The organism is Fusicatenibacter saccharivorans, assembly GCF_015557635.1.
Lineage (GTDB): Bacteria > Bacillota > Clostridia > Lachnospirales > Lachnospiraceae > Fusicatenibacter > Fusicatenibacter saccharivorans.
Window position 1 is genome coordinate 115,343 of record NZ_JADNOP010000001.1, and the last position, 46,146, is coordinate 161,488.

Below are 46,146 nucleotides of genomic sequence, written 5' to 3' on the forward strand. Positions count from 1 at the left end.
ACACCCTGCATAATCTGAATAATAAACACTAGTTTATCTTCTGGCATTTTTTCCAATAATTCAAATGCTTCTTCTCTCATTGCTGTCATTATGTTTTTGTCTCCTTTCTATGACCGTACCTGTCCATTCCCATATACCACAAATTTAATCGACGTCAGCGCCAGCAGTCCCATTGGGCCTCTGGCGTGGAGTTTTTGGGTGCTGATTCCGATTTCGGCGCCGTAGCCGAATTCGAAGCCGTCGGTGAAGCGGGTGGAGGCGTTGACGTAGACTACAGCTGCATCGATTTCGTCCAGGAATTTCTGGGCGTGGGTGTAGTTGTTGGTGATGATTGCTTCGGAGTGTTTTGTGTTGTAGTGGTTGATGTGTGCAATCGCTTCGTCGATGGAGGAAACCGTTTTAATGGATACGATATAGTCGAGATACTCTTTTCCCCAGTCCTCTTCTGTCGCTGCTTCTGCTCCCGGCATGTATTCTCTTGCCTTCTCGTCTGCGCGCATCTTCACCTGTTTCTCTTTCAATCGTTCTGCGAGAACCGGCAGCAGTTTTTCACGCACGTTTTCATGCACTACGATGGATTCACACGCATTGCAGACGCCGACACGCTGTGTCTTTGCACTCAGAATAATATCAACCGCCATCGAAAGATCTGCCGTCTCATCGACATAGATATGGCAGTTTCCGGTTCCCGTCTCGATAACCGGGATGGTACTGTTTTCCACTACAGTGCGGATCAGTCCGGCACCGCCGCGCGGAATCAGAACATCGACATAGTGGTTCATCTTCATAAACTGTGCCGTTGTCTCACGTGAAGTATCTTCGATCAGAAGCAGCGCATCCTCCGGCACCTGCTCCTCCTTCAGTGTTTTCCGCAGTGAGGCAACAATCGCCATATTTGAGTGGATCGCATCACTTCCGCCCTTCAAAATCACGACATTTCCCGTCTTAAAGCAGAGTGCAAACGCATCCGCTGTTACATTCGGACGTGCTTCATAGATGATTCCGACAACACCAAGCGGAACACGTTTCTGCCCGATCAGAAGACCGTTCGGCCGTTTTTTCATACCGAGAACTTCCCCGATCGGATCGTCCAGCTCGGATACCTGACAGAGACCTTCCGCCATCGCCTCGATGCGACTCTGATCCAGAAACAGCCGGTCCAGAAGACCTTTGGACATTCCTTTTTCTCTTCCATGCTCCATATCCAGCGCATTTGCCGCGATAATCGCATCGGCATCCGCCACAAGATTTTCCGCTGCTTTTTTCAGCACACGGTTTTTCGTCTCTGTCCCCATGATGCGAAGCACAGGTTCCGCCCCACGGGCTCTTGTTCCGATTTCTTCCAGACTTATCATATTCGTCTCCTCCTCGTGTTGTCTTATCGTGATTGGCTGCTAACGGTAAATCTTCTGCTCTGTCACCAGCATCTGCGGCAGAACATCCGTCTCTTCAAACGGCACCGCATCAAACAGCTGAAACTCAAACGCCGCTGCAACCGTTGTAAACCCTGGATGTGCGGCAAGAAAGCGGTCATAAAATCCTTTTCCATATCCGACTCTGTGGCGCGCCGGATCAAAGGCCACACCGGGTACCAGCAGAAAGCCCTCTTCCCGCGTGCAGACCTTTCCGCCGTCCGGCTCCATAATGCCAAAATAGCCGGATTTCAGCGTGGAGAAATCTTTGATCTCATAATAAACCATATCATCGCCTTCCACGCGCGGCACAGCGACCGTCTTTCCCATTTGCAGGGCCTTCTCGATCAGATCCCGTGTCATGACTTCTTTTTTGAAGTCCATATACGCAAAAAAGCAGTCCGCATCCAGAAACTCCGGCAGAGCCGTGATTTTTTCATAAATCATACGGCTCTTTTCCTGAATTTCTTCCTGTGTGGCTGCTCTTCTTCGGGCAAAAACTTCTTTTCTAATGTTTCCTTTTGCTTCCATAGCGCTCCCCCAGATTTACGATTGTTCCGTCTTTCTCCTGCATATCAATATTGTCGAGCTGGGTACGGAGGTTCATTTTCACGGCTGCAATATATTCTCTCCGCAGCTTCTGCTGCTCTTCTTTCTCCGCCGGTGTCAGCCCCTCTGCTTTCGCCTTGCGGGCAAGTTCGTTGATTCTCTGTATATTAATTTCCATTTTCTGTATTTTTCTCCTTTGTTTCAACTCACAGTCGGTATTTTCACAGAGTCTGACATGTCGAAAATAGTTCGACTGTGACTCGCCTCATGTCAGTGGAGGATACCGATTTCTCTCCGCCTGCCACTGCCGTTATGTTTCTTTTAACAATTCATCCCACCGCTTTAGAAGCGAGGTACTTGCTTGATTCGGTTAAATGACCGGATTTTCTTTTTATCTTACCGCAAAACACAGGATCTGTCCAGCCGATCTGAGAAAAATCCTGAAATCCAGCTTTATCACCGGATTTCAGTCTCATCTGCATAATTATCTAAAACAATCAGAACCCATGTTTTTCCAAGATTCAGTTTAATCTCCTCTCCATTGCTGTCCCGGTACTTTGTGACGCCCCACGGATCATCCTTGCTCCATGTCACGTCGATGGCCTTTCCGCTTGTGATATACGTTCCCGTTCCGCCGTTTACCACATCGATATCGAGATATTCCGCATTGTCATCATACTTTTTCCAGGAACAGTACTGCACGATAATGTTCTTCACCGCAAGCTGTTCCTGTGTCATCTCATCGATCTGCGGTTCCCCGAACTGATAACGCAGATATGTGCCGCTCGCCTCATCGTAGGAAAACCACGGATTGTTGTGGAAATATCCGCCCGGTGCCACATAAGTCGCATTTCGTCCCTGTTCCAGCGTTTCCGGTTCTGTCTCGGATGCAAACTGGAAAAATCCGTCATAACCGTCTTTGTAAGATGTCCGGTAGCCGCAGAGATCGATTCCCGCTGCAATCCCGGCCGCATCCAAATACGCATTGTGCGGCGACGGACGATCCGACGTCCGGTAATACACCTGTTCCGAATACTCCATGCCGTTCACATTGTCTATGTGATCCGATTCGAGCAGCGGAATCGCATACGCCGCCTGTCCATAGTGGTAATACAGAGCGTCAAATCCCGCTGCCAGATACACATAATATTCGCGGCAGCTCCGCACCGATCCGATCTTTTCGAGATCATCATAGTTTTCAAACAGCCCCATCAGGCGCGTAATGCCGCCTTCGACCGGCGCTTCATAGATCACTCCCGCACGGCTGATACCGCTCTGCGGGCAGGCGCTGATGATATTGCTCAGCATAACCGCCACCGGGCGCCTTCTTCCCTGTACTTCGGCGACAGGTTCTCCTGTCAGATAACTTTTCACCATACCTTCCGGCAGCGCATCCTCCGCGGGTGTCGGCTCAATCGCTTCCGGAACCAGCGGCTCCGGTGCCGGATCTTCGGTCGGGACCGGTGGTTCCGTAGCTTTCGTTTCTGTCTTGCTTTCCCCTGCTGTCTCTTCTGAGACATAAGAAGTTCCTGCCGATGCAGTTTCCGGTGCCGTTTCCCCAATTTTCCGGCATCCGAACAGCATCATGCTTCCCAGCAGAGCAATCCCCAATGTGTAAAACCCTCTCTTTTTGATAAAGACCCCTCCTTTTCTGCTTTCAATCAGTCTCTTGTGATACCGAGACGCTGCAGCACCTCTTCCTGCTTTGCCTCCATCACGGCTGCTTCCTCCGGTGTCATATGATCATAACCCAGAAGATGCAGCATACTGTGTGCAACAAGAAAAGCAAATTCGCGTCTTAAAGAATGACCGTATTCCTCCGCCTGCGCTCTTGCGCGCGCAACAGAAATTACGATATCACCCAGCATCAGCTCACCGCTGTCCGGGTTAAAACAGTCATCTCCCTCTTCCGTCTCCAGAAAATCGAACGAAGCCGGAGAAGGATAATCTACCATCGGGAAAGAAAGCACGTCTGTCTCCCGGTCAATGTTTCTGTGTTCCCGGTTCATGGTGCGGATATTTTCCGGATCGGTCAGAATCAGTTCTACTTCTGCCTCATACGGGCACGCTTCCTGATCCAGCACACCATTGATTACCGCTGCTGCAACCTCTTCCGGATCAAATCCAAGGTCAAAATCCTGTTCATTTTCAAACGTCAGTGTCATTTATTTTCCCTCCGTTTTCTCGTCGTACTTTTTGCTCTGCCGCTGTGATTTTCCGGCTTTGCTTTCTTTTCGTATTCATCGTAAGCCTGTACAATCTTCTGCACCAGCGGATGACGGACAACGTCCTTGCTCGTCAGCTCGCAGAAGGAAATTCCGTCTACTTTTTTCAGTACCTGCATTGCCACATCAAGGCCGGAGCGTGTACCGGAAGGAAGGTCCTTCTGAGAGGCATCTCCGGTTACAATGACTTTGGAACCGAAACCGATACGGGTCAGGAACATCTTCATCTGCGCCGGTGTCGTATTCTGTGCCTCATCAAGGATAATAAACGCATTGTCGAGCGTACGGCCTCGCATGTACGCGAGCGGCGCAACCTCAATCAGGCCTTTTTCCATGTTTTTCTGAAAGCTCTCTGCTCCCATGATCTGATACAGCGCGTCGTAGAGCGGCCGCAGATACGGGTCAATTTTACTCTGCAGGTCGCCAGGCAGGAAACCGAGTTTTTCACCCGCCTCAATCGCCGGACGCGTCAGGATAATACGTCCTACTTCATCGTTTCGGAACGCGGTGATCGCCATCGCCATTGCAAGGTATGTTTTTCCGGTTCCGGCAGGGCCGACGCCGAAGACGACCATCTTTTCCCGAATCGCATCCACGTACGCTTTCTGACCGAGTGTTTTCGGTTTGACCGGACGGCCTGCGACCGTGTGGCAGATGCAGTCACTGTCGATTTCAGCAAGGCTGCTTCCGCTGTCCTCCATAACAAGTGAGATTGCATAATTGACGTTCTGTGTGGTGATATCATTTCCGCGGCGTGAGAGCTCCAGAAGCTGTGTCAGACATTCCTTTGCGCGCGCTGCATTCGATGCCGGGCCTACAATTTTTAAAACGCCGTCCCGGGAGATCAGCGTAACCGCCAGGGATCTCTCCAGGATTTTGATGTGTTCATCAAACTGGCCGAATACTTTCTTTTCATGTTCGATGGGCAGTTCCATCTGCAGTTCTATCATGTTGTTATTGCTGTTCATCTACCATTGTTTCCTTTCCATCCGACATCTTCTGCATTTCGCAGGGCTGTGCTTCTACGGCCCGTTCTATCACGCGAAGTGTCCCTTTTGTGATACATGACGTATCGTTAAGTTCTATTGTAACATGATTCTCCGATATTTGAAGTCCTTTTTCTGATAAATTTCTGTGGAATTTCTGATAATTCTGCGAGGCTTTTTCTTTTGCCTCGTGTTCTGAGTAAGTTTCTTTCTGAATTTCAAAAGGAAATTTCTGACGGTAGCCGAAATAAAACGGAAGGGCAAAGTTTTCTGTCAGATAAAGCTGCTGAAGGGATACTTCCTCGTCTGCTCCATTTTCCCTTTTCTCTGTTTTCTGATCCGCCGTTCCGGTCATGCTCCGCAAACTCTCCACAAAATTCTCCGGCAGCAGATTTCCAAGGAAAAATCGGTAAGCAGAAATCTGGAATACCGGCGTTTTTTTCTCTGCTTTCTGATATGTCCGTACCGTATGGGAAAGCGGAAAGGTATCATAATAGTACCACGTCGTCTCAAGGTCAATATCCGCGTCTGCGTGAACATAAGAATAATCATACGTTTCCCCACTGTCATTCACAAGCGGAATCTCGCCCTTTACAAGAATGTCTCCCGCTTGACATGTATCACCGGGGAGCACCTGCGGAATGCCGTTCCGTGTGATAATACGCACGACCGTCCCTTCTTTTTTCGCCACAAGATTCTGCGGATCATCTGCTTTTTCTTCGATCACATAGCCGTCTACGTTTTCTTTTACCGCAAGGACAAGCTGCGTCCCTTCTATTTTTGCGGACACCCAGGTCAGATTCGGAAACTGCTCCCGCAGATACGATGCGGTCTGGCTGCAGTCCACACGTTTTTTCCAGCTTCCATGATGAATCCCGGCCGCGTCAAGGCTGTTTAAGATCGTCTGCGTACTGTTCGCGTAATTTCCTTCCACATGAATATTCCAGATGAACTGCGACAGCGTGTAAAGTCCCGCCAGGCAGAGAAAAATACCAATAAAAAATGCCTTTCTTTTTAAACTTCGCCGGTAAAAGAAAGGCAGTCCCTGTTTTTTCTGTATTCGGATGCGCACACCGCTCTTGCGGCGGATCGGCAGGAGGCGGAAAAAATCTTCCGGAAGAAGGCTCATATCAAAACAGCCCTTGTGTTCTGTCACGTCCCACAGTGTGATGTTATGGTGCCCGCACAGATTGAAAAAACGCTCCGGTTCACGGCCCGTCACACGAATCCGCACACTGCCTTTCCAGAAAGCCTTTCCCCTCTGCAAACGCACACCCCCTTTTCAGCATTGGAATGATTGGAATCATTACACTTATTGAAACGTCACCTGATCGATTCTCCCTTCCACCCGCATCTCCTCCCCGGAATACGAAACAATCCGGATTCCCTCTCCCACAAGGAGCAGCCTGCCATATTGTGTAAGCACGCAGAGGCGGCACGCATTATATTCCAGAATCCTGCGGTAATTTTCAATCTGCACTTCTCTCCCGCCGTAAAACGTCACAACCGGCTCACCAAAAGCAAGATCTGACGGAACCTGCATCGCCGAAAGCACCTCCCCGCCCGGCGGATGGAGTGATTTTTTCTGCTTTTTCTTTTTTCGCATCCAAAACCTCCTCCGCTTTGCGGGTCTGCTTTTTGTTCTATCGCTATTTTATGCAGAAAAAAGCACAAAAATACCCCGCAGCCGCTGGGGTTTCCTGCCCGATCAGGCTGCGGGGTTTCATTTCTCTTTTTTAAAAACATTTTTTGCAGGGTTCATACCCCTGGGCTTCTGCATTTTCTCTTGTCATCTGATATGCCCGATCCGGATTCATTCTGCCGCAGTTATTTTTGTTATGGTACTTCGATCCGGTCTCTGAAATCCACACGAGCTGTCCTCCATACGGATCCGATTCCTGCGGAGCTTCCGTTACCTGTGGTTCTTCGGCAGTCACTGCCGGCTGTGATTCTTCCGCTGCCTGCGTTTCAGCGGTTTCTTCCGCCGCAGCTTCTATGGTTGGCTCAGGTGTCGGCGTCTCGGTCGGGTCAGCCGTTGGAGTTGGGGTAGCAGTCGGCGTTGGTGTTTCGGTCGGTGTTGCTGTCGGCGTTGGTGTTGATGTTTCAGTCGGGGTCGGCGTCGCTTTTTTCGTCGGCGCTGCCGTAACGCTGACGGAAACAGACTCTGCAGATGCCTTCTGTGTTTCCTTACTGCTGTACGTCACAGGTGTCAGCGCACAGGCGGAAACCAGCAGCAACACAGGAAGCAGCACAGGAAGTGCTTTCGCCACATGAAACCGTTTCTTTATCGTATTCCAGGTAACCGGAAGCAAAAAGATTCCAAGCAGCAGCAGTGACAATGCATATGCCTTCTCCTCTTTCCAGTAACCGGCTCCCGCCAGCATCATCAGAATACCGAACAGATACCTGAGAAAATTTCCTGCCTTTCTCAGCATATTTCATTCCCCCTCTTGTGTATTTTCTGAATTTCTTACAGCGAAATCCTCTACTGTAAATACGTTTGAAAGAATGGAAAATTACATCACAGATTACGATTCTTTATAGAAAATCATGCTGAACCATATGACCATATGCTCACCGAGGTAATAATCCATCATGTTTTTTTCAATCAGGTTTGCAACAACGATGCCGTGGCTCTCGATGCATGGATGCATCAGTTCAAGATGGCGGCAGCCGCCTCTCGGGTAGGTACATTTATCGCAGAGCTGGCAGGAATCGGAGGAAAGGGCGAAGGTGAGCAGGGTTTTGTCTTTTAAATGCTGCTCGATTTCGCGTGTGATTTTTTCGTGCTCCGATTTTGTTTTTAATGTCTCATCCATATCCATGATGTTGTCCACTTCTGCGATGCTGGAGAAGAACAGAACGTGATCGTAGTTCATGCAACGCTCCTTACAGACTTCAACAGTGCCGACCGCCGGCGGGCAGGACCAGGAGGCTCCGTAGCGGGAGCACTCCTTTTTGCAGATCTGGCGGACCCGGTCATTGAATTCGATGTCCTCCGGTTTTACAAATGCATACTGATAGATAGGAAACTGGGTAATATATTCTTCGATTTCTGTCTGTGTCATTTTGTCATCCCTTCTCTTTTGTTACAGATCTTTTTCCAAAAAAGCAAATACCATATTCCAGTACGTCTGGAGCATGCGCCCTCTGGTTCCAAACAATTCATGCTTTGCGCCCGGTACTTTTACCATTTTTGCCATGCCGGGACGGCGTTCTGCCATTTTCCGGATCATCCGCTCCTGGGCACGGTTGGACACAAGATGATCGTTCTCCGCCTGAAATAAAAGGACAGGAGCCTCGATCCGTTTCCATCCGCTCCGCATCAGATCGCGGTACAGATGTGCGGCGGCATGGAGCCATCCGTAAGAAGCGGCATTTAGGTGATACAGCGGCTCTTTTTCCCGCTTCTGCTGGTAATAGAGAAAGCGCGGACGGGAGAGGGACGAACTTTGTTTAAAGCTTTCGATTCCCTGGTATGGTTTCTGTCCTACCACATACTGTGTGCCTCGTTCTGTGGCACAGGCAAAAGCTGCGATCCGTTTTGCATCGGCGAACGGCACTTTTCCGGTCAGCGGACGGATCATCGGCGAACTCAAGACCACTTTCCGGAACAGATGCGGCGCTTTGGCGGCCGCTGCTGCTGCGATTCCGCCGCCCATCGAGTGAGAATAGAGAACGAGCGGAAGACCGCATGCCTCTGCTTTTGCTTTTCGTGCAACAAAGAGCAGATCTTCTACATAACGATGGTAGGAATCGACATAAACAAGCGACGGATCCTCCACCAGACGGTAGCTCTTTCCGTGGCCGCAGTGTTCCGGCAGATAAACATGAAAATGCTCTTTGATAAAATAATACACGATCTCTTTATATTTCTCTGCATTTTCCGTAAAACCGTGTGAGATTACAACAACACCTCTCGGGCGGAATGCGCGGTAACGAAGAACATGAATCGGATGACCGCTCTCCCTTTCCCAGTAAAATTCTTCTGCATGAGCGGCGAGGTACGGCTCCACACCATTCTGCATCCGCTCCGCATAATTTTTTTCCTGTAATACGCGTGTTCTCATTAGCAAATCACCTGCTTTCATCCAGATACGAAAGGATATCCTGAAGATTGTCGATGGTACAGTCCGGTGTAACTTCAATTTTGTTCGGAAGATGATCCGGGTTGTACCAGCAGGTCAGGATTCCTGCATTTTTTCCGCCGCGGATATCACTTGTGAGGGAGTCGCCGACGATCACAACCTCATCCGGTGCATAACTTCCGATTTCGTTCCATACCGCATCAAAAAAAGCCTTCTGCGGCTTGTCCACACCGACCTGTTCCGAGATAAAAACGCCGTCCAGAAGCTGATCAAGCCCGGAAAAGCGGAGTTTACGCTCCTGTGCAACAGTGGTTCCATTTGTTACTGCATACTGTTTTACGGTAGCTTTCAGCTGTTTTACCAGTTCATCTCCGTGATCGCAGAAGAAAGCCTTATCGCCGAGGCGGATCTGATATTCATCATTGAATACCTTTACCTGATCCGTCGGCAGTCCTTCCGATTCAAAAAATTCATGGAACCGTCCAAGCATCACCTGTTCTCTCGTAAGCTCTCCCGTCTCCAGCCGCTCCCAGTAACCGCGGTTGATCACGCTGTAGCGCTGCAGCATTTCGTCCGTGCAGGTTCCCATATGAAACTTGTTGAAACAGTAATCAATTGCATATCGTTCCGACATCTTAAAATTCAGAAGTGTTCCGTCGATGTCCCACAAAATTACTTTTATCAAAGAGAAATCCTCCCTTGGTTTCATTTGTATTTTCCAATTATCTGTTTTTCATTCTAGCATAGATTACAAATACGATCAATTGTATTTTAGGCATTGTATCTTTTGAGAAAAAGTGCTACGATAAAAAAGAATTTCCGTGAAAAAGAAAAGGAAGAAGGAAGAAACACTATGAAATTTACTTATCCAGCCGTTTTTCATAAAACCGAACAGGGAACCTACGAAGGTTATTTTCCAGATCTCGCCTGCTGCTATGCAAAAGGGGATACCCTCGACGAGGCGCTGGAAGATGCCATTCACTCCGCCTATGACTGGATCTCTCTGGAACTGACGGAAGAAGAACCTGATTTTCCGCCGGTATCGGATGTGGCAGATCTCGGGAAAAGCGAAGGTGAAATTGCAAGAAATATTGCCGTCAACATCCGGCTTTTTGAGGGATGGGACGAATAAGTTCAAAAAAGAGAAAGAAAACCGTATTGCTGCGATATTCGAAACGCGGCGATACGGTTTTCTTTTTATCTCTTCCAGGTTTTCAGCATCTCTTTTTCTTCTTTGCTGATCCGCAGCGACTCTCTGATTTTCTGAATTGTTTTGTTATGTGTCCAGTCATCGAGACTGTTTTCTTTCAGCAGTTTCTGTGTCTTTTCCGGAAAATGAATATAACAGATCGATACTGCCCAGGCGACGGCCATTTTTACGTAATAGCCATCGTGATGAATCTTTTTCATCTCCTCCAGCACAGCATCGATATACGCTTCGTTGATAAAAAAGTCCAGCAGACACACAACACCAAACCGGATTTCATATTCCCGGCTGCTTTTCAGCCATTTCTGCAGATATCCATACCAATACTCCTGGTCTTTCTTCATAAAATGGCACGTTGCACAGGAGCTGTCACAGATTCCCCAGCTGTTGATCATCGGCACGAAGCGGTCCAGTTCTGCCGTCTGTTCTTCACGGGTCAGCTTTCCGTAGCCGATCATCATTCCGCGGATCAGAAGCTCCTCGTAGACTTCCGGATTAAACTGTTCGGTATAAACTTCATAGTGGTCTCTTGCTGTCGCTTTTGCAATCCGTCGCGAAACCAGAATGCGGACACCAAGAATCCGACAGTTCTGTCCCGGAACAAGAGAGCTGTGAAATTCCCGGTATTTTGCATCTATATTGCTTTCCAGTTCTGCCCGAATGGCCTGCATTACTTCCTGTTCCATATGATTCCCCCTCTCTTTTCTTTCTCTTTAAGATGTTTTACACGCTTTTTACAAATGTTTAACCCTGTTATTTCTGCACTTCTGATAAGATAAAATTAAAGTAAACGATAACATCCACCCTGCCAAATGCCAGATCTTTTCCGGCTGAAAGGTGAGTCTTATGAAAAAGAAATATACATTTTTTCAAAATATACCATTCCTGTGCAAATTTCAGAAGCAGCCAGCCCTTGCAGAAGAAGCGCCAGTTGTTTCCACAACGCTGTCTATTCCGTTTTCCGGACCCGCAGAAAGATCCTTATATTTTACCGAAAACCCGGATTTTACCGCTCCCTCTGCCGGTATCTATTCCCGTCGTTTTCCGGGAAGCCGGATCTTTCTATATTCCAGCGATCCCGAGCACGATCTTGCGGCAGTTCCATCCTCTCTTTTCGATGTGCTGCACCGCTATTTTGCCGTCCATTCACCGGATGATATCATTTTATGGAAAGATGGCATTCTCTCCTTCCAGACCATGGAAAATCAGCCGCAGCCGTTGACTGCTCTTTGTACACCGGATGATGCACGGGATTCCAAAATCATTCCGTTCCCCACACTGTCAGAACGGCAGCGCATTTCACAGTAACTGCTATTTAGCCAAACCAGCAGGAGTATGATGGAAAATACCCCTTTCCGTCATGCTCCATTTTTTACTTAATTCCGAGAATTCCACTAATCCGCTCTTTTGAAAGCCCCGCGCCGATTACAATCAGCACTTCCTGGCTCTCCGGCACTGCCTGGAATGTCATCTGTTCCCGCGTCGCATTGATTTCGCTCCACACAGTTTCGCCCGTCTTTACAATTCCTTTGATCCGAAATACATTGCCGCATGATGGATCCGCAAAGATTGCTTCTGCTGCCTTTTTCAGCGCTTCTTCCGTAATCTTCGGCTCCAGAAAGCAGAGCGAATCAAATGTCTGCTGCTCGCCGAAATCCAGCTTCCGGTAACCCTCCGAACGGTAACTGCATTCGGAGAGCATTTTGAAATCATCCTCTGTCAGATCATCCCAGTTTTTCTGTAAAATTTCTGCATCAGAAAACTGTCTTCTGCAGCCTGCCTGCTCGAGCGTGCGGTTCAGATGGGCAATCGTTTCTTCTTTCTTTTCCTCCGAAACATTCTGTACTTTGCTCAGCACGATTTTACCAGCGTTCGCCGCCTCGGAAGCCAGCAGATACTCTTCTTCCTCCGACAGCTTCTCATCGAGCCCGGCATCCAGAATCGTGATGACGCTTCCCGCCTCATACCAGCGGTTCAGCGGCTCGTCGTACAGCGTGTCAAAGAACTCATCCACATCGTAAATCCCCGACGGTTCCACGAGAATGCGGTCGTAGCCGCTCATGCCCATCGAGATCAGTTTCGTGCGGAACCGTCTGCGGTGTGTCTCTTTGTCGCATCCGCCGGAAATCATCTCCAGCTCGCACTGATCGCCGCGCAGTTCCTGCAGAAGCAGCATATCCACATTGACTGCCCCAAAATCATTCTCCAGGATGCCGATGTTCTTTCCCTGCGCCATCAGATACTTTGCGTACTGTTTCAAAAAAGTCGTCTTCCCTGAGCCAAGGAAGCCTGTAATCAGATCAATTTTAATCATTTCTGCTGTCCTTTCTGCTGTCTTTTTCCGTCTGCAGCCTGCGGAGCTTCGAACACTCTATTTTCGTCTGCGCTCTTTGCCGGTAAATGTATCGATGTCTATGCGCCATACGGCAACGCGCTCCACCATCTCCGGCAGAAAAGCGATCTTCGCCTCCGGTGCGATATGCGCCATGATTTTTCCCAGGCCTTTCTTCTTTGCCCCCGGATCTGTCACCTCCGTGATGGTTCCGTTTCCCATGATACTGCGGTACGCATAGGAATACGCACACGTATAGTCACCTGTAATCACTTCATGGTTGTAATCCATCTCCACCGCCACGCGCGGATCCGCTGCAAATGCAGCCGCCTTCCGCCCTTCTTTTGCCCCATGCAGGTACAGACAGACGTGAAGAGTTCCATCTTCTTCCCGGACATCATATCCATAATTCATCGGCACGATAAACATGCCTTCCTCATCCATCGCCCCGATCCGCACAACCTCGCAGCTTTCCAGAATTTCTCTTAAAATTTCAGGATCTGTAATCTCCCGCTTTTTTAAACGCATTTCACGCATCGCAATCACACCTCTCTTATTCGCAGCTATTTATGATATGGCTCCCCGCAGTTAATGCGGTAGCTCCGGTAAATCTGTTCCAGCAGAATAACCCGCATCAACTGATGCGGAAATGTCATTTTCGAAAAACTGAGCGCATAGTTCGAACGCTTCAGAACTTCCTCGCCAAGCCCTAAGGAACCGCCGATCACAAAAATAATATGGCTCGTTCCCTGCACGCCGAGCGTATCTATTTTCTGGGCCAGCTCCTCGGATGTGAGCTGTTTTCCCTTAATTTCCAATGTAATCAGATAAGCGTCATCCCGGATATATTTGAGAAGGCGCTCTGCTTCTTTATTTTTGATATTCGTCTCTACGGTTTCACTCGCGTTGTCCGGCGTTTTTTCATCCGCCACCTCGATAATTTCCAGCTTTGCATAGCGGCTGAGGCGCTTCGAATACTCGGCGATCGCATCCCGCAAATATTTCTCTTTGATTTTTCCTACTGTTAATATCGTAATTTTCATTCTGTAATCTTAAAACCCTTTCGGATATCTGTCAAAAACACCAAAAGCCATATAGATCACTTTTTGTCCGCGTCTATATGGCTTTTAGTTTAGAAAAGCAATGCCTTATGCATTTTTGCTTTTGATATACTCATCAATTCCTTTAGCTCCGGCTTTTCCGGCACCCATAGCAAGGATAACGGTTGCTGCACCTGTTACAGCGTCACCGCCGGCGTAAACGCCCTCTTTGCTGGTCTTTCCGGTTTCTTCCTCAGCTACGATACATTTTCTTCTATTGACATCCAGACCGTAGGTGGTGGAAGAAATCAGCGGGTTCGGGGAAGTACCAAGAGACATGATAACTTCGTCTACTTCAATTTCGAACTCAGATCCTGGAATCTCAACCGGTCTTCTTCTTCCGGAAGCGTCCGGCTCGCCAAGTTCCATACGGATGCAGCGGATACCGGTTACCCAGTCTTTGTCGTCGGTCAGAATTTCTACCGGGTTGGTCAGAAGGTCGAAGATGATACCTTCCTCTTTTGCATGATGAACTTCCTCTGCACGGGCCGGAAGCTCTGCCTCAGAACGACGGTAAATAACGTGTACCTCTGCGCCGAGACGAAGTGCGGTTCTTGCAGCGTCCATAGCTACGTTGCCGCCGCCGACTACAGCAACTTTCTTGCCGTGTGCGATCGGGGTATCGTAATCATCGCGGAATGCTTTCATCAGGTTGTTTCTGGTCAGGAACTCGTTTGCGGAGAATACGCCGTTTGCGTTCTCACCCGGGATTCCCATGAACATCGGAAGGCCTGCGCCGGAACCGATGAAGACTGCTTCAAATCCTTCATCTTTTAACAGCTCGTCGATGGTAACGGATTTTCCGATGATAACGTTGGTCTCAATTTTAACACCGAGAGATTTTACGTTCTCGATTTCAGCGGCAACTACTTTGTCTTTCGGAAGACGGAACTCCGGAATACCGTAGCTTAATACACCGCCGGCTTTGTGAAGTGCCTCGAAGATGGTTACATCGTAGCCAAGTTTTGCAAGGTCTCCTGCGCAGGTAAGACCTGCAGGGCCGGAACCGATAACCGCGATCTTGTGGCCGTTTTTCTCTGCTGCCGGAACCGGTTTGATACCGTTTTCTTTTGCCCAGTCAGCAACGAAACGCTCCAGTTTACCGATGGAAACAGCGTCGCCTTTGATTCCGCGGACACATTTGCCCTCGCACTGGCTCTCCTGCGGACATACACGGCCGCAGACTGCCGGGAGTGCACTGGACTCACCAATAATTTTGTATGCTTCCTCGAAGTTTCCTTCTTTTACCTGTGCAATGAATGCCGGAATGTTGATATTAACCGGGCATCCTGTGATACATTTTGCATTTTTACAGCCCAGGCAGCGCTGTGCTTCTTCTACTGCTTCGTCTTTGTTGTATCCAAGACATACCTCGTCAAAATTTGTGGCACGTACCTTCGGCTCCTGCTCACGTACCGGTACTCTGTTTAATCCCTTTGCCATTATTTGTCACCTCCGCACTGGCCGCATCCACCGTGATGGGTTGCGCCTTCCTGGTATCTTAAGAGAGCTCTTCCCTCTTCTGTCTTGTACATCTGCTGACGTTTCATAGCCAGGTCGAAGTCTACCAGATGACCGTCAAACTCCGGTCCGTCTACGCAGGCAAATTTTACTTCATTGCCTACCATTAGACGACAGGCACCGCACATACCGGTTCCGTCTACCATGATCGGGTTCATGCTGACAACGGTCGGGATGTTCAGTTCTTTTGTCAGAAGACATACGAATTTCATCATGATCATCGGTCCGATGGCAACACAGACATCATACTGTTTGCCCTGGTTCTGTACAAGGTCGCGGAGTACATCGGTACCCATACCTTTTCTTACGTAAGAACCATCGTCTGTGGTTATGTACAGATTGCTGACAGCAGACATTTCTTTCTCGAGAATAACGAGATCTTTTGTCTTTGCTCCGACAATGGCGTCAGCAGTGATTCCATGCTCATGCAGCCATTTTAACTGCGGGTAAACCGGTGCAGTTCCAACACCGCCGGCTACGAATACGATCCGTTTTTTCTTCAGTTCTTCGATATCTTCGCTGCAGAACTCGGACGGCTGTCCCAGAGGTCCTACGAAATCCATGAAAGCATCTCCCGCTTTGAGATCTTTCATTTTTTTGGTAGATTCTCCGATCGGCATGAATACGATGGTGATAGTTCCTGCTTCTCTGTCGTAATCACAAATGGTCAGAGGAATTCTTTCTCCTTCTTCATCTGCCTTGACAATAACAAACTGTCCCGGGAGGCAGTGCTGTGCTACTCGCGGTGCTTCTACTACCATACGGTAGATGTTATTCGCGAGCATTTCCGCTTCTTGAATCTTGTACATAATATCCTCCTAATCTTGTTAGAAATATTTTAACAAAAGCACGACTTGGATTTTCGCGCATTTTATGTTAATACTTTATCACGTTTCCGGTTATTTGTAAACAACGGACAACGTCTTTTCCCATCATCCGTGTTCCTCCAGATAATTTTCGAACTGTTCCATGGACATCAGAACTTTTCTCGGCTTGGTTCCTTCCTCCGGTCCTACGACACCGGCATCCGCGAGCTGGTCCATGATTCTGGCCGCGCGGTTGAAACCGATTTTCAGCACTCTCTGGAGCATGCCGATCGATGCCTTATCTTTTTCGATGATAAATTTTCCGGCTTCCACGAAGTAATTATCGCGGTTATCTCCGCCGCCTGCGGCAGAACCGCCATCCAGGCTTACGGTGTGAATCCGTTTTTCGATATCCGGATCATAAGCGTTCTCGCCGTAGTGATCTTTTAAGTAGGCAACGACATCGCTGACCTCTTTATCCGAAACAAAGGATCCCTGCAGACGGGCCGGTTTCTGGTAATCCTGCGGCTTGTAGAGCATATCGCCTTTTCCAAGCAGTTTTTCCGCACCTCCCATGTCGAGGATCGTACGGGAATCTACGCTGGAAGAAACCGAGAATGCAATACGGGACGGCATATTTGCCTTGATAAGACCAGTGATGACATTGACGGAAGGTCTCTGTGTTGCAATAATCAGATGGATGCCGGCCGCACGGGCAAGCTGTGCCAGACGGCAGATCGCATCCTCCACTTCTCCCGGCGCAACCATCATCAGGTCGGCAAGCTCATCCACGATAATGACGATCTGCGGCAGTTTTTCCGGTTTTTTGCCGTTTTCATCCGGCGGCAGCTCGGCAACTTTTGCATTGTAGCCTTTCATATCGCGCACGTTGAATTCCGCAAATTTGTTATAACGGTCTGTCATCTCCGCAACCGCCCAGTTCAGAGCTCCGGAAGCCTTTTTCGGGTCTGTGACAACAGGAATAAAAAGGTGCGGAATGCCGTTATAAACAGAAAGCTCAACGACCTTCGGGTCGATCATGATCAGTTTGACGTCTTCCGGTTTTGCCTTATAAATAATACTCATAATCAGTGTGTTGATGCAGACCGATTTACCGGAACCGGTCGCACCGGCGATCAGAAGATGAGGCATTTTCGCGATATCTGCGATGACCGGCTGACCGGCGATGTCTTTTCCGACAGCAAAGGCCAGATTCGAAGAAAAGTTCTTAAACTCCGGTGTTTCAAGAAGATCACGCAGCATCACGGCCGTGTTCGTCTTATTTGGAACCTCGATTCCGACTGCGGATTTTCCCGGGATCGGTGCCTCAATGCGGACATCTGCTGCTGCAAGACTCAGCTTGATATCGTCGGTCAATCCGACAATCCGGCTTACTTTCACGCCCTGTTCCGGCATCAGCTCATACCGTGTGACGGTCGGTCCGCAGCTTACGTTATTGACTGTAACTTTGACACCGAAGCTGTCCAGCGTCTCCTCCAGTTTCCGCGCTACTTCCCGCAAATGCGCATCGGAATCGCCCATGGCACCGCGCATCCCTTTTTTCAGAAGATTCATCGGCGGTGTTTTGTACTCCGGCCGCTTTTCCTCTGCTTTTTTCCCGATTTCCTGACGAATGCCGTCTATATCCGCCTCGATCTCTTCACAGGAAGACCGCGGATTTCTCGTATGATCCGCAGACGTTTTCTCTTTTTTCGCCTCTTCTGCAGCTTGCCGTGTCATCTCCGGTCCTGTCTTTTCCGGCTCTTCAGCCGGCACAGAACCACGGTGAATCGAAAGCTCCGGCATCTCCATCTGATGGGTATCGTCGTTTTCGTTTAAATCAGCCTTCGATTCCACATGAGAAAGAAGGCGGGATTTCTTTTTCTTCCCGGCTTTTTTCGGTTCCTCCACTGGCTCAAGAATCAGCTCTTTTCCTTCCTCTTCCTCCATCGCAGCTTGGCGCGCCAGACGCTCCTGGCGGCGCTCCTCCGCCATCCGGCGGTGGTCATTCGTCTTTTCATGGATCGGCGCGAGAATCGGCTTCTGCGTCATCACGATCACGGAAATCACGATGGCGATCACAATAATCACCCACGCGCCGATCTGGCCGAATCCCATGCCGAGAATTTTCACGACAGACCCTCCTAAGATTCCTCCGCCGAGATGATCGTAGGCGCTGTCAAAATAGTAATCCAGAAATGTCGTATCTCTCGTATAGCCGGACGCCAGAAGCTGCATAAAAGCGCAGAAAAAGACGAAACAGCTGATCGCTCCCCCGGTTTTCCGCACAATTAAAAAGTTCTGTCTGTTTGCTATGTAAAATGCTGTTCCAAAGAAGATCAGAACCGGTGCTGCCCACTCTGTCACGCCGAAAAGGCCGAAAAAGAAGTCGCAGACAGCCTGTCCGATCACGCCGCCCATACCGAAATTACTGAGCATCAGCAGAATCGAAACAGCAAGCACGGAAAGCAGAATAATTTCTGCGCGCACTCCCTCGTCCATCGGCTCACGGACTGTGTTTTTCCTTGTGCCGGAGGTACGTTTTGCGGTACTGCTCTTTTTCACCGTTGTTTTTCTGGCCGTTGTTTGGGTCTGTTTCTTTTTTGCTGTCCCGGAAGCAGAAGTTTTTTTCTTTGTCTTCCCGCTTCCCTTTGTTGTATTTGCCATGCAGAACTTCTCCCCTTTCTCGTATTACAGCAGAAAATATCCTGCAATGGAGAATGTCCCGACAAGAAGACAGTACAAAGCAAAATATTTCAGTTTCCGTTTTTTCACCACACGCATCAGAATGCGGATCGTAAAGTAACCGGCAAGTGCCGCCATGAAAACGCCGACCAGATATACCGGATGAAAAACAATTTTATTTTTTCCCATGGTCGCAATTTCAACGATCGTTGCCCCGATAATCGCCGGAACACTCACAATCAGAGAGTATTTCACAGCGTACGAACGGGTCATGCCGCCGATCACACACGCAGAAATAGTCGAACCAAGACGGGAAAGACCCGGAATCGTGGAAAAGCCTTGGAAGAATCCGGCAATCAGTGCATCTTTCGGCTTCAAATTTTTCTGCGTTTTTTCTCCCTCCGGAAGCATATCTGCCACCACAAGCAGAATCGCCGTCAGATACAGACCAACGCCAGGTGCCAGCAGATTCGAGGAGGTCAGTGTGACAAGGCTCTGAATCATGCCGCCGATTACAGCAGTCGGGATGGTGGTCAGAATCAGCAGGAAAGCAAGCATACGGTAGTTGCTGCCGAGTACCTTCCGGTACTGCTTTCTCTCCTGATGCTGACTGGAAAAGTGTTCCTTTAAATTATGAAACAGATCGATTATGATTCCGCACAGCGCGAGGAAGAGACGTTTCCATTCCTTCGAAAATGTGAGCAGAATTGCAATCATGGAGCCAAAGTGCAAAAGCACATTGAAAAACACCGTCTGCGTATCTTCGATCTTCATAAAATGACGGAAGATAATCAGATGTGCGGAGCTGCTGATCGGCAGGAATTCCGTGATTCCTTGGATCAGGCCCAGAAATAAAGCTTCTATTACTGTCATTTTTTTATCCTGTTCCCTTATTTTTCTCTTTTGTGAAAGTCCGGACAAAACTTCCGTTCGAATTTTCACAGCGAACTCATTCTAACACAAAATCCCCTGAAACACAAGCCGCGCCGTGAAGTCAATTTTCTGTCCCTGCTGCCTTTTTCATCAGCTCATTCAGCTTTTCGAGCGCGCGGGCAATGCCGCCGACCTCGTCGATCAGACCTTCTTCCACTGCCTGCGGGCCGTCCAGCATTGTTCCGACATCCTTGACCAGCATTTTCGTATCGAGCATCAGCTCCTCGAGCCGTTCCTTGGTGATTTTAGAATGGGCCGATACAAAACCTGTGATCCGATCCTGCGTCTTTTCCATATTACGGTACGTCTGTGCAACACCGATGAACATGCCGTTTGTACGCACCGGATGAATGACCATGGTGGCACTCGGCACGATCAGCGAATAGTCTGCTGCAACGGCGAGCGGGACACCGATCGAATGACCGCCCCCTAAAACGAGCGATACCGCAGGCTTTCGCATGGACGCAATCATCTCTGCAATTGCAAGACCGGCCTCCACATCTCCGCCTACGGTATTCAGGAGAATCAGAAGACCATCAATACTTTTGTCCTCCTCGGCACGGGCAAGAGCAGGGAGAATGTGCTCATAGCGCGTCGCTTTCGTGCGCTCGCCGAGTGATTCATGCCCCTCCACCTCGCCGATGATGGACAGCAGATAAATGTTGGTCTTCAGTTCTACAATATTTTCTTTTTCTGTCTGGTTTTTCTGTGATTCTGCCATACGGATTTCCTCTTTTCTGCTATTCCAAAATAGCTTCATCAGTATGCGCAGATTCTTATGATTCTATGTAATTTCCAGTGAAATTACTCGTCCAGGTTGGTGTATACGTACTGTACGTCGTCGTCGTCATCCAGCAGATCCAGGGTACGGTTCAGGTCTTTTAATGCCTGCGGATCGGTCAGCTCTACGTAGGTCTGTGGGATCATGGTAACGTCTGCCTCTGCCATGGCGATACCGTCTTTCTCCAGAGCCTCACGTACTGCGGAGAAGTCATCCGGATCGGTGATGATTTCGTAGCTGTCCTCTTCGTCTGCGAAGTCTTCTGCGCCTGCATCCAGAGCAAGCATCATCAGATCGTCAGCATCCATTTCGCACTCTTCTTTGTCGATGATGATCTGGCCTTTTTTGTCGAACATGTAGGATACGCATCCCGGTGTTCCAACGCTTCCGTTTCCTTTGGTGAAAGCGCTTCTTACGTTTGCTGCGGTACGGTTCTTGTTGTCGGTCAGAGTCTCTACGATGATCGCGATACCATTCGGGCCATAACCTTCGTAGGTGATACGCTCGTAGTTGTCTGCGTTTGCATCTCCGGCAGCTTTTTTAATACCGCGGTCGATGGTATCGTTCGGCATGTTGTTTGCTTTTGCTTTTGCGATAACGTCACGCAGCTTGCTGTTGTTTGCCGGATCCGGTCCGCCCTCTTTGACAGCGATTACGATCTCACGGCCGATGATGGTAAAGATTTTACCTTTTTTTGCGTCGTTTTTTTCTTTCTTATGCTTAATATTGGCAAATTTTGAATGTCCTGACATACCTCTTTTGTCTCCTTTATTTAAAGTATTGCTTTTCTGTAAAAAGGTTTCCCCGAAAAACGGCAGAAGCCCATATAATATAGAATATAGCACGATCTTTCTCATTCGTCAACCGTGAACCGCGCCAAAAATACCCCTTATGTAGGCAGATCCAGGCTGATTTTCAGTGCTTCGTTCACAAGGGCCAGCTGTTCCGGCGTCAGATGACAGATTTTATCTTTCAGCCTTCTCTTATCGATCGTCCGAAGCTGTTCCAGTAAAATAACAGAATCCCGTACAATCCCATAGGCGGACGCTTCGATCTCAATGTGTGTCGGCAGCTTCGCCTTATTCATCCTCGATGTAATCGCCGCACAGATCACCGTCGGACTGTGCCGGTTGCCGATGTCATTCTGAATGATCAGCACCGGACGGACACCGCCCTGCTCACTTCCCACAACGGGCCGCAGGTCGGCATAATATACATCGCCACGCTTGATTACCACTTGTGCTCACTCTCCGATTCTTTCCGTTTTGCTTTCCCATACGATAACGATCCGGCGTTTTACGCCTTTTAAAATCGTTTCCATGTATTTAATATTGCCTGTTTTTCCGGAGGTATTCACAAATTTCATCCGGCACTTCAAAAAAGTCCGCCCGGAGTCCTTTTGAGAACCCGTGATTCTGATCTGCTTTGCTCAGATTGACTGCAATCCTCTGATAATCTCGGATGCTGTTACATAGGAAGCACTGCTTTTTTCTTCCGCAGCCTCTCCCGCCTTTCCATGCGCATATGCCGCCAGTGCCGCTGTTTTGGCAAGGCTGATTTTTTTCTCATTTTTTTCACACTGACGTTTTGCTGCAAAGGCGCCTGTGATTCCCGCGAGCACATCGCCGCTTCCCGCCGTCGCAAGCGCACTGCTTCCGCTTGTGTTTATGTAATACTGCTCACGCCCTTCCTCTGCTGTCACGGTTACGGAATCCTTTCGTACACAGCAGGCCTGGTATTTTTCGGCTGCCTTTCCGGCGCTTCCTGCCGGGTCACGCTGGCATTCTGCAATGGTCATGTGCAGCAGCCGTGCAAGCTCTCCTACATGAGGCGTTAAAATTTTTTCTGCCCGGCAGCCCGAAAGAATCTCTGCATCTTCTGCAATCAGATTCAGCGCATCTGCATCCAGAACAAGAGGAACTTCTGTGTGCTGCACCGTAAAAACGAGCAGTTCTTTTGCCGTCCGGCTTTTGGAAAGTCCCGGTCCCGCAACAACAGCGTCCGCCCAGGCGAGATCCTGCAGCAGGGCTTCTTCCGGAAGCGGCTCATCCTCCTTCCAGAAATCCGCCATTGCTTCCGGCAGGGCACAGAAAAGCGGCGTACGGTTTCTTTCCTCTGTCACAACCTTTACCATGCCGGCACCGGATGCAAGGACTGCCCTGGCACACAAAACAGCGGCTCCGCACATGGCACCGGAACCGGCAAGTACCAGCACCTTTCCGAAGGTTCCCTTATTTCCCATCGGCGTGCGGGTAAGAAACCGGTCCAGATCTTCTTTTTCCACTGAACCGTACCAGGGCGTCTCCTCTTCTCCTGCATCAAAGCCGATTCCGATATCACGGACCAGGACCTCTCCAGCATATCGTTTTCCAGGATCAAAAAGAAGCCCTGGCTTTGCACAGGCAAATGTCACCGTGGCTCTGGCTTTCACCGCCGCATCAAGGACCTCTCCGGTATCCGTGTGGATCCCCGAAGGGATGTCCACGGCAAGAACAGGAACACCGCTTGCGCAGATTGCTTCCACTGCCCTCCGGTACTCCCCTGCCAGCGGACGGGATACGCCAATTCCAAAGATGGCATCTATGATAACAGTATATTCCCGGAAATCCGGATTCTTAACCTCACGGACCCCATAATTTTCCGCAATTTTCTTCTGTGCTCTCATGCCTTCACTGTATTTTTCCGGATTTCCAAGACAGAACAGTTCCGCATCCACCCCTTTCGTCTTTAAAATCCGTGCAATTGCCGCACCGTCCCCTCCATTATTTCCGGGACCGCACACAGCAAGGACTTTTCCTGTATCCCATGTTCCATTTTGAAGCTCCTCCACGCAGGACAGCGCCGCGCGCTCCATCAGTACCAGGGACGGTACCCCCATGGTTTCGATCGTATTGCGGTCTGCCTGCTTCATCTGTGCTGCTGTAAGAATCCGTTTCATCGCTTTTCCTCCTTTTCCTGCCTTATCCGGAAAGTGAACAGAAAAAGTCTCCGGTTTCCCGAAGACTCTCCTGCTTTTGTTTTGGTTTCTTAATTGTTCTTTGGATGCTCCGCCTCATATCTGGTCAGATTGTAGGAGAGACGCATCAGACTTTCGGAAAGATGGACGTTCTCGACGATCACATCTTTCGGAAGTTTTAAGTTTAGATCGGTATGTGCAAAATTCCAGATTGCTTTTACACCGTTGTCCACGAGAATCTCTGCCATCTCTACCGCTTTTGCTTTTGGCAGTGTCAAAGCCGCAATCTCTACATGGTGTTCCTTGATAAATTCCGGAAGCTCGTCCGCCATGCGGATTTCAATTCCGCGCACGGAGATTCCTTTTAATACCGGGTTGACGTCAAAAATACCGACCGTTTTGAATCCGCTTCTTTCAAAGGCCGCATAATTGGCAAGCGCCTGTCCCAGATTTCCGGCTCCGACAAAAATCATATTGTGGACTCTGTCCAGACCTAAGATTTTTCCAATCTCGCTGTACAGATACCGCACGTTATAACCATACCCCTGCTGGCCGAAGCCGCCGAAATTATTTAAGTCCTGGCGAATCTGGGAAGCTGTCACTTTCATCCGCTCGCTCAGCTCACCGGAAGAGATCCGTTCTACTCCGTCCTCCAGCAATTCGCCCAGGTAACGATAATATCTAGGAAGTCTTTTGATAACTGCCCGCGAAATTCCTTTTTCTTCCAAGATAAATTCCTCCTTATTTACACCTACATATATTCATATTATATATGGTTGATAGAAAATTGTCAAAGATTTCTTGAAATTTTGTGTATTACTCTCTATAATAAGGATGGTGTATTATGTCAAAATACAGAAATATGTTATCTGGAGGAACCACATGATTCTTGCATGTCAGAATATCTCGAAAGCATTCGGGACAACGGAAATTATCAAAAATGCATCTTTTCATATAGAAGAACGCGAAAAAGCCGCACTGGTCGGCATCAACGGTGCCGGAAAATCGACGCTGTTAAAAATCATTATCGGCGAAATGAGGGCCGATGAGGGAGAGGTCATCCTCTCCAAAGGAAAGACGATGGGCTATCTCGCCCAGCATCAGGATCTGACCGGACACCTTTCCATTTACCAGGAAGTGCTGACCGCGAAACAGAATCTGATCGATATGGAGGAACGCCTCCGTCAGATGGAAAGTGATATGAAGACAAAATCCGGTGCAGAGCTGGATGAACTTCTTTCCACCTACACCCGCCTCTCCCATACCTTTGAACTGGAAAACGGATACGCGTACCGCAGTGAAGTCGTCGGTGTTTTAAAAGGTCTTGGCTTTTCCGAGAGCGATTTTGAAAAACAGGTGGACTCCCTCTCCGGCGGTCAGAAGACCCGCGTGGCACTTGGTAAACTGCTGCTCACCAAACCGGACATCATTCTGCTCGACGAGCCGACCAACCACCTCGATATGGACTCGATCTCCTGGCTCGAAACGTATCTTTTAAATTACAGCGGAGCCGTCCTGATCGTCTCCCATGACCGTTACTTTCTCGACCGCGTTGTCACAAAAGTCGTTGAAGTGGACAATAAAAAAGTAACAACTTTTGAGGGAAACTATACCGCCTACAGTCAGAAAAAAGCAATGCTCCGTGAAGCCGCTTACCACGCCTGGGTCAACCAGCAGCAGGAAATCCACCATCAGGAGGAAGTCATCGCAAAGCTGAAATCCTTCAACCGGGAAAAATCCATCAAGCGCGCCGAGAGCCGTGAAAAGATGCTGGACAAAATGGATGTTCTCGAAAAACCGACGGAAGTACGCTCCGATATGCGGATCCGTCTGGAGCCGCGCATCACCAGCGGAAACGATGTGCTGACCGTCGAGCATCTCTCCAAAGCCTTCCCGGGACAGACGCTTTTCCAGGATCTGAATTTCGAAATCAAGCGCGGGGAGCGCGTCGCAATCATCGGAAACAACGGAACGGGAAAAACGACGATCTTAAAGATCTTAAACGAAGTCATCCGACCGGATGCCGGCTCTTTTACACTTGGAAGCCGTGTACAGATCGGTTACTACGATCAGGAGCATCAGGTGCTCCACATGGAAAAGACCATTTTCCAGGAGATTTCCGACGCGTATCCGTATCTGACAAACACCGAAATCCGAAATGTGCTGGCCGCCTTCCTGTTTACAAACGACGATGTTTTCCAGCCGATCCACACGCTGAGCGGCGGTGAGCGCGGACGAATTTCCCTTGCCAAGCTGATGCTCTCCAATGCCAACTTCCTGATCCTCGACGAGCCGACCAACCACCTCGATATCGTCTCTAAAGAGATTCTGGAAAATGCATTGAAGGACTACACCGGAACGGTGCTGTATGTCTCCCACGATCGTTATTTTATTAACCAGACCGCAACCCGGATTCTGGAGCTGACGGGACAGACACTCGTCAACTATATCGGAAATTACGATTACTATCTGGAGAAAAAAGAAGAGCTGACCCGCATCTATGCTCCTGCTGCCGATGCCGCCGCTCCGGAAGAAACAGCGGCTCCTTCCGAAGCCTCCTCCACAAAGCTGGACTGGAAAGCGCAGAAAGAAGAACAGGCACGTCTCCGCAAGAAAGAGAACGAGCTGAAAAAGACGGAGAAACGAATTGAAGAGCTTGAGACACGCGATTCGGAAATTGATGAGGAAATGTCGAAACCGGAAGTCGCAACGAATGTGGCAGAGTGTGTGAAATTAAGCAAAGAGAAAGCAGAGATTGCCGCGGAACTCGAAGAGCTGTATGAAAAATGGGAAGAGCTTGCCGAGTAGGCCTGGTTTTCCCCGGAAAAATTCAAAACAGAAAAAGCCGGTCCGGTGCATCCCTTTTTGCGGGAATGCCGGATCGGCTTTCTTTTTTGCTTCGTTTAATTATTTCTCCAGCTCCTCGCGGATGGCCAGGACGAAATCACGGCTGTTTAATACGGTCGGATTTTCCATGGTGGTGATCAGCGCAAGGTCTTTTGTCATTTTTCCGCTCTCGATCGTTGCGATCGTTGCTTTTTCCAGACGGTCTGCAAATGCGGAAAGTTCTGCGTTTCCATCCATTTCCCCGCGTTTTCTGAGTGCGCCGGTCCATGCAAAAATGGTGGCCACGGAGTTGGTGGATGTCTCCTCACCTTTTAAGTGACGGTAATAGTGGCGCTGTACGGTTCCGTGCGCAGCCTCGTACTCGTAATATCCGTGCGGGGATACGAGAACAGAAGTCATCATCGCAAGGGAACCGAAGGCGGAGGATACCATGTCGCTCATGACATCGCCGTCGTAGTTCTTGCAGGCCCAGATAAAGCCGCCCTCTGCTTTCATGATGCGGGCAACGGCGTCGTCGATCAGAGTGTAGAAGTAGGTAATGCCTGCTTCTGCAAATTTCTCTTTGTACTCTGCATCGAAGATCTCCTGGAAGATATCCTTGAAGCGGTGATCATACTTCTTGGAAATCGTATCCTTGCTTGCAAACCACAGATCCTGTTTCGTGGACAGTGCGTACTCGAAACAGCTTCTCGCAAAGCTTTCTATGGAGTTATCCAGATTGTGCATGCCCTGAATGACACCGGCGCCGGTGAAGTTGTGGATCAGCTCTCTTGTCTCGGTGCCGTCCTCAGCCGTATAAACCAGCTCTGCTTTTCCCGGTCCCGGAATGCGCATTTCTGCATTTTTATAGACATCCCCGTATGCATGACGGGCAATCGTGATCGGTTTTTTCCAGTTGCGCACGCACGGCTCGATGCCTTTTACGACAATCGGGGTACGGAAAACGGTTCCGTCGAGCATGGCACGGATCGTTCCGTTCGGGCTCTTCCACATTTCTTTCAGATTGTACTCGGTCATACGCGCTGCATTCGGCGTAATGGTGGCACATTTGACTGCTACACCGTATTTCTTGGTAGCGTTTGCGGAATCTACGGTTACCTGATCGTTCGTCTCGTTTCTGTGTTCCAGTCCCAGATCGTAATATTCCGTTTTCAGGTCAATAAACGGAAGAAGCAGCTCATCTTTGATCATTTTCCAGAGAATTCTGGTCATCTCATCTCCATCCATCTCTACCAGAGGAGTGGTCATCTGAATTTTTTCCATAGTAGGCCTCCTTTTTCTATTCCCGTTTATTGTATAAAGTATCCTATAGCTTGTCAAGTCAAAATTCGCCTGATTTTTTGGCATTTTCCCATAAATTCACACAATTTTTGCAGGATGAGAGGTGTTTTCCTTCATTTTTCTTTTTTTATGCTGCCGCACAGTGTCTCACAGAAGAGACAGAAAACGGTCTGTTTGAAGCATCCCATGCCCCTGACGGTTGCGCGGAAGGCCAAGGTCTCTCGCCGATTCGCAAAGCAGCATTTTCGCCTGGACATTTGTAAGATCCGGAACCCGTTCAAGTGCCAAAGCCACGGCTCCGGACACCCGCGGTGCCGCCATCGAGGTGCCGCTCTTCACCACATATTCCTTCCTGCTTCTTCCAGGCGCGCAGGAAATGAGACGTTTTCCAGGCGCGACAAGATCCGGTTTGCAGACGCAGTCCCGTGTCGGGCCGCATCCGGAGATTCCTCTTCTTGGCTCCAGCAGATCGCCCGCTCCCACGGTGATCACTTTTCTGCTGCTCCCCGGCGCCGTAATACTGCCCGGAGCGGGCCCCAGATTTCCGGCCGCTGTCACAACAGTGATCCCGTCATCCCAGGCGCGCTCCACCGCCTGTACTAGCAGATCATCCACCGTTTTTTCCTGCTCTGTTGTTCCCACTGAAATATTTAAAATGCGGATATTAAGTCTTATTCGCTCTTTGCACACCCAGTCAATCGCCGCGAGGATATCCTGCTTTCTTCCATTTCCCCTTCGGTCCAGAATCTTCACTACGACAAACCGGCATCCCGGTGCCGCACCCTGGTATTTTCCGCCGGACGCTCTTCCACTTCCGCCAAGGATACCACAGACATGCGTTCCGTGTCCATTGTCATCGTAAGGCGTCTCCCGCCCGTACACAAGATCCCGGAAGGCTACAATCCGGCCGTCAAAATCCATATGGGGAAAAATCCCTGTATCCAGCACGGCGGCTGTAATTCCTTTTCCTGTCAGATTTTCCTGCTCTTTCATCCATAAGCCCCTGTGTATTCTTATCTTATGGTATGCAAAAAAGGCTGCCTTTCGCAAAGAACAGCCTTTTTGTTTTTCTTTTCTATACTTAAAACTGAATCTGCTTTTCCCCTTTCCGTTTCCAGAGAGCTGCTGCAAGCGGGATGCCGCAGAGCTCAGCCAGGACAAAGGCGCCCCATATCAGATTCAGGTTTCCAAATCCTTTGAGAAGAAATGCAAACACCAGCGGCAGAATCGCCTGGCGTGTCATGGATATGTACATACTTTCTTTTCCAAGGGAAAGTCCCTGCAACGCCGCCTGATAGATCAGGCCTGGAATCGAAAGCAGATAGGCCACTGCCAGAATGCGGAGCGCCGGAACTCCGATGCGCATCAGATTGTCCGAGGCATCAAAAAGTTTCAGTACAACGCCAGGACAGAATTCCAGCACGGCAAAAAAGATAAGAAACAGTCCGCCGCCGTAAAGAATGCCGTACCGGATCGACTGACGGATTCTTTCTTTTTGCTTTGCGCCGTAATTGTACGCTACAATCGGAATCAGACCGTTTGTGATACCGTGAACACCGACGGTTGTAATATTCTGAATCTTTGTGCACACACCAAAAGCAGCAACTGCCGTCGAAGAAAAGGTAATAATAATCGCATTCATCGCCATATTGACAACCGAGGTCAGGATCTGTACCAGCGTGGACGGAAAACCGACTTTTATAATCTCACGCACACTCACCCAGTCCGGTTTCAGTGTAAAAGCAAACGGAATTTCCGGGTTCCACTTTTTATTGATTACCATTCCGGCAAGGCAGCCCATAAACTGACCGATGACGGTTGCAAGCGCAGCTCCGGCCGTCTCCATCCGCGGAAGGCCGAACCAGCCGAAAATAAAGATCGGATCGAGAATCAGATTTGTCAGCGATGCGGCGGAAAGTGTAAAAATAAAAAGGTGCGCTTTTCCGCTTGCCATAACAAACCGGTCAAAGACCCACTGTCCCATCTGGCCGAGAGACGCGATCATACAGATACTTAAGTATTGGATGCCATACGCTGCGATGGCTTCATTGCCGCCGGACTGACTTTCAAAATAGATCCGGGCAAATGCGATACATAAAATACTGTTTAAAATCCACGAGCAGAATGCAAGAAAAAGCGCGGCGCTCGCTGCATCTTTTACCTTTTTCTGATTCTTTTCTCCAAGTGCCCGGGAAATGACGGCGTTCAGGCCGACCGCATTTCCAAGACCGAGCGATGATACAATGAGCTGCATCGGAGCCGCCAGGGAAATTGCCGTCAGTGCATCCTCAGAAACCCGCGCAACGAACACGGAATCCACGAAGTTGTAAAGCGAATTAATCAGAAGTGACAGCATCAGCGGCAGCGCCATGGAAATCACCAGACGGCTGACCGGGATCGTTCCCATTTTGTTTTCTTCCATAAAAACCCTCTCCTGTTCTTTTGTTTTTGCTGTTTCCAGTGTAGCGTGAATTTCCGGAAAGATCAAATACTTATCTTCGATACAGCAAAATAGTTTTTAGCTATACTTTATAATTTTTTCACCTGCAGAAACTGCCACCGGCAGCTCTCTTCGAATGCAGCGCAGCGAAAAAGGGGAATCTAACCCTTTTTATCGTATGTATCGCAACAAAAACAGGAAGATATCTGCCGAAACGATTTCGGTAAATATCTTCCTGTACTTTTTTCAAAAGCTTTTCAAAACTATTACTTCTGCTGCTCCATTCGCTTCAATTCCGGCAGAACCAGAATCAGCATGGTGATAAAGCAGAGACTTCCGCCGATTACGTTTGATACCGGTTCGGCAAGGAAGACACCGTCCGTTCCCATGTGGAGTACGTACGGCATCAGATAGGTGAGCGGTACAACAATGAATACTTTTCGGAGCAGAGAGAAAAAGATCGCCTGTTTCTTTTTATTCAGAGATTTGAATACGGTCTGTCCAATGTACTGCAGATCCATGAAAATGAATGCTGCAAAGTACTGCTTCAGAGCCGGAACCGCATCTGCTGTCAGTACCGCATCCGAACTGAAAATACCGATCAGCGCATGCGGCGCCAGAACAATCACGCTCCACATCACTGCGGTATAGCCGAGGATCATCGCACTCATGACACACATCGCCTTGCGCACGCGGGCCGGACGGCGTGCACCGTAATTATAGCTCAAAATCGGAGAAGTTCCCTCATTCATTGCATAGATCGGTGTCTCGACGAGCTGACGCACGCTCGATACAATCGTCATAACAGAGATGTAAATATCACCGCCGGTCACAGAGAGTACGTTGTTGCAGCAGATCGTGACAAGGCTGTTGGTCAGCTGCATGATAAATCCCGCGGTACCGAGGCTGACAATATTTTTCGCATAGCCTGCACACTCAGAAATTTCATCTTTCCGCACAAAGCGCACTTTCAGTTCCGATTTTCGGGTCAGGAAATACAGAACGAACACTGCGGAAAGTGTCTGGGAAATCACAGTTGCAATCGCAGCCCCCTGCACACCAAAGCCAAATACAAAGATAAACAGCGGGTCAAGCAGCAGGTTTGCGACCGCTCCGATCGTGACGGAAAGCATGCCAACGGTCGAGTAGCCCTGCGCGTTGATGAACGGGTTCATGCCGGTTGCCACCATCGACGGCAAAGTTCCGATCAGATAAATCATCATATAAGGATACGCGTATACCATCGCATCTGCCGATGCACCGAACAGCGACAGCAGTGGACGGGCAAACAAAAAGCCGATCACCATCAGTATGACAGCACAGACACATACCATGGAATACGACGTATTCATAATACGTTCCGCCTTTTTTTGATCATTCTTTCCACGCTCAATCGAAAACAGCGGAGCGCCGCCGCTTCCAAACAAGTTGCTGAATGCTGTGATGATAACGATCAGCGGAAAACACAGACCGACTGCACCGAGTGCCGCCGTTCCTACCTCCGGGATCCGCGCGATGTAGACGCGGTCTACAATATTGTACAGCAGACTCAAAATCTGAGCAACCAGCATCGGGAGCGCTGCCCCGAGGATGTTTCCGGTTACGGTTCCATGTTCGAAATCAATTCGTTTCATTTGTTCCCTCATTCCCTTCTTTTTCACTTGCTTTTCAGTATAGCATGGCGTATTCTATATGTAAATTATTGTTTTTATATTGAAATTAAATAATTTTTATATATTTTTTTCAGGAGGATTTTTATGGAACTTCGACAACTCGAATACTTCCGCGCCATCGTGGATGCGGGAACCATCAGCGGGGCGGCACGGGTGCTGCATATGACACAGCCGCCGTTAAGTTATCAGATCAAAATGCTGGAGGAAGAGCTTCAGGTTCCTCTTCTCATCCGCGGCACGAAGAAAATCACTCTGACCGAGGCAGGAAAAACACTGTATGAACAGGCAGGAACGCTTCTGATGTTTGCGGATCTCACCAGGCGCGAAGTCGTAAAATCCAGTCAGTCTGCGACACTCCACATCGGCATGACGCCATCCACCGTTTCACTGCTCGCCGACTATCTCCTGCGATTTTCCTGGAAATACCCGCACATCCATTTCGATGTCCACGAAGGTTCTACCTTTGCTTTAAAAGACCAGCTCGAAAATCACATGGTGGATCTCACCACGCTCCGCACGCCAATCGTTTTAAATGGCTGCGAGACGAAGACCCTTTTAAAAGAGAGCATCACCGCCATGGCACTCCCTTCTCACCCGCTTTTTGCCGGGCGTGAAACCCTTTCGCTTACAGAACTTGCCGAGCAGCCGCTGATTCTGTCGAACCGCTACCGGAAATACATGCTCTCCGCTTTCGAGCAGGCAGGTCTGTTCTGCGATATCTATCTCACCTGCGAGGACGCCCGCACGGCAATGACAATGGCAGAAAAAGGCCTTGGCATCGCTCTTCTGCCGGCCTCCATGCTGAATCTTTCCCATAAATTAAAGGCCTGCACCATCACAGATGCAGACCTTACAACCGAAATCCTGCTTGCCTGGCGCAAGGGGCGCCTTCCGTCTGAACTTCGGGCTTTTCTGGAATTGTGGGATGAAAATGACTCCCTCAATAATCAAATTCATGTTCCCCAACCGTAATCGTCTGCGTCAGTTTTTCATTCTGATACGGTTTACGGATCTCAATTAGATTCAGAACGGTGTAACCACGCTTTCTCAAAAATTCAATCATCCTGTGGTTATTGGGATGGACATAGTTGTAAACCGTATCGTTTCCATAAGAAGCTGCAATTTCTTCTGCCTTGCCATGCAGTGCGGCAGCGACTCCCTGCCGGCGGTACTCTTCTCTGACAAAGATGGATTCCACCCACACCACCTCGCTCTCAATACGACAGACAACATAACCTGCGTATTCGCCATGCACCGTAGCGGCAAACACTGGAAATCCTGCTAAAAGGTATTCCTTCATTTCTTCCCGTCCGTCTTCCACGTTCGGTTTTGATGCAATTCCTTTATAGGAACGCAGTTCTACTCGAAACAGCGCAACCATTTCTGCAAGGGCATCGTTTACCTGCCTGATTTCTACCAGTTCTATTTTTTTCATGGTTTCTCTCTCCTGCCACTGTCGTTCTTTTTCCTATTTGCAATTCGTCTCGCTGCTCATATCCGTGATCGAAGTATATCAGGCTTCTTTTCTCTTGCGAAACAAATATTCATCCAATTGTTTCCGAATCGTTTCCGGTATTTCTCTTGCCACCGGGCAGACCGCTGCGTTTGCGAATCTTCCGGTAAATACTGTCAGGAAATCAATATCTTTTTGCAGCTGCTCCATCGACATCACATCTTTGACATCGTAGCGGCAGTGAATCGGGGCGACATTTCCGTTGGCAATACGCGCAAACGAAACAGCCGGAACCCCATGATCGGCAAATGGTGTGGAATCACTGGAATAGACGCCGTTTTCTGCCGCAATTGGAAATCCAACTTCTGCAGCCATATAGCTGATGTAATGGGTAAGCTTTTCTTCTGCCGATACACAGGCGATAAATTTTCCCATATACGTTCCGATCATGTCCAGATTGATGTTCAGTACTGTTTGTCTCAGTTCTTTTTCATGATCTCTGACATACGCTTTTGATCCTAAAAGTCCTCTTTCTTCGCTTCCGCAGAATACAAACCGAAGACCATAATTCAGCTCTTTCCCTTTCATCTGCTCCATGATTCCAAGAAGCCCTGCGCATCCGCTCATGTTGTCATATGCACCATGCGAAAGCGATGTCGTATCATAATGCGCGCTTAAAACGATCCATTCTTCTCTTTTTCCCGGCAATTCTGCAATCACATTATGGGATTCTCCATCGTATTCCTTCTGCCGGATTTCCAGACGGATCTGTTTTACTTTATTTTTCACAAGTTCTACTGCCTGTGCGGAGTGAATCATAGCGCAGAGCACTTTCTTTTCCTCTCCGACAACGGCTTCCCGAAGATCTCTCTGATCAATGTCTGTATGTGGGTAATAGCTGTTTCCATATTGGAACAGAATCGCTTTCGCGCCTGCTTTCATCAAATCCTGGTACGCAAAAAATCCGATTCCCTGCGTATCCATCAGCACAATTTTATCTTTTGCACCGGCAACGGAAACCGGATCGGTTCCCGGCATATAGTAGAGTTCGCCTTCCACGCTTCCGCTTCCGCAGCATGTGAGCGCTTTGCATGGAATTCCCATCCCGTCTGCATACAAATGTGCCTCTTCGATTTCGCCCATTGCAACGCGGAAACTTTCCAGTTCTGCCGGGACTCCTAATGTCTCGCACTGCTCCTTTAAATAATTTGCAACCTGCAATTCTTCTTTTGTGCCGCTTGCATGCACAAAATCTGTCTGGTCAAAAATAGATTGTAATTTCATTATATTTACCTTCCCTTTCTTCCTTTAGTCAAGCGGATATTCGCAATCCGCTTTCGCTACTTGCTCATAACCAAAATCGAAATCCCATTTGTAAGCGCAAGCCAGATTTTCATGATTTACGCTTTTCCATGTTGCGCCCAAATATCAGAGAGACTCCATCAACCCTTTGATTCCCCGTTCTTTATAGATATCTTTATAGTATTGGACCTCATCTTTAATCAATTCATCGATCACCTGCATGCCAAGCAGTTCCACCGGCGCCTGGTCATCTGTGAGGATATAATTTCCTTTTTGATATTCTGTAAGATTTGAAGCAACTTCCTGCATCATATTTTTCAGATTTGCATTTGTAAGTTCGCCTGTATGCTTCGTCAGATTCTTTCCGATGTCCGGATCGTCCGACGCAAAGAGTTCCCGGTTGGATGATCCCGCCACATCGACGATAACCTCGGTAGTAAAGACACTTCCAATCGTATCTGAAAGGTACTGATTGATGTTTCCCTCTTTCGTTCCTCGCATATTCATATTTACCACCATGACGCCATCGTCCTTCAGATGCGATTTCACCAGCGCAAAGAACTCTTTCGAGGACATCTGGAATGGAATTGTGATGTCCTGATATGCATCAACCATAATCACATCATATGCTTTCTGCGAGGCGTTTAAAAACGCTCTTCCATCGTAAGTAGTCACCGGAACATCCTCTGAGAGTGAGAAATATTTCCGAGAGAGATCCGTGATCTTCTCATCAATTTCTACGCCTTCGATATTCATGTCCCCAAAATATTTCCTGCACTGTGTGGCGTAGGTTCCCGTACCCATGCCAAGGATCAGCACATCCATCTGATCTGTCGGCTTGTCTTTGAGCATAAGCGGCGCCGCCATCGCATAATCATAGTACATTCCGGTCAGTTCATCCTGCTTCATATAGACAGACTGTACGCCAAACAGAACATTGGTAGACAATGCTACTCTCTCATCATTTTCGTACACCTGAAGATAGTTGTATACAGACTCTCCCTCATATGTCAGGTTGTTTTCCCAGAATGCGAAGGAATCGGAATAACCTGTTCCACAGCAGAACGCGAAAATAAGTACCGATGCAATCACTTTCTTTTTCCCTGCTTTTTCCATCACAAAATACACGATGGATAACGCAAGTAAAATTCCCGCAAAGATCAGAAAAGTGATCGATGTTCCAACCGCAGGGATCGTAACAAACGTCGGCACAAAGGTACCAATAATGCTGCCGATCGTATTGAATGCTCCCAGTGTTCCCACCGTTTTTCCGTTATCATCCAGATTGCTCACCGAATATTTGACCAGCGACGGAGTTACCGTACCCAGTAAAAATAACGGGAACACAAAAATTACCATACAGGCCACAAACGCAGCCAGGATCAGAAAATTGTTATTTACGGAAAAAATCAGAACCGCAGAAATGCCAACAATGATATATTTTCCGACCACGGGAATTAACGCAATCCATAAAGCAGCTACGATGATACGTCCATAGAGCTTGTCCGGATTGGGCGACTTGTCCGCCGTTCTGCCTCCATAGATATTTCCCAGTGCCATAGCAATCATGATGGTTCCGATGATGATCGTCCATACAATCTGTGAAGAACTAAAATACGGGGCAAGCAGCCTGCTCGCACCAAGTTCTACCGCCATCACAGACATTCCGGAAAAAAATTCTGTCAGATACAAAAATAACTTGTTTTTTTAAGATGCCACGATTTTTTCTTTCCATGTCGACTCCTTTTTTATTTTATCTTTTTGCTGCCATCATGCCGGCAAAAGAGTGAAACATACCGCAAAATGGAACGCACAGAATGCGGAAATGATTTTTCAAACGCGCTCTACTATCATACTATAGACTTCTTTGGAATTTTGCAATATATTTTTCCATGACTCTTAATGTCCAAACAGCCATCCCATAATTTTTTCATCCCGACAGAACAGATAACCGCCTCCGTGCTGATAAGTCACTTTCGTTCCTGCAAAGTAATTTTTCTCTTTTATATCCAGTACCAGCAAATTGTCTATTTCGGATTTTGCTAAACCCTGCTCTGCATACAGCTCATATAAAATCTGATACGCTTCTTTAAACGGTTCTGATCCATAATATTCATCACTTTCGCCAATCACAAAATAGACCGGTGTTTTTGCCTCTGTCACCGGTTCATATACTCCATCCCATTTGGAGCTGCACATGAGCGCTGCAGTAAACAGTTCCGGCTTTTTTCCCAGGATCAGCGCCAGCGTTTCTCCTCCGCCGGAATAGCCGTTACTATATACTTTTCCGGATTGATCTTATAATTCTCAAGAAGATACTACGTCAGCTCGATTGCCTGATCCGCGGATGTCTCACCCCAGTCATTTAACTGCGGTGCTACGATAATTATCTCCGAATTGTATTTTTGTGCCTCAAAACCAAAATCCTCTGTCCTGATATTTTCCCCCACACCTTGAAAGTACAGTCCCTGATAGCCGGGCAGTGTTACATATAATGCATATTCTTTTGTTCCGTCATAAGAATCCGGAATATATACATTATAATGAATATCCCCCTCCTGCTCCGAATGCAGGACACAATCCAGGATAAATCCCCGGTATTTCTCACTTCCTATGGTAACATTTTCCACTTTTTCCGGTTCTGCTGCCCCTTCTGATGCTGCTGTTCTTTCTGTTTCTTCCAGCTCTGTCATTTCTTCTGTATCCTTTGAATCCTCTATCTGTTCAGATCCCGCTGCCGGAACATCCATATTCCTTTTTCCAGCGCTTTTAAAAAACTGTCTGGATAGCAGAAGCGATATAGCAAAAATAGCAAAGCAAACCGTAATCAGCATTATTTTTCTTTTTGTCATAATGTGAATTCCTCCTTTTTTTACTATTTTTAATCATAGCAAAACGAGACCTCCATAAGAAGTCTCGTTTTTTTTCAGTCATAACCTTTCCGTTTATTCTTCTGGTCAAAGCTCTACCACTTTCGTTGCCAGCTTTTTGGCAAACCTTGCATCATGCTCCACGATCAGCATCGTTGGCTGGAACTGCGCAATCAGTTTCTCAATCTGCATCCGTGAAAATACATCAATATAATTCAGCGGTTCATCCCACAGATAGAGATACGCAGGTGTTAAAAGGCTGGCAGCAATCAATACTTTTTTCTTCTGTCCCTCGGAAAATTCCTCCATGTTTTTTACAAACTGTTCTCTGTCCAGATCCAGGCTGCGCAACATGGAAAGGAGCATTGGCTCATCAATTTCCTGCTTTTTGGCAAATTCTTTCAGTGTTCCGGACAGATGCGAGGTATCCTGGTTGATATAGGAAATAACGAGATTTGAGGCAATCGAACAGGTACCCGTTGCCATTATATTTTCGCCGGAAAGATTTTCGCATCCGGACATCGTAATTTTCCGCTTTTCGATTCCGCCATTGGAAGAATTTTGCAGGTTCTGCGTCAGAATATACTTGATCAGGCTGGATTTTCCACAGCCATTTTTTCCTTTCAGAAAAACACGGTCTCCTTGTTTCAGTTCAAAATTCAATCCGGTGATCACATGTTCTTTTCCATCCCGATATTTTAAGGAAAAATCCCTGCATTCGATCAGCCGTTCTTTGTAATGGGAAAGCGGCATAATCTTTAAATCTTTTACCGTTTCGATATCTTTTAACAGCCCTTCCTTTTTCTCGATCTCCCGGTCCATTCTCTCCTCGTACGCTTTGACGCGCGACTGCATTTTCTTCGTCTTTGCTCCGATATACGATCGTGTCGATATCGATCTGTCATGTTCTTTGGCTGGATCATATCCAATCTTGGTATTTTCATTTTTTTCTGCCCAGCGCGAAGAACAGTCGGCGGCTGCCTTTAGTTTTCCAATTTCTTTTACACGTTTTTCATGTTCCATTCTGGCAAAATGATCTGCTTTTTCCTTGTTTTCCCACCAGCTGGAAAAATTGCCGCTCTGTACTTCGATCGAGGCCCGGTTTAAAACCAGCACATGATCGATGCAGGCATCCAGCAGATCCCTGTCGTGGGATACCAGAATAAATCCTTTTTTTGACGCCAGATATTTTTTGATAATCTCTCTGGCGTCCTGATCCAAATGGTTGGTGGGTTCATCGATCAGCAGAAAATCATTTTCACCGGAAAAAAGGACTGCAAGCATAACCCTGGTCCGCTCCCCAAAGCTTAACGTACCAAATGGTCTGTACAAAAGTTCTGCGTCCATATCCACTTTTTCCAATTCACAAAGAACTCTCCAGCTCTCTACTCCCGCTTTCCAGTCTTCCATCAGCTCCGCTGCTGTCCGTTCCAGATCTTTTTGTTTCACCGGATACGGAAAATAATCGAAGACAACCGATCGGGTGATCGCTCCCTGGTATTCGTATTTTCCCAGGAGTAACTGAAGAAACGTTGTCTTTCCCTTTCCGTTTCTTCCCACAAAACCAAGCTTCCAGCTGGTGTCGATTGAAAACGATACATTTTCAAAGATTGTATCATAACTTCCTTCATACCCAAAGGTTAGATTACTGACATTGATCTGTGCCATAAAAACTCCCTTCTGCCTGTTTTTCTTTTTCTCACGGCATAAAAAATTCTGCCTAGAGTATTTAAAAAGCGAGCCCGCTTTGCGTACGCAAAACAGACCCGCATCCTAAACAGACACAGCGTGCATGGCACTGGTGTCGGAACATAACGAATCGTCTAAGTATCTAATTTAAGCGTACACAAAATAACCCGTTTCAAACAGGTCTTACCAAAATACAATTGTGTTTTCCAGCTTAAATTATTTCAGATACATTCCCTCACCTTTACACGTTCATGTTCTTTCTTTTTTCTATTCATGCTTTAAAGCGTCTTCGAAAAGCATTTTTCAAATATGCTCTATGCATAGTTGGACAATATCACAGATTTGCTGATCTGTCAATGCCAAACTAATTTCTCAGCATCTTTCCATTTTACATAAAAATAGTACAAGACCTTCCAAAAATGCCAGATCTCTGGGCTGGAACATCCTTTTCCACTCAGAAAAAATCCCCATGCCGGATCAAATGCCCGGGTTCAGCTACCAGAAACTGCTCATCCCATTCTCCCGACACCAGTTTTTCCAGGATTCGGTTACTTCCCTGCACATAGTCCAACGCTGCATGAATCATATCTGCATTTTTCTGCGCCTGCTCCGCATACGCAAGTTCATAACAATCATTATACCCGGTATCAATGATATCCAGAAAATAATACTGGTCAAACCACATGTGGAACAACGTTTCTTCATCTAGTCCCTGAAATTCCTTGGATGCTTTCCGATAATCTTTCAATAGTGATAACACAGAAAATTTTTCGGGCTCATCCTCATAAAGATACAGATGCCCGCTCTCCTTGCGGTTGGGGATGTACCGGTCATCTGTGGCTAAAAGCAGGGACACACAATCATCTACTCTTGGAATCACAGTCCTTACCTGTGCCCGCACCTGGTCCCAAACTCCTCCGCAAAATCCCATGGCAGCCAGAATCGTATCCGGCTTCCTTTTTCTTTTTTCCAGTTCCTGCCAGATCACCGTTTTCATAGTCGCCGGCTCTACGTGATAGATCCGGTCAATGACTATAATCGGATAATTGGTATGCATCTTCTCCTGTGCCCGTTTCACATAACGTTCCAGCGAACTGCAAGTCAAAATGACGGTTTCTTTTTCCATATTCGTGCTCCTCGTACAATATATAAAAATTGATTTATCTGCGTCGTTTACCGTAAGTTTTTCTTTCTATGTTATACTACAATAGTTTTGATGTTGGGGGCAAAACCATAAATAACTTTGTCCTCTATTTCTATAAAGAGTTTTCTGAAATTCAATGCTGCTATCTTGGAACCGAAAAAGAACTTGCCCCGCTGTTTCCCACGAGGTATCTTTTCCAAGTGGTAATTCTTGCGTATATTCGATGGAACAGTTTCCACTCCATTACGCAGCCTTGCATAATTTTTGAATTCTTTGCTATTCCGTTGGATTTTCGCACGTTCATGCGCTGCTTTGGATGTTACTATTTTTGCAACCTTCTTAAAGATCTTCGGCTTGCATTGATCCTGCTACGGACAGTTGGCACACTGCTCATGCAGAAAGGAAACGGCACACTGATTGCTTGGTTTCATATAAGAACATGACATTTTCTCAAAAAAGATGACATTTTTATCGTCTAAAACCACAGATTTTTTTATAAAAAAGGTAACGTCTCTGAAATATCGCTTCATAAACGTTACCTTGACTTCTTAGCAAAAACAACAAGTCCAGACAGAATATTCTATTTTTTCAACAAAAAGGAATACACAAAACTCTGCGCATCCCCCATGCTGCTTGACTTTTTTCGTCCGGCAGCTTATAATCAAATCAGAAGCAATCAAGGATATACCAGTGTCGGTGGTTGCCTTTCTGAAATAATCTAAATTATTACAAAGAGCAACAAGAGACATAGGCTATCCCCTATTTGCGGTAGGGAATAGCTTTCTTTCTACTTGCGGTGGAAGTTTATGTAAGATAACGCCGCAAAAACAACAAGTAAAAGCGTCAACACTTCCATTGTATTCATTGGCATTACCCCCTTTCTGTTTCCAGAAAAGACAACCACCAGACTATCCCTATCACGTTCTGACCTGATTAGATTCAGTATAACATACCATCGACTATTTTACTACCTCTTCGACATACAAATCCCCTCTCGTAATTCGTCTACGAGAGGGGATTCTTTTTTTATCGGATAAAGTAGTTTGTGATCAAATTATAATCGTTCTCTGTCATACCAAGGACTTCGCCCATTCCCATATCTTGATTCTCCCAAGTAGCTGGAAAGTCAAGATCCTGATTTGCAAATGAGAATACAGCTGAGAAATTCACAATTTTTCTTCCGTTATACTCCTGCGGTTGTCCATACATTACAGCGATTGCTCCATATGCATTATAATCATCCATCTGGTTTGCTTTATGACCTGGAGAGGACATCCAAAGGTTGAAGATCTGGCGGGCAAGATCATCGGAATCTGTATATGACAGACCACCGCCGCAGCCGTTCTGTCTGCCACCATGCAGGGCCAGATTATCAGAAGTTCCGTATCCTGGCTGTGTGATTGATCTCATGATGTGGTATCCGGCAGCGGCAACGCTTCTCGGATAACAATGTTTTTCATCCCAAATCATAGCTGCATGTCCTTCTTTGACACGTTCTTCATTTACCAGGTCGAAAATCTTTCTGGAAACTTCCTGATCGTAAACGGTCATTCCAAGAGCCTCTTCGTTGGTATATGGGATATTAATTTTTACTTCAACATATCTACTTACAGATCCTTGATTCGGTTCTACACCTTCTGCAGATGCATAAATTGTAACTTTTTGCAGACCATTTTTTTTATGAACGGTTACAAGTCCATTTTCATCTACGCTTGCTACTTCTGGATCATCCGAAGTCCATTTTACCGCTTTGTTGGTTGCATTTTCCGGATATACGGTTGCGGCCAGCTGCAGTGTCTGTCCAACTTCAGTTAATTCCAGATTACTGTTCGGTGTAATTGTTACGCTTGTTGCATAAACGGTTTCTGCTGGTGTCTCTGTTGGCTTCGGTGTCTCTGTCGGCTTTGGCGTTTCCGTCGGCTTTGGCGTTTCCGTCGGTTTTGGTGTCTCCGTTGGTTTTGGCATTTCTGTCGGTTTCGGTGTTTCTGTCGGTTTCGGTGTTTCTGTCGGTTTTGCTGCTGGTTTTGTTGTAAGCGCACCGTCTTTTCCGTAGTAATTTCCGTTTACCGTCTGGTCCGTTACCATCTTGCAGTCTGATCGGAAATAATATGTTTTTCCGGAAATCTTCATCTGCATATCCTTGCAGGCTCCGCCCCAGCTCCGGATATAGTATTTTGCTCCGTTTTCTTCTTTCCAGCATCCGGAAAGCATAACTCCGTTTCCGTCCACAAAATACAGGTTATCTTTGTATGTAAAGCTCGTGTTCACTGCCATGGTGCCGTCTGCCTGGAACCAGTACCATTTTCCTCCGGTTTTCAGCCACTCATTCTGATAGGCTGCACCGTTATCATGCAGGTAATATTTTTTTCCGTTCCAGGTCTGCCAGCAGTTTTTATAAGCTCCGCCCCAGCTGCAGAAGAAATAGGTTTTTCCCCCGTCCGTGAAAGATTCATTTGCTTTCATGGTTCCGTCTGCGTTCAGATAGTAACGGTTATTGTCCCAGGTCTGCCAGCCCGTTGCAATTTTTCCATCTTTTGCTAGTTTCCACTGTCCATCCATCACGATCCACTGCATGTTGGTTACATTAGCATTACCATCAAAAGTGTAGGAGCGTCCGTTGATTTTGGCAGATCTGTTCTTATATGCGCCGCCCCAGCTGCACAGATAGCGGATTTTCCCTGTATCATCCAGTCTCCACTCATTGGAGCGCATACTTCCATCACTATTCATGTAGTATTTATTTCCATCCCAGGTCTGCCAGCCCGTTGCAATTTTTCCGTCTTTTACCAGATACCATTTTCCACCTTTTACAACCCACTGGGAACCCTGTACCTTACTGTCTGCACCGAATGTATAACTTCTGCCGTTGATTCTTGCCTTGCAGTTCAGGTAAGCTCCACCCCAGCTGCGGAAGTAGTAAACCGATCCATCCGTATCAATCATCCACTCATTTGCTTTCATGGTTCCGTCTGCATTCAGATAATATTTTTTTCCGTCCCAGGTCTGCCATCCGGTCTGTTTTACACCGTCTTTATAAAAATACCAGGTTCCAGACTCCTGCGTCCATCCGGTTTTTCCAGCTGCCTGTACTGTCTGGGCAGAAACTGTTGGGAACATATTTGTTGCGGCCGGTGTACCTACTGCCAGGCTCAGGCCAAGAAGTACCATTGCGATTCTTTTTCTCATACTTTTTCCTCCGTCCGTGTCAAACATTGACACCGATTTTTCTGTTTGAATTCCATGTCAACGTTTGACACGGGATTCCTTGTTTTGTTATTTCACTTTTTACTCCGGAATTTCTTCCAGAAGTTCCCCGGTATAATCTTCCCGTTTTCCGAGTTTTATGGCGTCGTCCAGTTCGGACTGTTCCATGCATACACTTCCGATCGGGTGGATTCCTGGATCACAAAGAATCAGATACAGATTTCCCTGGTAATCTTCCGCTACATCACCATCCTGCCGGTAGCCAACAAACTCATGCTCAATCGGTATTTCTTCCGGATGCTCCAGATAGAATGGATCAAGCTCTCCCCAGTCCAGTGTGGAAAAATTGAAGTCCGGAAAACGTTCTGCTATTACTTTTTCTGCATTTTTTCGAAGCTCTTTCATGTCCATATGGTTTCTCCCCCTTTTTCATTTTTTGGAATCATATTATCATATTACCTTTCCAATTCCGTAATTACAAGAGTCTTTTGCTATTTTTCATATTGCATTTTTATTACATTCTAATCACCCCTCTGTTTTATTTGCATTTGTTGTTATTGTAATATGGCTTCCGCTGCTGAATGCGGCTTCCATGGATGCCTTCAATGCGTTCAGGATTTCATCTGCACTTTTTGTTCCCCCGTAGAAGCCCGTATTGGCCGTTTCCTGCGATTTTTCTGCATCGTACCGTAAAATGATCGTAAGTCCTGTTCCAGCCGTTGCAGCGTCCGAAAACGAGCTTGAAAGGGTTGTCTTGGATGTACAGGAAACGGTAAGTGTTCCACTCAGGAACTTACAGCCGGAAAACAGGTTCCCGCTATCCGTACAGGAAGATGGGATTTCACCGGTTATGGATTCCAGTGCGGTACATCCGAAAAAACTGCTGTTCATTTTCTGTGCAGACGATGGGATATGTACTTCTTTCAGGTTGACGCAGCCATTGCAGATATTCGAAAGTTCTTTCGCACTGTCCGGAATCTGGACAGATGCCAGAGCCATACAGCCGTAATACATGGAATCCATGTTCTCCAGCTGCATACAGGCTGTTGTATCGGCTCCCTCGATCAGCGCCGTATCACCGTAAAATGCTTTTTTTGCCTGTTTTATATTTCCTGGAAGTTCCATGGCCTTTTCCAGTGCGATACACCCTTCTGCGCAGGATGTAATATCTTCCAGCCGGACCGCACCAGACATATCCGGCATACTGGTCATCGCCGTAGCATTCTTGAATGTTTCCACCATGCTTCTCACTGTATCCGGGATGCGGCACAATGTTTCCAGGTATTCGTCATTTCCTGTAAACCAGTAGTCCATGCTTTCCACTTCTGCCTCCGGATCAATCCAGGTCAGCCGTTTAACAGAATATTTCTTCCATGGCGCAGAATCTGATTTGAAATTCCGGACGCTTCCTTTTCCGGATATTTCTAGATCCCCGTTGGAATACAGGATAGCCTCCACATCATCTGGATTTTCTCTGCCGATTTTATACCTAACACTTTCATCACGGTCAATAAGCACTGTTATCTCTGCCTTGATATCCGGATATGCCTTGGAGGAAACCTCTACGGTAACACTGTGGCCATGTGCCGGCACTTTAGCCGGTGACACGCTGTATGTATCTGCATCCAGAAGCTGTTTCTTTTTCCCGGATATTCCGTATACGCGGAAATTTTTTTCTGAAATCCTACTTCCGGCAGCATAGCTTTTCTCTGCAGCTTCCACCTTGATCGTTTCCGGTTTTTCCGGTGCAGCTTCTTTTCGAAATTTTGGCAGTACCAAAAATACGACTCCAACAAGAATCAGCAAAATAACAGCAATCAACGCTATGATCCACAAGCTGCTTTTCTTTTTCTGCCTTTTTTTCGCTGGCTGTTTTTTTGATACGGCCATTTTTACTCTTTTTTCTTTTCCGTATTGTGCAGGCACTTCAGGATATAACAGATGTGATCTTTATCCAGCTTCAGGAACATGCTTTTTACAATCGAAACAGGACGTTCCTTTCCTCCAATCCGAATTGTTCCTGCATCCGGCGGCAGCATTAGGGTTTCTACAATCAGATCAATCAGTTCATCCACTTCCTGCTTGTTATAGATCGGCGGGTAGTTCTCGTAATCAATATTTTTCCGAATCAGTTCCCGGTAGGCAGATATCCGATCCATCATATCCATCCCATCTCTTTTTGTTCCCCGCTTTATATTATGATGTTAGGGTCAAAACCATAAATAACTTTGTCCTCTATTTCTATAGCACCTTGAAAAATTCATATTTTGTAGTGTAATACCGGATTTCTTCGGATATACGCTGGTATTCCCTTCCTTGATTTTATACAAGTACCGGATTTTGAGCGTAATGTCCTAAACCCTTCACATAGTTGAAGAGTTTTCTGAAATTCAATGCTGCTATCTTGGAACCGAAAAAGAACTTGCCCCGCTGTTTCCCACGAGGTATCTTTTCCAAGTGGTAATTCTTGCGTATATTCGATGGAACAGTTTCCACTCCATTACGCAACCCTGCATAATTTTTGAATTCTTTGCTATTCCGTTGGATTTTCGCACGTTCATGCGCTGCTTTGGATGTTACTATTTTTGCAACCTTCTTAAAGATCTTCGGCTTGCATTGATCCTGCTACGGACAGTTGGCACACTGCTCATGCAGAGAGGAA

The 46,146-nt window shown here is 47.5% G+C and carries 46 protein-coding genes (1 of these 46 running past the window's edge); 5 read left to right on the top strand and 41 right to left on the bottom strand.

What is annotated here, in order from left to right:
• The 13 genes from I2G42_RS00525 to I2G42_RS00580 form a co-directional block, all read right to left on the bottom strand.
• A protein-coding gene (locus I2G42_RS00525) for a hypothetical protein (RefSeq protein WP_055217945.1) crosses the window boundary here: on the bottom strand, positions 1-89 show its beginning. 139 nt of this gene lie to the left of the window's left edge; only the first 89 of its 228 coding nucleotides appear in the window; the start codon lies at positions 87-89; its stop codon lies beyond the left edge, outside the window.
• An 18-nt stretch (positions 90-107) separates the two neighbouring features.
• Complete coding sequence (locus I2G42_RS00530; RefSeq protein WP_373141016.1) at positions 108-1,352, bottom strand: glutamate-5-semialdehyde dehydrogenase; 1,245 nt, start codon at positions 1,350-1,352, stop codon at positions 108-110.
• Positions 1,353-1,394: 42 nt separating this feature from the next.
• Complete coding sequence (locus tag I2G42_RS00535) at positions 1,395-1,943, bottom strand: 5-formyltetrahydrofolate cyclo-ligase (RefSeq protein ID WP_055228183.1); 549 nt, start codon at positions 1,941-1,943, stop codon at positions 1,395-1,397.
• A complete protein-coding gene (locus I2G42_RS16285; protein ID WP_022462552.1) occupies positions 1,921-2,139 on the bottom strand; it encodes a DUF896 domain-containing protein in 219 nt (72 codons plus the stop codon). The genes I2G42_RS00535 and I2G42_RS16285 overlap by 23 nt, the downstream gene beginning before the upstream one ends.
• A gap of 278 nt (positions 2,140-2,417) precedes the next feature.
• Positions 2,418-3,572 (bottom strand): DUF3048 domain-containing protein, encoded by a 1,155-nt coding sequence (locus I2G42_RS00540; RefSeq protein WP_195530616.1) that lies wholly within the window; start codon positions 3,570-3,572, stop codon positions 2,418-2,420.
• Positions 3,573-3,622: 50 nt separating this feature from the next.
• Positions 3,623-4,126, bottom strand: coding sequence for an rRNA maturation RNase YbeY (gene ybeY / locus I2G42_RS00545; protein ID WP_055228185.1), 504 nt, complete (start codon positions 4,124-4,126; stop codon positions 3,623-3,625).
• Positions 4,123-5,154 carry a PhoH family protein gene (locus I2G42_RS00550; RefSeq protein ID WP_117805405.1) on the bottom strand — a complete coding sequence of 344 codons (1,032 nt, stop codon included), beginning with the start codon at positions 5,152-5,154 and terminating at the stop codon, positions 4,123-4,125. The genes ybeY and I2G42_RS00550 overlap by 4 nt, the downstream gene beginning before the upstream one ends.
• On the bottom strand, positions 5,141-6,439 hold the full coding sequence (locus tag I2G42_RS00555) for a sporulation protein YqfD (protein WP_195530617.1): 1,299 nt from the start codon (positions 6,437-6,439) through the stop codon (positions 5,141-5,143). The genes I2G42_RS00550 and I2G42_RS00555 overlap by 14 nt, the downstream gene beginning before the upstream one ends.
• Positions 6,440-6,484: 45 nt before the next feature.
• Complete coding sequence (locus tag I2G42_RS00560; protein WP_055228187.1) at positions 6,485-6,778, bottom strand: YabP/YqfC family sporulation protein; 294 nt, start codon at positions 6,776-6,778, stop codon at positions 6,485-6,487.
• A 130-nt stretch (positions 6,779-6,908) separates the two neighbouring features.
• A complete protein-coding gene (locus tag I2G42_RS16605; protein ID WP_195530618.1) occupies positions 6,909-7,607 on the bottom strand; it encodes a hypothetical protein in 699 nt (232 codons plus the stop codon).
• 93 nt (positions 7,608-7,700) lie between these two features.
• Positions 7,701-8,240 (bottom strand): DUF2284 domain-containing protein, encoded by a 540-nt coding sequence (locus I2G42_RS00570; RefSeq protein WP_055217961.1) that lies wholly within the window; start codon positions 8,238-8,240, stop codon positions 7,701-7,703.
• 21 nt (positions 8,241-8,261) lie between these two features.
• Positions 8,262-9,242, bottom strand: coding sequence for an alpha/beta fold hydrolase (locus tag I2G42_RS00575; protein WP_022462559.1), 981 nt, complete (start codon positions 9,240-9,242; stop codon positions 8,262-8,264).
• A 7-nt stretch (positions 9,243-9,249) separates the two neighbouring features.
• A complete protein-coding gene (locus I2G42_RS00580; protein ID WP_158568525.1) occupies positions 9,250-9,945 on the bottom strand; it encodes a YjjG family noncanonical pyrimidine nucleotidase in 696 nt (231 codons plus the stop codon).
• Positions 9,946-10,113: 168 nt separating this feature from the next.
• Here I2G42_RS00580 and I2G42_RS00585 point away from each other — a divergent pair, with 168 nt between their 5' ends.
• The gene (locus I2G42_RS00585) at positions 10,114-10,392 is read left to right on the top strand and encodes a type II toxin-antitoxin system HicB family antitoxin (protein ID WP_055228190.1); all 279 of its coding nucleotides are present in this window, start codon (positions 10,114-10,116) and stop codon (positions 10,390-10,392) included.
• 65 nt (positions 10,393-10,457) lie between these two features.
• Here I2G42_RS00585 and I2G42_RS00590 read toward each other — a convergent pair whose 3' ends face one another.
• On the bottom strand, positions 10,458-11,153 hold the full coding sequence (locus I2G42_RS00590) for a DNA alkylation repair protein (RefSeq protein ID WP_117760305.1): 696 nt from the start codon (positions 11,151-11,153) through the stop codon (positions 10,458-10,460).
• 160 nt (positions 11,154-11,313) lie between these two features.
• Between I2G42_RS00590 and I2G42_RS00595 the strand changes: the two genes are divergently transcribed.
• On the top strand, positions 11,314-11,775 hold the full coding sequence (locus I2G42_RS00595; RefSeq protein ID WP_117760306.1) for a hypothetical protein: 462 nt from the start codon (positions 11,314-11,316) through the stop codon (positions 11,773-11,775).
• A 64-nt stretch (positions 11,776-11,839) separates the two neighbouring features.
• On the opposite strand, the gene I2G42_RS00600 is transcribed toward I2G42_RS00595, so the two are convergent.
• From I2G42_RS00600 to I2G42_RS00655, 12 genes are all read right to left on the bottom strand, one after another.
• Entirely contained in the window at positions 11,840-12,781 is a 942-nt protein-coding gene (locus tag I2G42_RS00600; RefSeq protein ID WP_117760307.1) for a GTP-binding protein, read from the bottom strand.
• Between the two features lie 57 nt (positions 12,782-12,838).
• A complete protein-coding gene (locus tag I2G42_RS00605) occupies positions 12,839-13,336 on the bottom strand; it encodes a pyridoxamine 5'-phosphate oxidase family protein (RefSeq protein WP_118600927.1) in 498 nt (165 codons plus the stop codon).
• Between the two features lie 26 nt (positions 13,337-13,362).
• Positions 13,363-13,842: a 23S rRNA (pseudouridine(1915)-N(3))-methyltransferase RlmH gene (gene rlmH / locus I2G42_RS00610; RefSeq protein WP_022462565.1), complete on the bottom strand. Its 480-nt coding sequence runs from the start codon at positions 13,840-13,842 to the stop codon at positions 13,363-13,365.
• 105 nt (positions 13,843-13,947) lie between these two features.
• A complete protein-coding gene (gltA, locus tag I2G42_RS00615; RefSeq protein WP_022462566.1) occupies positions 13,948-15,342 on the bottom strand; it encodes an NADPH-dependent glutamate synthase in 1,395 nt (464 codons plus the stop codon).
• On the bottom strand, positions 15,342-16,229 hold the full coding sequence (locus I2G42_RS00620; protein ID WP_055217977.1) for a sulfide/dihydroorotate dehydrogenase-like FAD/NAD-binding protein: 888 nt from the start codon (positions 16,227-16,229) through the stop codon (positions 15,342-15,344). Before I2G42_RS00620 ends, gltA begins: the two co-directional genes overlap by 1 nt.
• A gap of 123 nt (positions 16,230-16,352) precedes the next feature.
• Entirely contained in the window at positions 16,353-18,893 is a 2,541-nt protein-coding gene (locus tag I2G42_RS00625) for an FtsK/SpoIIIE family DNA translocase (protein WP_082424934.1), read from the bottom strand.
• Between the two features lie 24 nt (positions 18,894-18,917).
• Positions 18,918-19,784: an undecaprenyl-diphosphate phosphatase gene (locus I2G42_RS00630; RefSeq protein WP_022462569.1), complete on the bottom strand. Its 867-nt coding sequence runs from the start codon at positions 19,782-19,784 to the stop codon at positions 18,918-18,920.
• 121 nt (positions 19,785-19,905) lie between these two features.
• The gene (locus I2G42_RS00635; protein ID WP_022462570.1) at positions 19,906-20,565 is read right to left on the bottom strand and encodes a ClpP family protease; all 660 of its coding nucleotides are present in this window, start codon (positions 20,563-20,565) and stop codon (positions 19,906-19,908) included.
• Positions 20,566-20,648: 83 nt separating this feature from the next.
• A complete protein-coding gene (locus I2G42_RS00640; RefSeq protein WP_022462571.1) occupies positions 20,649-21,377 on the bottom strand; it encodes a YebC/PmpR family DNA-binding transcriptional regulator in 729 nt (242 codons plus the stop codon).
• A gap of 137 nt (positions 21,378-21,514) precedes the next feature.
• Positions 21,515-21,862, bottom strand: coding sequence for a type II toxin-antitoxin system PemK/MazF family toxin (locus I2G42_RS00645; RefSeq protein WP_022462572.1), 348 nt, complete (start codon positions 21,860-21,862; stop codon positions 21,515-21,517).
• Positions 21,863-22,054: 192 nt separating this feature from the next.
• On the bottom strand, positions 22,055-23,563 hold the full coding sequence (locus tag I2G42_RS00650) for an NAD(P)H-hydrate dehydratase (RefSeq protein WP_195530619.1): 1,509 nt from the start codon (positions 23,561-23,563) through the stop codon (positions 22,055-22,057).
• Positions 23,564-23,652: 89 nt separating this feature from the next.
• Positions 23,653-24,309 carry a redox-sensing transcriptional repressor Rex gene (locus tag I2G42_RS00655; protein WP_022462574.1) on the bottom strand — a complete coding sequence of 219 codons (657 nt, stop codon included), beginning with the start codon at positions 24,307-24,309 and terminating at the stop codon, positions 23,653-23,655.
• A 154-nt stretch (positions 24,310-24,463) separates the two neighbouring features.
• Here I2G42_RS00655 and I2G42_RS00660 point away from each other — a divergent pair, with 154 nt between their 5' ends.
• Positions 24,464-26,389: an ABC-F family ATP-binding cassette domain-containing protein gene (locus I2G42_RS00660; protein ID WP_195530620.1), complete on the top strand. Its 1,926-nt coding sequence runs from the start codon at positions 24,464-24,466 to the stop codon at positions 26,387-26,389.
• 99 nt (positions 26,390-26,488) lie between these two features.
• Here I2G42_RS00660 and I2G42_RS00665 read toward each other — a convergent pair whose 3' ends face one another.
• From I2G42_RS00665 to I2G42_RS00680, 4 genes are all read right to left on the bottom strand, one after another.
• Positions 26,489-27,691 (bottom strand): NADP-dependent isocitrate dehydrogenase, encoded by a 1,203-nt coding sequence (locus I2G42_RS00665; RefSeq protein WP_195530621.1) that lies wholly within the window; start codon positions 27,689-27,691, stop codon positions 26,489-26,491.
• 165 nt (positions 27,692-27,856) lie between these two features.
• Positions 27,857-28,702: a S8 family peptidase gene (locus I2G42_RS00670; protein WP_055227885.1), complete on the bottom strand. Its 846-nt coding sequence runs from the start codon at positions 28,700-28,702 to the stop codon at positions 27,857-27,859.
• Positions 28,703-28,790: 88 nt separating this feature from the next.
• On the bottom strand, positions 28,791-30,131 hold the full coding sequence (locus I2G42_RS00675) for an MATE family efflux transporter (RefSeq protein ID WP_070103223.1): 1,341 nt from the start codon (positions 30,129-30,131) through the stop codon (positions 28,791-28,793).
• Between the two features lie 284 nt (positions 30,132-30,415).
• Entirely contained in the window at positions 30,416-31,783 is a 1,368-nt protein-coding gene (locus I2G42_RS00680) for an MATE family efflux transporter (RefSeq protein ID WP_055227883.1), read from the bottom strand.
• 123 nt (positions 31,784-31,906) lie between these two features.
• Here I2G42_RS00680 and I2G42_RS00685 point away from each other — a divergent pair, with 123 nt between their 5' ends.
• On the top strand, positions 31,907-32,794 hold the full coding sequence (locus tag I2G42_RS00685; RefSeq protein ID WP_055227882.1) for a LysR family transcriptional regulator: 888 nt from the start codon (positions 31,907-31,909) through the stop codon (positions 32,792-32,794).
• On the opposite strand, the gene I2G42_RS00690 is transcribed toward I2G42_RS00685, so the two are convergent.
• From I2G42_RS00690 to I2G42_RS00700, 3 genes are all read right to left on the bottom strand, one after another.
• Positions 32,763-33,257 carry a GNAT family N-acetyltransferase gene (locus tag I2G42_RS00690; RefSeq protein WP_055227881.1) on the bottom strand — a complete coding sequence of 165 codons (495 nt, stop codon included), beginning with the start codon at positions 33,255-33,257 and terminating at the stop codon, positions 32,763-32,765. The two genes, I2G42_RS00685 and I2G42_RS00690, sit on opposite strands and share 32 nt — an antisense overlap.
• Positions 33,258-33,335: 78 nt before the next feature.
• The gene (locus I2G42_RS00695) at positions 33,336-34,559 is read right to left on the bottom strand and encodes a M28 family metallopeptidase (protein WP_055227880.1); all 1,224 of its coding nucleotides are present in this window, start codon (positions 34,557-34,559) and stop codon (positions 33,336-33,338) included.
• Between the two features lie 144 nt (positions 34,560-34,703).
• Complete coding sequence (locus tag I2G42_RS00700; RefSeq protein WP_195530622.1) at positions 34,704-36,233, bottom strand: spermidine synthase; 1,530 nt, start codon at positions 36,231-36,233, stop codon at positions 34,704-34,706.
• A 130-nt stretch (positions 36,234-36,363) separates the two neighbouring features.
• Between I2G42_RS00700 and I2G42_RS16935 the strand changes: the two genes are divergently transcribed.
• Positions 36,364-36,438, top strand: coding sequence for a DUF6783 domain-containing protein (locus I2G42_RS16935; RefSeq protein ID WP_373141018.1), 75 nt, complete (start codon positions 36,364-36,366; stop codon positions 36,436-36,438).
• A 38-nt stretch (positions 36,439-36,476) separates the two neighbouring features.
• Here the strand turns inward: I2G42_RS16935 and I2G42_RS16295 are convergent, their stop codons facing one another.
• The 8 genes from I2G42_RS16295 to I2G42_RS00735 all read right to left on the bottom strand — a co-directional run bounded on the left by I2G42_RS16295 (position 36,477) and on the right by I2G42_RS00735 (position 45,679).
• Positions 36,477-36,740 carry a hypothetical protein gene (locus tag I2G42_RS16295; protein WP_227093461.1) on the bottom strand — a complete coding sequence of 88 codons (264 nt, stop codon included), beginning with the start codon at positions 36,738-36,740 and terminating at the stop codon, positions 36,477-36,479.
• A 155-nt stretch (positions 36,741-36,895) separates the two neighbouring features.
• Positions 36,896-37,429, bottom strand: a complete 534-nt coding sequence (locus I2G42_RS16300) for a hypothetical protein (protein WP_227093459.1) — start codon at positions 37,427-37,429, stop codon at positions 36,896-36,898.
• Between the two features lie 105 nt (positions 37,430-37,534).
• Positions 37,535-39,115, bottom strand: coding sequence for an ATP-binding cassette domain-containing protein (locus I2G42_RS00710; protein WP_055227878.1), 1,581 nt, complete (start codon positions 39,113-39,115; stop codon positions 37,535-37,537).
• Between the two features lie 475 nt (positions 39,116-39,590).
• Positions 39,591-40,262 (bottom strand): DUF1638 domain-containing protein, encoded by a 672-nt coding sequence (locus I2G42_RS00715; RefSeq protein WP_055227877.1) that lies wholly within the window; start codon positions 40,260-40,262, stop codon positions 39,591-39,593.
• A 1,044-nt stretch (positions 40,263-41,306) separates the two neighbouring features.
• Positions 41,307-43,466 (bottom strand): Ig-like domain-containing protein, encoded by a 2,160-nt coding sequence (locus tag I2G42_RS00720; RefSeq protein ID WP_195530623.1) that lies wholly within the window; start codon positions 43,464-43,466, stop codon positions 41,307-41,309.
• Positions 43,467-43,565: 99 nt separating this feature from the next.
• Entirely contained in the window at positions 43,566-43,895 is a 330-nt protein-coding gene (locus tag I2G42_RS00725; RefSeq protein WP_055227875.1) for a hypothetical protein, read from the bottom strand.
• A gap of 114 nt (positions 43,896-44,009) precedes the next feature.
• On the bottom strand, positions 44,010-45,263 hold the full coding sequence (locus I2G42_RS00730) for a leucine-rich repeat protein (RefSeq protein WP_158565012.1): 1,254 nt from the start codon (positions 45,261-45,263) through the stop codon (positions 44,010-44,012).
• Between the two features lie 113 nt (positions 45,264-45,376).
• On the bottom strand, positions 45,377-45,679 hold the full coding sequence (locus I2G42_RS00735) for a DUF6017 domain-containing protein (protein ID WP_330378103.1): 303 nt from the start codon (positions 45,677-45,679) through the stop codon (positions 45,377-45,379).
• Positions 45,680-46,146 lie beyond the last annotated feature (467 nt).

Excerpts from the sequence above, each read along its gene's own strand:
- I2G42_RS00630 (WP_022462569.1), bottom strand. The coding sequence starts at position 19,784 with ATGACAGTAATAGAAGCTTTATTTCTGGGCCTGATCCAAGGAATCACG.
- I2G42_RS00620 (WP_055217977.1), bottom strand. The coding sequence starts at position 16,229 with ATGTACAAGATTCAAGAAGCGGAAATGCTCGCGAATAACATCTACCGT.
- I2G42_RS00675 (WP_070103223.1), bottom strand. The coding sequence starts at position 30,131 with ATGGAAGAAAACAAAATGGGAACGATCCCGGTCAGCCGTCTGGTGATT.
- I2G42_RS00600 (WP_117760307.1), bottom strand. The coding sequence starts at position 12,781 with ATGATTAAAATTGATCTGATTACAGGCTTCCTTGGCTCAGGGAAGACG.
- I2G42_RS00680 (WP_055227883.1), bottom strand. The coding sequence starts at position 31,783 with ATGAAACGAATTGATTTCGAACATGGAACCGTAACCGGAAACATCCTC.
- I2G42_RS16605 (WP_195530618.1), bottom strand. The coding sequence starts at position 7,607 with ATGCTGAGAAAGGCAGGAAATTTTCTCAGGTATCTGTTCGGTATTCTG.
- I2G42_RS00715 (WP_055227877.1), bottom strand. The coding sequence starts at position 40,262 with ATGGAAAAAGAAACCGTCATTTTGACTTGCAGTTCGCTGGAACGTTAT.
- I2G42_RS00710 (WP_055227878.1), bottom strand. The coding sequence starts at position 39,115 with ATGGCACAGATCAATGTCAGTAATCTAACCTTTGGGTATGAAGGAAGT.
- I2G42_RS00585 (WP_055228190.1), top strand. The coding sequence starts at position 10,114 with ATGAAATTTACTTATCCAGCCGTTTTTCATAAAACCGAACAGGGAACC.
- I2G42_RS00725 (WP_055227875.1), bottom strand. The coding sequence starts at position 43,895 with ATGGACATGAAAGAGCTTCGAAAAAATGCAGAAAAAGTAATAGCAGAA.
- I2G42_RS00660 (WP_195530620.1), top strand. The coding sequence starts at position 24,464 with ATGATTCTTGCATGTCAGAATATCTCGAAAGCATTCGGGACAACGGAA.
- I2G42_RS00575 (WP_022462559.1), bottom strand. The coding sequence starts at position 9,242 with ATGAGAACACGCGTATTACAGGAAAAAAATTATGCGGAGCGGATGCAG.
- I2G42_RS00700 (WP_195530622.1), bottom strand. The coding sequence starts at position 36,233 with ATGGCGGTAGAACTTGGTGCGAGCAGGCTGCTTGCCCCGTATTTTAGT.
- I2G42_RS00670 (WP_055227885.1), bottom strand. The coding sequence starts at position 28,702 with ATGAAAGAGCAGGAAAATCTGACAGGAAAAGGAATTACAGCCGCCGTG.
- I2G42_RS00560 (WP_055228187.1), bottom strand. The coding sequence starts at position 6,778 with ATGCGAAAAAAGAAAAAGCAGAAAAAATCACTCCATCCGCCGGGCGGG.
- I2G42_RS00550 (WP_117805405.1), bottom strand. The coding sequence starts at position 5,154 with ATGAACAGCAATAACAACATGATAGAACTGCAGATGGAACTGCCCATC.
- I2G42_RS16300 (WP_227093459.1), bottom strand. The coding sequence starts at position 37,429 with ATGACAAAAAGAAAAATAATGCTGATTACGGTTTGCTTTGCTATTTTT.
- I2G42_RS16285 (WP_022462552.1), bottom strand. The coding sequence starts at position 2,139 with ATGGAAATTAATATACAGAGAATCAACGAACTTGCCCGCAAGGCGAAA.
- I2G42_RS00570 (WP_055217961.1), bottom strand. The coding sequence starts at position 8,240 with ATGACACAGACAGAAATCGAAGAATATATTACCCAGTTTCCTATCTAT.
- I2G42_RS00650 (WP_195530619.1), bottom strand. The coding sequence starts at position 23,563 with ATGAAACGGATTCTTACAGCAGCACAGATGAAGCAGGCAGACCGCAAT.
- ybeY (WP_055228185.1), bottom strand. The coding sequence starts at position 4,126 with ATGACACTGACGTTTGAAAATGAACAGGATTTTGACCTTGGATTTGAT.
- I2G42_RS00690 (WP_055227881.1), bottom strand. The coding sequence starts at position 33,257 with ATGAAAAAAATAGAACTGGTAGAAATCAGGCAGGTAAACGATGCCCTT.
- I2G42_RS00640 (WP_022462571.1), bottom strand. The coding sequence starts at position 21,377 with ATGTCAGGACATTCAAAATTTGCCAATATTAAGCATAAGAAAGAAAAA.
- gltA (WP_022462566.1), bottom strand. The coding sequence starts at position 15,342 with ATGGCAAAGGGATTAAACAGAGTACCGGTACGTGAGCAGGAGCCGAAG.
- I2G42_RS00590 (WP_117760305.1), bottom strand. The coding sequence starts at position 11,153 with ATGGAACAGGAAGTAATGCAGGCCATTCGGGCAGAACTGGAAAGCAAT.
- I2G42_RS00535 (WP_055228183.1), bottom strand. The coding sequence starts at position 1,943 with ATGGAAGCAAAAGGAAACATTAGAAAAGAAGTTTTTGCCCGAAGAAGA.
- I2G42_RS00635 (WP_022462570.1), bottom strand. The coding sequence starts at position 20,565 with ATGGCAGAATCACAGAAAAACCAGACAGAAAAAGAAAATATTGTAGAA.
- I2G42_RS00685 (WP_055227882.1), top strand. The coding sequence starts at position 31,907 with ATGGAACTTCGACAACTCGAATACTTCCGCGCCATCGTGGATGCGGGA.
- I2G42_RS00720 (WP_195530623.1), bottom strand. The coding sequence starts at position 43,466 with ATGAGAAAAAGAATCGCAATGGTACTTCTTGGCCTGAGCCTGGCAGTA.
- I2G42_RS00595 (WP_117760306.1), top strand. The coding sequence starts at position 11,314 with ATGAAAAAGAAATATACATTTTTTCAAAATATACCATTCCTGTGCAAA.
- I2G42_RS00695 (WP_055227880.1), bottom strand. The coding sequence starts at position 34,559 with ATGAAATTACAATCTATTTTTGACCAGACAGATTTTGTGCATGCAAGC.
- rlmH (WP_022462565.1), bottom strand. The coding sequence starts at position 13,842 with ATGAAAATTACGATATTAACAGTAGGAAAAATCAAAGAGAAATATTTG.
- I2G42_RS00605 (WP_118600927.1), bottom strand. The coding sequence starts at position 13,336 with ATGCGTGAAATGCGTTTAAAAAAGCGGGAGATTACAGATCCTGAAATT.
- I2G42_RS00665 (WP_195530621.1), bottom strand. The coding sequence starts at position 27,691 with ATGGAAAAAATTCAGATGACCACTCCTCTGGTAGAGATGGATGGAGAT.
- I2G42_RS00625 (WP_082424934.1), bottom strand. The coding sequence starts at position 18,893 with ATGGCAAATACAACAAAGGGAAGCGGGAAGACAAAGAAAAAAACTTCT.